The 57,671-nt window shown below is 48.0% G+C and carries 46 protein-coding genes; 23 read left to right on the top strand and 23 right to left on the bottom strand.

Going from position 1 to position 57,671, the window contains the following annotated elements; translation table 11 throughout:
• The first annotated feature begins 48 nt into the window (after nucleotides 1-48).
• The 3 genes from P771_RS0113205 (at nucleotide 49) to P771_RS17645 (ending at nucleotide 2,924) form a co-directional block, all read left to right on the top strand.
• Nucleotides 49-408 carry an ArsR/SmtB family transcription factor gene (locus tag P771_RS0113205; RefSeq protein ID WP_244147332.1) on the top strand — a complete coding sequence of 120 codons (360 nt, stop codon included), beginning with the start codon at nucleotides 49-51 and terminating at the stop codon, nucleotides 406-408.
• Between the two features lie 80 nt (nucleotides 409-488).
• The gene (gene arsB / locus P771_RS0113195; protein ID WP_028575505.1) at nucleotides 489-1,682 is read left to right on the top strand and encodes an ACR3 family arsenite efflux transporter; all 1,194 of its coding nucleotides are present in this window, start codon (nucleotides 489-491) and stop codon (nucleotides 1,680-1,682) included.
• A gap of 87 nt (nucleotides 1,683-1,769) precedes the next feature.
• Entirely contained in the window at nucleotides 1,770-2,924 is a 1,155-nt protein-coding gene (locus tag P771_RS17645; RefSeq protein ID WP_051617339.1) for a glycoside hydrolase family 3 N-terminal domain-containing protein, read from the top strand.
• Nucleotides 2,925-2,980: 56 nt separating this feature from the next.
• On the opposite strand, the gene cfa is transcribed toward P771_RS17645, so the two are convergent.
• The 3 genes from cfa to mgtE form a co-directional block, all read right to left on the bottom strand.
• Nucleotides 2,981-4,102, bottom strand: coding sequence for a cyclopropane fatty acyl phospholipid synthase (gene cfa / locus P771_RS0113185; protein WP_035244622.1), 1,122 nt, complete (start codon nucleotides 4,100-4,102; stop codon nucleotides 2,981-2,983).
• Between the two features lie 128 nt (nucleotides 4,103-4,230).
• Nucleotides 4,231-5,433, bottom strand: a complete 1,203-nt coding sequence (locus tag P771_RS0113180; RefSeq protein WP_028575503.1) for a hypothetical protein — start codon at nucleotides 5,431-5,433, stop codon at nucleotides 4,231-4,233.
• A gap of 276 nt (nucleotides 5,434-5,709) precedes the next feature.
• A complete protein-coding gene (gene mgtE / locus P771_RS0113170; protein WP_028575502.1) occupies nucleotides 5,710-7,089 on the bottom strand; it encodes a magnesium transporter in 1,380 nt (459 codons plus the stop codon).
• 444 nt (nucleotides 7,090-7,533) lie between these two features.
• Between mgtE and nifU the strand changes: the two genes are divergently transcribed.
• From nifU to phoU, 7 genes are all read left to right on the top strand, one after another.
• Nucleotides 7,534-8,379 carry a Fe-S cluster assembly protein NifU gene (gene nifU / locus P771_RS0113165; RefSeq protein ID WP_028575501.1) on the top strand — a complete coding sequence of 282 codons (846 nt, stop codon included), beginning with the start codon at nucleotides 7,534-7,536 and terminating at the stop codon, nucleotides 8,377-8,379.
• On the top strand, nucleotides 8,376-9,560 hold the full coding sequence (nifS, locus tag P771_RS0113160; RefSeq protein WP_028575500.1) for a cysteine desulfurase NifS: 1,185 nt from the start codon (nucleotides 8,376-8,378) through the stop codon (nucleotides 9,558-9,560). Before nifU ends, nifS begins: the two co-directional genes overlap by 4 nt.
• A 19-nt stretch (nucleotides 9,561-9,579) precedes the next feature.
• Entirely contained in the window at nucleotides 9,580-10,503 is a 924-nt protein-coding gene (gene cysK, locus P771_RS0113155; RefSeq protein WP_028575499.1) for a cysteine synthase A, read from the top strand.
• 89 nt (nucleotides 10,504-10,592) lie between these two features.
• Nucleotides 10,593-11,513, top strand: a complete 921-nt coding sequence (gene epsC / locus P771_RS0113150; protein ID WP_028575498.1) for a serine O-acetyltransferase EpsC — start codon at nucleotides 10,593-10,595, stop codon at nucleotides 11,511-11,513.
• A gap of 169 nt (nucleotides 11,514-11,682) precedes the next feature.
• A complete protein-coding gene (locus tag P771_RS0113145; RefSeq protein ID WP_028575497.1) occupies nucleotides 11,683-12,372 on the top strand; it encodes a response regulator transcription factor in 690 nt (229 codons plus the stop codon).
• 203 nt (nucleotides 12,373-12,575) lie between these two features.
• Entirely contained in the window at nucleotides 12,576-14,351 is a 1,776-nt protein-coding gene (locus P771_RS0113130) for a sensor histidine kinase (protein ID WP_161635982.1), read from the top strand.
• 36 nt (nucleotides 14,352-14,387) lie between these two features.
• On the top strand, nucleotides 14,388-15,056 hold the full coding sequence (gene phoU, locus P771_RS0113125) for a phosphate signaling complex protein PhoU (RefSeq protein ID WP_028575495.1): 669 nt from the start codon (nucleotides 14,388-14,390) through the stop codon (nucleotides 15,054-15,056).
• A 171-nt stretch (nucleotides 15,057-15,227) separates the two neighbouring features.
• Here phoU and pstB read toward each other — a convergent pair whose 3' ends face one another.
• Nucleotides 15,228-15,998, bottom strand: coding sequence for a phosphate ABC transporter ATP-binding protein PstB (gene pstB / locus P771_RS0113115; RefSeq protein WP_279614518.1), 771 nt, complete (start codon nucleotides 15,996-15,998; stop codon nucleotides 15,228-15,230).
• A 538-nt stretch (nucleotides 15,999-16,536) separates the two neighbouring features.
• Here pstB and P771_RS0113110 point away from each other — a divergent pair.
• From P771_RS0113110 to P771_RS0113095, 4 genes are all read left to right on the top strand, one after another.
• Nucleotides 16,537-17,352 (top strand): PstS family phosphate ABC transporter substrate-binding protein, encoded by an 816-nt coding sequence (locus P771_RS0113110; protein ID WP_028575493.1) that lies wholly within the window; start codon nucleotides 16,537-16,539, stop codon nucleotides 17,350-17,352.
• Between the two features lie 111 nt (nucleotides 17,353-17,463).
• Nucleotides 17,464-18,357, top strand: coding sequence for a phosphate ABC transporter permease subunit PstC (gene pstC, locus P771_RS0113105; RefSeq protein ID WP_028575492.1), 894 nt, complete (start codon nucleotides 17,464-17,466; stop codon nucleotides 18,355-18,357).
• A gap of 147 nt (nucleotides 18,358-18,504) precedes the next feature.
• Nucleotides 18,505-19,329: a phosphate ABC transporter permease PstA gene (pstA, locus tag P771_RS0113100; protein WP_051617356.1), complete on the top strand. Its 825-nt coding sequence runs from the start codon at nucleotides 18,505-18,507 to the stop codon at nucleotides 19,327-19,329.
• A gap of 32 nt (nucleotides 19,330-19,361) precedes the next feature.
• The gene (locus P771_RS0113095; RefSeq protein WP_028575490.1) at nucleotides 19,362-19,802 is read left to right on the top strand and encodes an arsenate reductase ArsC; all 441 of its coding nucleotides are present in this window, start codon (nucleotides 19,362-19,364) and stop codon (nucleotides 19,800-19,802) included.
• Between the two features lie 132 nt (nucleotides 19,803-19,934).
• On the opposite strand, the gene P771_RS0113090 is transcribed toward P771_RS0113095, so the two are convergent.
• The 5 genes from P771_RS0113090 to P771_RS0113070 all read right to left on the bottom strand — a co-directional run bounded on the left by P771_RS0113090 (nucleotide 19,935) and on the right by P771_RS0113070 (nucleotide 23,840).
• Nucleotides 19,935-21,176, bottom strand: a complete 1,242-nt coding sequence (locus P771_RS0113090; RefSeq protein ID WP_028575489.1) for a DUF4857 domain-containing protein — start codon at nucleotides 21,174-21,176, stop codon at nucleotides 19,935-19,937.
• Entirely contained in the window at nucleotides 21,176-21,844 is a 669-nt protein-coding gene (locus P771_RS0113085) for a hypothetical protein (protein ID WP_028575488.1), read from the bottom strand. Before P771_RS0113085 ends, P771_RS0113090 begins: the two co-directional genes overlap by 1 nt.
• Nucleotide 21,845: 1 nt before the next feature.
• Nucleotides 21,846-22,724, bottom strand: a complete 879-nt coding sequence (locus P771_RS0113080) for an ABC transporter ATP-binding protein (RefSeq protein WP_035244619.1) — start codon at nucleotides 22,722-22,724, stop codon at nucleotides 21,846-21,848.
• Complete coding sequence (locus P771_RS0113075) at nucleotides 22,724-23,038, bottom strand: hypothetical protein (RefSeq protein WP_035244616.1); 315 nt, start codon at nucleotides 23,036-23,038, stop codon at nucleotides 22,724-22,726. The genes P771_RS0113080 and P771_RS0113075 overlap by 1 nt, the downstream gene beginning before the upstream one ends.
• A 73-nt stretch (nucleotides 23,039-23,111) precedes the next feature.
• Nucleotides 23,112-23,840 (bottom strand): DUF4198 domain-containing protein, encoded by a 729-nt coding sequence (locus P771_RS0113070; protein ID WP_028575485.1) that lies wholly within the window; start codon nucleotides 23,838-23,840, stop codon nucleotides 23,112-23,114.
• 441 nt (nucleotides 23,841-24,281) lie between these two features.
• Here P771_RS0113070 and cls point away from each other — a divergent pair, with 441 nt between their 5' ends.
• On the top strand, nucleotides 24,282-25,712 hold the full coding sequence (gene cls, locus P771_RS0113065) for a cardiolipin synthase (protein WP_028575484.1): 1,431 nt from the start codon (nucleotides 24,282-24,284) through the stop codon (nucleotides 25,710-25,712).
• Nucleotides 25,713-25,753: 41 nt separating this feature from the next.
• Complete coding sequence (locus tag P771_RS0113060; RefSeq protein ID WP_028575483.1) at nucleotides 25,754-26,470, top strand: HAD family hydrolase; 717 nt, start codon at nucleotides 25,754-25,756, stop codon at nucleotides 26,468-26,470.
• 10 nt (nucleotides 26,471-26,480) lie between these two features.
• On the opposite strand, the gene P771_RS17640 is transcribed toward P771_RS0113060, so the two are convergent.
• The 9 genes from P771_RS17640 to P771_RS18465 all read right to left on the bottom strand — a co-directional run bounded on the left by P771_RS17640 (nucleotide 26,481) and on the right by P771_RS18465 (nucleotide 43,722).
• Nucleotides 26,481-28,181: an ABC transporter permease subunit gene (locus tag P771_RS17640; RefSeq protein WP_084301920.1), complete on the bottom strand. Its 1,701-nt coding sequence runs from the start codon at nucleotides 28,179-28,181 to the stop codon at nucleotides 26,481-26,483.
• Complete coding sequence (locus P771_RS17635; RefSeq protein WP_035244614.1) at nucleotides 28,172-29,200, bottom strand: ABC transporter ATP-binding protein; 1,029 nt, start codon at nucleotides 29,198-29,200, stop codon at nucleotides 28,172-28,174. The genes P771_RS17640 and P771_RS17635 overlap by 10 nt, the downstream gene beginning before the upstream one ends.
• 104 nt (nucleotides 29,201-29,304) lie before the next feature.
• On the bottom strand, nucleotides 29,305-30,327 hold the full coding sequence (locus P771_RS0113045; protein ID WP_028575482.1) for an ABC transporter substrate-binding protein: 1,023 nt from the start codon (nucleotides 30,325-30,327) through the stop codon (nucleotides 29,305-29,307).
• A 656-nt stretch (nucleotides 30,328-30,983) separates the two neighbouring features.
• Nucleotides 30,984-31,439, bottom strand: coding sequence for a FlxA-like family protein (locus P771_RS0113030; RefSeq protein WP_028575481.1), 456 nt, complete (start codon nucleotides 31,437-31,439; stop codon nucleotides 30,984-30,986).
• A gap of 132 nt (nucleotides 31,440-31,571) precedes the next feature.
• Complete coding sequence (locus tag P771_RS0113025; RefSeq protein WP_028575480.1) at nucleotides 31,572-34,001, bottom strand: glycosyltransferase; 2,430 nt, start codon at nucleotides 33,999-34,001, stop codon at nucleotides 31,572-31,574.
• Nucleotides 34,002-34,190: 189 nt separating this feature from the next.
• Nucleotides 34,191-36,440: a GGDEF domain-containing protein gene (locus tag P771_RS0113015; protein WP_051617338.1), complete on the bottom strand. Its 2,250-nt coding sequence runs from the start codon at nucleotides 36,438-36,440 to the stop codon at nucleotides 34,191-34,193.
• A gap of 400 nt (nucleotides 36,441-36,840) precedes the next feature.
• On the bottom strand, nucleotides 36,841-37,224 hold the full coding sequence (locus P771_RS17630; protein WP_051617337.1) for a TraR/DksA family transcriptional regulator: 384 nt from the start codon (nucleotides 37,222-37,224) through the stop codon (nucleotides 36,841-36,843).
• A 224-nt stretch (nucleotides 37,225-37,448) separates the two neighbouring features.
• Nucleotides 37,449-39,479: a methyl-accepting chemotaxis protein gene (locus P771_RS0112995; protein WP_028575478.1), complete on the bottom strand. Its 2,031-nt coding sequence runs from the start codon at nucleotides 39,477-39,479 to the stop codon at nucleotides 37,449-37,451.
• 235 nt (nucleotides 39,480-39,714) lie between these two features.
• Nucleotides 39,715-43,722 carry a PAS domain S-box protein gene (locus P771_RS18465; RefSeq protein ID WP_161635981.1) on the bottom strand — a complete coding sequence of 1,336 codons (4,008 nt, stop codon included), beginning with the start codon at nucleotides 43,720-43,722 and terminating at the stop codon, nucleotides 39,715-39,717.
• Nucleotides 43,723-44,086: 364 nt separating this feature from the next.
• On the opposite strand from P771_RS18465, the gene phnD reads away from it, so the two are divergent.
• The 5 genes from phnD to P771_RS17620 all read left to right on the top strand — a co-directional run bounded on the left by phnD (nucleotide 44,087) and on the right by P771_RS17620 (nucleotide 49,447).
• On the top strand, nucleotides 44,087-45,085 hold the full coding sequence (gene phnD / locus P771_RS0112980) for a phosphate/phosphite/phosphonate ABC transporter substrate-binding protein (protein ID WP_028575477.1): 999 nt from the start codon (nucleotides 44,087-44,089) through the stop codon (nucleotides 45,083-45,085).
• Nucleotides 45,086-45,121: 36 nt separating this feature from the next.
• On the top strand, nucleotides 45,122-45,931 hold the full coding sequence (phnC, locus tag P771_RS0112975) for a phosphonate ABC transporter ATP-binding protein (RefSeq protein WP_028575476.1): 810 nt from the start codon (nucleotides 45,122-45,124) through the stop codon (nucleotides 45,929-45,931).
• The gene (gene phnE / locus P771_RS0112970; RefSeq protein ID WP_028575475.1) at nucleotides 45,928-46,707 is read left to right on the top strand and encodes a phosphonate ABC transporter, permease protein PhnE; all 780 of its coding nucleotides are present in this window, start codon (nucleotides 45,928-45,930) and stop codon (nucleotides 46,705-46,707) included. Before phnC ends, phnE (P771_RS0112970) begins: the two co-directional genes overlap by 4 nt.
• Nucleotides 46,704-47,501 carry a phosphonate ABC transporter, permease protein PhnE gene (phnE, locus tag P771_RS0112965; RefSeq protein WP_028575474.1) on the top strand — a complete coding sequence of 266 codons (798 nt, stop codon included), beginning with the start codon at nucleotides 46,704-46,706 and terminating at the stop codon, nucleotides 47,499-47,501. Before phnE (P771_RS0112970) ends, phnE (P771_RS0112965) begins: the two co-directional genes overlap by 4 nt.
• 122 nt (nucleotides 47,502-47,623) lie before the next feature.
• Entirely contained in the window at nucleotides 47,624-49,447 is a 1,824-nt protein-coding gene (locus tag P771_RS17620; RefSeq protein WP_035244610.1) for a bifunctional lysophospholipid acyltransferase family protein/GNAT family N-acetyltransferase, read from the top strand.
• Between the two features lie 7 nt (nucleotides 49,448-49,454).
• On the opposite strand, the gene P771_RS0112955 is transcribed toward P771_RS17620, so the two are convergent.
• The 5 genes from P771_RS0112955 to P771_RS0112930 all read right to left on the bottom strand — a co-directional run bounded on the left by P771_RS0112955 (nucleotide 49,455) and on the right by P771_RS0112930 (nucleotide 56,007).
• The gene (locus tag P771_RS0112955; RefSeq protein WP_028575473.1) at nucleotides 49,455-50,540 is read right to left on the bottom strand and encodes an HprK-related kinase B; all 1,086 of its coding nucleotides are present in this window, start codon (nucleotides 50,538-50,540) and stop codon (nucleotides 49,455-49,457) included.
• A gap of 239 nt (nucleotides 50,541-50,779) precedes the next feature.
• A complete protein-coding gene (locus tag P771_RS0112950) occupies nucleotides 50,780-51,973 on the bottom strand; it encodes a PhoH family protein (protein WP_028575472.1) in 1,194 nt (397 codons plus the stop codon).
• A 321-nt stretch (nucleotides 51,974-52,294) separates the two neighbouring features.
• Nucleotides 52,295-53,203, bottom strand: coding sequence for an acetamidase/formamidase family protein (locus P771_RS0112945; protein WP_028575471.1), 909 nt, complete (start codon nucleotides 53,201-53,203; stop codon nucleotides 52,295-52,297).
• A gap of 40 nt (nucleotides 53,204-53,243) precedes the next feature.
• Nucleotides 53,244-54,638 carry a CDP-archaeol synthase gene (locus P771_RS0112940; RefSeq protein WP_035244608.1) on the bottom strand — a complete coding sequence of 465 codons (1,395 nt, stop codon included), beginning with the start codon at nucleotides 54,636-54,638 and terminating at the stop codon, nucleotides 53,244-53,246.
• A gap of 148 nt (nucleotides 54,639-54,786) precedes the next feature.
• On the bottom strand, nucleotides 54,787-56,007 hold the full coding sequence (locus P771_RS0112930) for an LL-diaminopimelate aminotransferase (protein WP_028575469.1): 1,221 nt from the start codon (nucleotides 56,005-56,007) through the stop codon (nucleotides 54,787-54,789).
• Between the two features lie 179 nt (nucleotides 56,008-56,186).
• Between P771_RS0112930 and P771_RS0112925 the strand changes: the two genes are divergently transcribed.
• Nucleotides 56,187-57,113 carry a DMT family transporter gene (locus tag P771_RS0112925; protein ID WP_028575468.1) on the top strand — a complete coding sequence of 309 codons (927 nt, stop codon included), beginning with the start codon at nucleotides 56,187-56,189 and terminating at the stop codon, nucleotides 57,111-57,113.
• A 123-nt stretch (nucleotides 57,114-57,236) separates the two neighbouring features.
• A partial coding sequence (locus P771_RS0112920; RefSeq protein ID WP_028575467.1) for an RNA-guided endonuclease InsQ/TnpB family protein occupies nucleotides 57,237-57,671 on the top strand: 435 nt, incomplete at its 3' end.

Raw genomic sequence — 57,671 nt, 5'->3', positions numbered from 1 at the left:
ATAAATTACTTATTTAGCTAATTGTGCAAATATAAAATTATGATCAGGATGCTTCAACAAACCAAGGCTCTGGCCGACGGCAACCGGCTGCGAATAATTGCAGCCCTGTCAAGATTCCCTGAGCTGTGTGTCTGCCAGATAACTGAGCTTCTGGGCCTGGCCATGGCCACGGTATCCCGGCATATGGGGGTCCTGCAGAATGCAGGGCTGGTGGAGAGCAGGAAAGACGGACGCTGGGTATACTACAGCCTGGCCAGTGATTTTCCGGTGAAACTCAAGTTGTGGATTGAAGCTGATCTCATGCCCAGTCCAGAGATTGAAGCAGATAGAGTCCGGCTGGATGAGATCACTGCCATTCAGGTGGAGGAGCTGTGCAGGAAAAAAGCTGGTCCCTGTGACCAGGAGTAAAAAGTTTAATTTGAAAACTGTTTCCGGATGCTGGAAATACTGGTTTCCGGATGAAAACCAGTTCAAGGTGGTCAAAAAATATGGATAAGCACAAGTCTGATAGAATCAGCCAAAAAATGTCATTGCTGGACCGGTATTTAACGGTCTGGATATTCGCAGCCATGGTCCTGGGAGTTCTCATCGGATTTTTTTTCAAGGGGCCGGTGGAGAGCTTTAATGAAGTATTAACTGTGGGCGAGCACACCAATCTGCTTATAGCCTTTGGTCTGATTCTGATGATGTATCCGCCTCTGGCCAAGGTCAAATACGAACTTATGCCCAGGGTTTTCTCAGATTTTAAGATCCTGGGTCTTTCTTTGGTCCAGAACTGGATCATAGGACCCATCCTCATGTTTACCCTGGCTGTGGGCTTTTTTGGATTTGTGGCTCCGGCCCTGTTTGGCCCTGATGAACGCTGGGGATACTATATGGTTGGGCTCATTCTGGTGGGAATTGCCAGATGCATTGCCATGGTCCTGGTCTGGAATACTCTGGCTAAAGGTAACAGTGAATACGCAGCCGGGTTGGTGGCTCTGAACAGTGTGTTTCAGATTGTGACTTTTGGGTTTTATGCCTGGGTGTTCATCACTGTCCTGCCGCCCTTTTTTGGATTGGAAGGTATTGTTGTGGACGTGACCATCGGTGAGATCTTCGCCAGCGTCATGATCTATCTGGGCATTCCGTTCGGGGCCGGGATCCTGAGCCGGGTGATCCTGCTGCCCATTAAGGGGCATCAGTGGTATGACAGTGTATTCATCCCTAAGATATCCCCTATTACCCTGATTGCTCTACTTTTCACCATTGTGGTCATGTTCAGCATGCAGGGTGAGCAGATTATTTACCGGCCCCTGGATGTTATCTGGATCGCTGTGCCCTTGACCTGTTACTTTGTGTTCATGTTTTTGATAAGCTTTTTCATGGCCTCCAAGCTGGGCGCTGATTACAGCCGCAGCGCCACTCTGGCCTTTACTGCTTCGGGCAATAACTTTGAGCTGGCTATTGCCGTGGCCATTGCGGTCTTCGGCATTGCTTCGCCCATTGCCTTTGCTACGGTGGTGGGACCTTTGGTGGAGGTTCCGGTACTCATCGGTCTGGTCCATGTCAGCCTGTATTTCTTAAGAAAGGTGTTTGGGAACGTGGTCCGGGATGATGGCCTGGAAACTGAAACTTTCGGGGGTGCAGGCCGGGCCTGCCAGGCCGGACAACGGGTTTCAGAAACAATGACCAGAAAATAGCCGTCAAGAACTGTACCCTGGTACAGCTTTTGACAGGGAGTATCACAACTTCCACTTTGATACAGGTATAGTTCGGTCAGATTCAAGATGAACAGGTTAAAATACTTCAGACTGGGGCTTATGGCCATAACTATAGTTATGGCCATGATTCTGCCTGGGGAGGCGGGGGCGAAAACCCTTGAGCAAAAGGTCGGTCAAATGATCATGGTCGGGATTACTGGCTTTAAAGTGGCTGATGATAATCCGGTTGTCAGGGACATTGTCGACTATGGCATCGGCGGCGTGGTGTTACTTGAAGATGAAGCATGGCCAAAAGAGACAGAAAACAGCTCTGATTCGTCGGCCTGGTTGAGAGAAATGACTGCAAGCTTGAGAAACCTGCCTGGTGGAGACAGGCTGCTTATAGCGGTCAGCCACGAGGGTGGAGAGTTTACTACCCTCAAGGAAGGGCTTGGTTTTAACAGGTCATTAGCTCAAGGTTATCTTGGTGAAAATGACAATATCAGCCTGACCATGAAAAGCGCCCTTGATTCTGCACAGTACATATCAGATCTGGGTTTTAATCTGAATCTGGCTCCACTGGTAAACCTGGGTCCAGCCCAGTCAAAGAATGAACTGCACTTCCAGGACAGGTTTTTTTCCCAGGATCCAGATGTTGTTCTTAACCATGCCTGGGAAGTGATCAATGCCTATCGAGTTTTCAGGGTGCTCACAGCAGTAAAGTATTTCCCTGGCATCCCGGAAGAACTTCACGGTTCCTATAAAGGTTTTCCTGATATCTCCAAGTCCTGGGATGACAGGGAACTCTCTGTATTTCAAGAGCTTATTCAGGACCCTGGATGTGACCTGGTCATGATTGGGCATTATTACAACACTCACCTTGATCCTGAATGGCCAGCCAGTTTGTCGGAAAGGACAATCAACGGGGTGCTGCGTCAAAAGCTCGGTTTTGACAAAGTGGTAATATCTGATGATATGCTGAGTGAGGCCATGCAGGACAATTATTCACTGGACAAGATCCTGGAAAGAGCTGTTCTGGCAGGTGTGGATATGATAATGTTTGGCAACAGCTTGGTCCATGAGCCGGATATTGCAAAAAGAAGTATTCAAACAATAGTGAATCTGGTTGACCAAGGCAGAATAAGTAAGAGCAGGATTGATGAGTCTTATGAGAGAATAGCTGAACTCAAGTCCAGGCTAAGGCCCCCGGTTGAAAGTGATTGCTCATTTTGTTTGGAGTAGCTGCCGACTTTTGTTTGAGGACTTTTTCTTAGTTTTCACTGCCGGATGAAGACATCTTAAAATCTGCATTCTGGCTGTTTTCTTCCAGGATGATCGTGGGTCATGACTAGTTGCCAGACCTGGATATCCCTTGCCCTGAAGGCTCCTGCGCAAGAAAGCAGGTAGTACTCCCACATTCTTTTGAATCGCTTATCGTACTTTGGATTATTCTTGCTCAAGTCGGGCCATGTCTGCTGGAAGTTGTTGTTCCAGGCCATGAGGGTCTTGTCGTAATTCGGACCCAGATTGTGAACATCTTCAATTATGAACAGTCCTTCTATGGATTTGGATATCTGCATTATTGAAGGCAACATGCCGTTGGGAAAAATATACTTGGTGATCCAAGGATCACAGCTTCGTTTGGATCTGTTGGCTCCTATGGTATGAAGAAGGAATATTCCTTCTTTTTTCAGGCAGTCATGGACAACCTTCATAAAAGTCCGGTAATTCTTGTGACCTACATGCTCAAACATGCCAACGGAAACAATCTTTTCATACTGGCCTGTTATGAAACGATAGTCCTGATCTTTGAACTTTACGGGCAGCTCTTTGCAGAATTTTCGGGCATGGTTCAGTTGGCGACTGGAGATATTGACTCCTGTTCCCTGGCAGGCATGACGTTCAGTTATGTGCTTGAGAAGTCCCCCCCAGCCGCAGCCTATGTCCAGCAAATGGTCTTTTTGCTGGAGGTTGAGCTTGCTGGAGATTAACTGAAGTTTATTATGCTGGGCTTCGTTCAGGTCTTGCGTGTCTTGAAAAAAAGCACAACTGTATTGAAGATAGGGGTCCAGAAAGGAAAAAAACAGGTCGTTTCCCAAGTCATAGTGTTTCTCAGCTATGATCCTGCTGCGCATAATTGTTTGCAGGTTGAATAGCATGCCTGGCAGAAGCTTGAGCAGATATCTGAGCCTTTTTGGAGTATTGTGGTGCAAACCTGCCTGCAGCAACTTGAAAAACATAACATCCAGTCTTTTACAATCCCACCAACCGTCCATGTAAGATTTTCCCAGTCCAAGGTTTCTTTGGTTGTAGACACGTTTGTACCAGCGTTCATCATGAACCTGGATATCCCAGGGATTGGGGCCGTTGACTAGGACGCCTGCGTTTCCAAGCAGCGTTTTTACAGTCTTTGCTGCCATGATTTTGCTCCTTGATACAGCTAGTAGAGTCTCTTGAAGATGGGCTGCTTTATTTACCTAGCTAGTTTTATTAACAGGAAATGGGTCATTCAGGGGAACGACTCCTGACTCATCCCAGGCAGAATGGCTTAACGGAAACTGAAGGTTCCCAGAGGTCCGTTGTCTACGGTGCTGTTGAACAGGGTGTGTTTCAGGGCAGAAATCTCTTCAGGAAGGTAGCGTCCATACATTTTAATGGGCAGCTCAGGAATGAATACAGTGGGTGATGAGGCAAGGGTGAGCAGGTATTCAATGAGATAGCCGGCATTTTGCCCCAGCGGGCCGCTGTACGCCTGCCTGTGACGCATCCTTAGAATCCTCAGTTCATGGATGGAGCGGCCAAACTCAGCCTCCATCAGCTCTTCAGGAGTTGTCAGAATAAGTTCCACCTGAACAGTTGATTCGCCTTGATCAATATATTCCAGAGCCTGCCTGCGGACCTTGTCCGGGTCTAGTCCGCGCATTCGGGTAAAGTTCCAGTCTGCAGCTTCGAGACGGGCTTTCAGGTCTTTTGGTTCTGGCAGGTCTATGTTCATCAGGAGGTTGACAGCGTTATATTCTCCTTCATGTCTTTCAATCTCTACAACCTGAATTCCCTGTTCAGAGTCCAACAATTCAGGAATCCTCTCGATGGTTTCCTGTCCCGCAACCATCTTGAATCCGACTATGTCATTAACAATCATGGCCTGGGGATCAATTCTGACCATTTTATCTCTGAATCTTCGGGCAATGTTTTCCTCGGCAGCCACGAAATCTTCCTGCATTGCTTCTGGAGAGCTGATCAGTCCACTAAGGGGAACCCCTGCATCCATTGCCCTTTGTCCAGCCAGTCGGGTGGCTTCGGCCTGAATTTCTTTAAACAGGGCATCCACCAGCCTGAAGGACACTTTTTCCGCAACTCTGGACAGTCTCTTGATTCTTGCTATGGCCACCAGGCGGGAGTCCCTGTCCAGGATGATCCGGGCATTAACAGGCAGGTATGGAAAGTAGTACTTGGGGTTTTCCTGAAAATTTTTGGCCAGCTCATCTGTGCGTGGCGTCCTGACCGGAAGGTGGGAAATGATTTGTTCCCTTAGGGCAGATTTCTGTTGCACCTGCATAGTGCTGAAGGGTCCGCTGAATACCCGGCCCAGAAAAGAGAAGATGTGTTCTGCGGCAAGGGTTGAAATGGCACTCTCATAGACGAATATCTTGGTTATCCGTTCTCCGTCCCGGGGATGAAAGTCATCGTTCATCCAGCTAAGGGTCAGGTCAAAGAGTTCCTGTCGATGGGCCATTACAGTCAGATACATGCTGTTTCCTTGTGATATTGGGATTCTTTTTCATGAGTATTTCCAACCTAAGGTTATGACGGTTTATTTTCAAGGATTAATTTTTTCTCTTGGAAAAACAAAGGCTGCATGGGGGATAAAGAAGCATTTAAACCCCATGCAGCCTTTGTTGAGGGCTGACTAAGTATCCTCGGCTGTACGTTGAGATGCCTTGATCCAGTCAGAGCAGATGATTCCTCACTTTGTTGGAGCCTTCACAGTCCATTGGAAAGTTCGGACCATGAATCTGGCAGATGATTAAGCAGCTCCGGTCGCCGCGATAATATCTCTCAGATACCAGGTGGCAATGCTGAAGTAAATGAGCACGCCACCGATGTCTGCAATGGAGGTAATAAGCGGGGCACTGGCTGTGGCTGGATCCATCTTGAACCTGGTCAGCAAAAAGGGCAGGCTCATGCCCACCAGGCTGCCGAATAAAACTGTCAGGACCATGGTCATGGCCACTACAACAGCTACTTCAGGTCCTGCCCTGAAGATGCCGATGAGTGATACGGCTAATCCCATGGCCAGACCGATTCCAATGGCCACGGATACTTCTTTGCTCAACAGCCGGAACCAGTCCTTGAGCTTGACGTCGCCAATGGCCAGTGCTCTGACCATGAGGGTGGCAGACTGGGATCCAGCATTACCCCCGCTGTCTATGAGCAGGGGCAGGAAAAAGACCAGAGCCACTACAGCCTCAATGGTGTCCTCAAAGTGGGCTATGCCAGCTCCGGAGAAGATGTTCATGAATACCAGAACCAGCAGCCAGGGCAGCCGCTTCTGGATCATGGTCATAAAGCCTGCGTCTTTGAGGCTGACATTGAGATCAGGCAGCTTGTGGGTCATACCCCCGAAACGGTGAAAGTCCTCAGTGGCTTCATCGTCAATGACATCATGAATGTCGTCATATGTCACAATGCCCACCAGGGCCTCATTGCCATTAGTCACAGGAATGGCCAGCAGATCATACTTCTTGATCTTTCTGGCCACCTCTTCTTGATCTTCCTGAACTGTAACTTTGACCGGATCTGGGTGCATCAGCTCTTCAACTTTGACCTCAGGCCTGGCCAGGATGAGTTCACGCAGGGAAACCGTTCCCAGGAGCCTTCGGTGCTGGTCAATTACGTAGGCGTAATAGATTGTTTCCTTGTCAGGAGCCTCCACTCGGAGCTTGTCAATGGCTTCGCCTGCTGTGATATCTTTGGGCAGAGCCGCATATTCTGAGGTCATCAAGGCTCCTGCGGTTCCTTCCTTATATGATTCCAGCTTGACAATATCCTGGCGTTCAGCCCTGGCCAGCAACTGCAAAAGCCTTTGTTTGCGCTCGTCCGGGATGTTGCGGATCATGTCCACCCGGTCGTCGGAGCGCATCTCATTGATGATTTTGCTTAAGACGTCATCAGATAGTTTAAGCAGGATGTTTGTCTGATAGCCAGGATTGACTTCGGCCAGCAGTCTGGACGAGTACTCAGGACCTAGCCTGGACATGACCTCGATTACCTGGTTGATTGGGGCTAATTCAAGGGAATGGGCTAGATCAACCGGATGGATGGAATTGCAGAATTCCAGGAGCAGCTCATCCTGGCCATTTTCAAGGTATTTCCTAATGGTGGAATAGATGTAGGGCTTTTTCATTGTTCTCCTCCGTAAATGAGCCGCCGGGTGGTGAAATGGCGGAGGAGGAGAATCTGCGGATCAGAAGGTGTTATCCGAAGGGCAGGTGTCCTGATCGCCTCTTCACGACAAGGCGGTGCTTGGCTTTATTCAGCCGGTTTGGTTGAATGGCGCTAAGTAAGCGCCAACTACTGCCTTCTTCCATTTTCTGTTTTACTCCATGTTAAGGGTTGTTGAAAAAAAATGAACAGCGGAATAATTAATTGCAGTTGTATGAAACTGTCAAGGATTAAATTGATACCAAGAGTTTTGTTTTGCAACCAATGGAAAAAATCTCAAATTTTTATTGACCAGCATTTTGGAATAAAGCTAAATTTCTTAGTATTAGACAAAATAGGAAGGACGAATTGAGCAGGGGTAAACCCAATGTTACAACCAATAGTCTGATTTTTAAAGGAGGGTCATATGTGGGAATATACCGACAAGGTCAAGGAGCATTTCATCAATCCCAGAAATGCAGGCTCCATTGATGATGCCGATGCCGTGGGCGAGGTAGGCTCCCTGGCCTGCGGAGATGCCCTGAAACTGTTCATTAAACTGGATGATTCCGGCCGGATCAAGGATGCCAGGTTCAAGACCTTTGGCTGTGCAAGCGCCATAGCTTCCAGTTCTGTACTGACTGAAATGCTCAAGGGCAAAACCGTTGAAGAGGCCTCAAAAATAACCAACCGAGATATTGCCAGGGAGCTGGGAGGTCTGCCCAAGGAGAAGATGCACTGTTCAGTCATGGGCCAGCAGGCCCTGGAGGCGGCTTTGAGAAATCTCCAAGGCCTGCCTCCAGTTGTTCAGGACCTGGAAGGTGAAGTGGTCTGCGAATGTTTTGGAGTGACTGAAGAGCAGATCCGAAAGGCTATCCTGGAAAACAGGCTGGACAGCGCTGATGATGTGACCCATTTTACCAAGGCCGGAGGGGGCTGCACTGATTGCCTGCCTGAAATAGAAAGGATTCTGGACGAGCTTAAAGGTCAAAAGCCTGTTCCGGAAAAACCGTCTGCACTAAAGAAACCCCTGACCAACCTGCAGAGAATGCAGCTGGTCACTAAAGTCATTGACGAAGAAATCAGGCCCAGCCTGAAAAAGGATGGAGGAGACATAGACCTGATTGATATCGACAAGACCAAAGTGCTGGTGGCCCTCAGGGGGGCTTGTTCCGGGTGTCCTTCCAGTCAGGTTACTCTCAAGGATTTTGTGGAGAAGAAGCTTAAGGACCGGGTGGATGAAGGGATCTCGGTGGAGGAGGTGGACTCATGAAGACAATCTATCTGGACAATAATGCCACCACCAGAACTGCTCCGGAAGTGATCCAGGAGATGCAGCCTTTTTTCGGCGAATATTACGGAAACCCCTCCAGCATGCACAGTTTCGGAGGATATGTTCAGCAGAAAATAGCCCTGGCCAGAGAAAGGGTTGGAGCAGGGCTGGGGTGTCTGCCTGAAGAAGTAGTCTTTACTTCCGGGGGAACAGAAGCCGACAACGCTGCCATTTTTTCTGCAGTCCAGGCTCAGCCGGATAAAAAGCACCTTGTCACCACCAGGGTGGAACACCCGGCTGTGCTTAGTACTATGAAGTACCTGGAAGGTAAGGGATATCGGATCACTTACCTGGGAGTGGATCAGGAAGGCAGACTGGACATGGATGAATATATTGACAGCCTGCAACCGGAAACGGCCCTGGTTTCAGTAATGTATGCCAACAATGAGACAGGAGTAATTTTCCCCGTCCCGGAAATGGCAGCCGCTGCCAGGGACAGGGGAATTCTGTTTCACACCGATGCTGTCCAGGCCATGGGCAAGATATCCATGTCTCTTAATGATTTGCCTGTTGACTACCTTGTTCTGTCGGGTCACAAGATCCATGGTCCTAAAGGAGTGGGGGCCCTGTATGTCCGGAAAAAGTCCCCGTTCAGACCATATATCATGGGCGGTCATCAGGAAAGGGGACGCAGAGCCGGGACTGAAAACACCACCGGCATCATCGGCCTGGGTAAGGCCATGGAACTGGCCATGACCCATTTGGAGTCAGGGAACAAAAAGATGGCCGATTTAAGGGACAGGCTGGAGCAGGAACTGCTCAAATCGGTTCCAAGGTCAAGGGTCAATGGTGAAAACGTCAACCGCCTGCCCAACACCCTGAATATCTCCTTTAGTTATGTTGAAGGGGAAGCCATCCTGCTCCTGCTGGATCAGGATGGAATTTGCGCCAGTTCAGGTTCGGCCTGTACATCAGGGAGCCTGGAGCCGTCCCATGTTCTCAGGGCCATGGGAGTGCCCTTCACCCATGTTCATGGTTCCATCAGGTTCAGTTTAAGCAGGTATACAACCGACCAGGAAATCGACCTGGTCCTGGACAGACTGCCCAGGATAATTCAGAGACTTAGAGATATGTCTCCATTTTCAGCCGGTAATGAGCCAGTTCTTCCAAACAAGAAATGAGCAAGTCAGGGGAGTGATGATGAAGATTTACAAAAATATGTGTGAACTGGTGGGTCGGACTCCGCTGGTATATCTGAACAGGGTGTCCAATGGATGCCGGGCTGGAGTGGCAGTCAAGCTGGAGGCCTTTAACCCGTGTTTTTCAGTCAAGGACCGCATCGGACTAAATATGATTGTGGCTGCTGAAAAAGAAGGATTGTTGAAACCGGACAGCGTGATCATCGAAGCTACCAGCGGCAATACAGGAATAGCCCTGGCCTTTGTCTGTGCGGTCCGGGGGTACGATCTTATTTTGACTATGCCGGAAAGCATGAGCAGGGAAAGAAGAGATCTGCTCAAAGGGTTCGGGGCCAGGCTGGTTCTGACTCCTGCGGCTGAAGGGATGAAAGGAGCGGTGGACAGGGCCAGGGAGATTCTGGCTGATACCCTCAATGGGTTCATGCCGGCACAGTTTGACAATCCGGCCAATCCTGAGGTTCATTACAATACCACCGGTCCAGAAATCTGGGAAGACACCGATGGCCGGGTGGATATTTTTGTCGCCGGGGTTGGCACTGGAGGGACAGTTACCGGAGCCGGCACTTTTCTGAAGGAGAAAAAATCATGGTTAAAGGTAGTGGCAGTGGAACCGGCAAGCTCTGCGGTCCTGTCCGGAGGAAGCCCTGGTCCTCACTCAATCCAGGGGATCGGGGCCGGATTCATTCCGGGAATCCTCAATACGGATATTCTTGATGAAGTCATTCAGGTGACCAATGAACAGGCCATGACCATGGCCAAAAGGCTTATTCAGGAAGAGGGGATCCTGTGCGGTATTTCTTCCGGGGCCATTGTTCATGGTGCTCTGGAACTGGCCAGGAAAAAAGAGAACCAGGGTAAGCTCGTCACATGTATTGTCTGTGATACAGGAGAAAGGTATTTGAGTACTGAACTTTTCAAAGGCTGATCCAGGCGGTTTTTTCTGTTGTAAAGTCTCAACCCCCAGAAGAATGGTGAAGCATGCCTGACAAATTTTTAGATTCGAGAAAAAAGAATATGGTCCAGGAGAGCAAAAGACAGCAAATCATGGATCAGGTTATCAGTGAACTTGGTAATCCTGACTCTTACCGAGAGGTTTATTACAGTCCAGAACATGGCCAGCCCATGCCGTCAATCCAGGCCCTGTCCGAGATCATGGATGTCCTCAAGTCGGTTTTGTTTCCAGGATATTTTGGCAATTCTGAAATATCTCCGGCAGCCATGCCCTATTATCTTGGTTCGGGGATTGACCGGGTCTACAAGATGCTGGGTGACCAGATCCGGCGGGGCTACTGTTTTTTGTGTCATCTGAACGGTCAGGACTCATGTGAAGACTGTGATGATATGGCCATGAACCTGGCTGGCGAATTTATTTCTGTTCTGCCCAGGATCAGGTCTTTTCTGGCCAGGGACGTGAAGGCGGCCTATGAAGGGGATCCGGCAGCTAAAAGTCTGGGGGAAATCATTTTCTGCTATCCCAGCATCCTGGCCCTGATTCATTACCGGGTTGCCCATGAGCTTTATCACTTGGGAGTAGACCTCATACCCAGGATTATTTCAGAGATGGCCCATTCCAAAACAGGTATTGATATTCATCCGGGAGCGGAAATCGGGTCAGACTTCTTCATAGATCATGGGACAGGTACGGTTATCGGGGAGACCTGCATCATCGGTAATAATGTCAGGTTGTATCAGGGAGTGACCCTGGGGGCTAAGAGTTTTCCCAAGGACGAGTCCGGCAGGCTGGTCAAGGGAATGCCCAGGCATCCGATTGTGGAAGACAAAGTGATTATCTATTCTGGAGCCACTATACTGGGCCGGGTGACCATTGGTCAGGGGTCGGTGATCGGCGGGAATGTCTGGCTGACCCAAAGTGTTCCCGCCGGAACCATGCTTGTCCAGGAGCTGACAAGAACTGACTCCGGAAGATCCGGTTAGACTTATGGGCTCTGGCGGACCCAGCTAGTTTGGGAATAGTTTACTGCTGTAACAATAATTTTAAGGCGATGTGACCGGATCGTAACATGTTCAGTGTACCAAGATAGGGTATTCATATTTTGTAACATTATTCAAAAAACCGGGTTGCAAAGCCTTCAGGGGCGGTTGGATGAAGAAAAGTAAAGTGCTGGTAATTGAAGATGAAGAGGATATCCAGAATCTGCTGCTTATGAATCTGGAATCAGCCGGATACAGGGTCCTGGTTACGGATAACGGCTATGACGGCCTGCGCATTGCCCAGGAGGAAATGCCGGAGGTTATTTTGCTGGATCTGATGCTTCCGCACATGGACGGACTGGAGGTCTGCCGGAGATTGAAAAGCAGTGCCAAGCTGAAGCACATCAAAGTGATCATGGTGACGGCCAAAGGAGAGGAAGTCGACAGGATCGTCGGCTTTGAACTGGGTGCTGACGACTATGTGGTCAAGCCTTTCAGTGTCAGGGAGCTTATGCTGAGGATCAAGGCCATCATCAGACGGGAGGGTGATGGTGAAGCAAACACCAAACAGATCTGGAAGCATGAAGGTCTGGAATTTGATTTTGCTGCCATGCAGTTCAGGCTTGACGGGAAAAACATCAATCTTACAGCAACTGAACTCAAGCTTCTGGCTGAATTCATTCAGAACCAGGGCAAGGTTCTGTCCAGGGAATATCTTTTGAATCATGTCTGGGGATATGAGTTTGACGGCTATGCCAGGACTGTTGATACCCACATCAGAAGACTTCGGGTCAAACTGGGCAGATATGCCGATATAATTGTCACTTCCAGAGGCCTGGGGTATAAATTCAATCCTGATTAATTGGGTTCAGCATGACAGGCTGAGGTGGGTACTCTTGACCACAGCCAAGGTGGACTCCAGCTGCCGGCAGCCAGGTAGCTGAAAAAGAGTTCCATATTCCTTGGAGCATATGCCCAAAAGCTTCGGCTGTATGGAAGCGCGTTTTTCTGGGGCCGGGCAAGCTGGGGTTTTTCATCAGGCTGTTATCCAGGTTGTTTATGAAAATGAAAAATAGATATTCCCTGAAAATTAAACTCATCATCTCTTTTTGGGTTGTACTGGTCATAGCCCTGGCCATTCCGTCCTATTACTTCATGAACACAGTGGAGGAGGAGGTCAAAAAGGAGACAATCAAAAGCGTTTCAGACAGGATGTCCATACTTGTGTGGTCGTTGTCCAACAATGAATCTGAGAATCTGTCCCTGCTGGATGAAGTCATCAAGGAAATCGGTGAAACCGGCCAGGACAGGATCAGCATCATTAATCTGGAAGGTGTAGTTCTGGCTGATTCAATGGTCCCCTTTGACCAGGTCGGCCGGATAGAGAGCCACAGGGCAAGAGAAGAATTTGTCAACGCCCTGAGTCATGGGGATGGATACAGTGTCAGGCACAGCTCCACTGTGGATCGGCATCTTATTTACTATGCCCGGAAAGTTGATCTGGAACCGGTGGGTGAAGTGGTGCTGCGAATGGCCACCCCATATGCTACCATGGATTCCTTTTTTGAGCGGGTCAGCACCGGACTATGGCAGATGGTTCTGTTGTCCCTTGTTTTCAGCGGGCTGCTTGTTTTTCTGCTGGTCAGAAAGCTTACGACCAAGTTTCAGCCTATGATCAGCCTGGCCCAGGCCATTGGCAGGGGGGATTATCAGAAAAGGATAACCAGCTCTCCGGGTCGGGAGTTTGATCCTTTGGTGGAGGCCATCAATGAAATGGCCAGAAGTATTGAAAGTAATATCGAAGTGGTTTCCCTCCAGAAAATGGAATTGCAGACCATTCTGAACGGCCTGAATGATTCCCTGGCCGCCCTGGACAATACAGGACGGATCATGAGCTTTAACCAGGCCTTCAAAGATACTTTCAGCCACTACAATCATTACTTCGGCAAGCGGCCCATTGAGATGTTTCATAACAGTCAGCTGCAGGAGTGCTGCAACCAGGTCTTAAGCAGCCATGAAGTCAGGACCCAGAGCCTGGAAATAGAGTTCAAGGGCAGACACTATGACGTGAATATAGTTTCACCCGAAGATCGCAAAATGATTGGGGCTATCCTGGTTTTTCACGATATAACCAATATCAAGCGACTGGAAAACATTCGCAAGGACTTTGTTGCCAATGCCTCCCATGAACTGCGTACTCCTCTGACCTCCATTAAGGGTTATACCGAGACCTTGCTGGAGAACAGAGATATCCTGGAGAAAAAGGGAAACGAGTTTTTGGGGGTGATTATCAAGAACACCAACAACATGATCAGGCTCCTGGATGATATCCTGCAGCTTTCCAAGATTGAATCCGAACCGGAAAAGATCGTGGTTAAAAGTATTGCCATCAAGCCGGTGGTGGAAAAGTCGTGGACCAACTGCAGGCATTACATCCAGGACAAAAGTGTCAGTTTTATAACTGATCTGGATGATGAATGCGCCAGAGTAATGGGAGAGCCGGAATACCTGGGGCATGTTTTTCAGAACCTTATTGAAAACAGCATAAAGTTTGTACCTGATGACGGACAGATAAGGGTTGTCTGCAGGACCAGCAAAGATAAAGTTCACATTGGTGTCATGGATAATGGCCCAGGCATACCAAGAGATGAGCAGCAGAGGGTGTTTGAAAGGTTCTACCGGGTCAAAAAATTCAAGGGTAAAGTTAAAGGAACCGGTCTTGGTCTGGCCATCTGCAGGAATATCATCCGGAACATGGGTGGAGAAATCTGGGTTGAAAGCCCTGTTTCCGGAAGAAAAGACGGCTGTGTCATTTGGTTCTCTCTTCCAAAAGCAATATAAGCCAGAACAACATTATTAATTAATCAGGAGTATACCATGTCTCACTTAATACAGGAATTGGACAGGCTGAACATGAAGGTCATGCAGATGGTGGTTCAGACCGAGCAGGCCCTGAGCAAGACGGTCAATGCCTTCTCCAGGATGAACGCTGACCTGGCTCAGGAAGTGGTGGACAATGACAAGAAGATCAACGAACTTGAGGTCCAGGTCTATGACCTGTGCATGAGGCTCCTGGCTTTGGAGCAGCCTGTGGCCAGGGATCTGCGCTTCATCCTGGGCTGCATGCGCATGAGCGTGGATTTGGAAAGGATTGGGGACGAGTCGGCCAATATTGCCGATGCAACAATTTTCCTGAGCCTTAATCCACCCATGGAGTTCTACGACAAGATTCTGCTCATGGGCCAGAAAAGCTATGACATGCTTCAGGAGGCCATTATAGCCTTTTCCTCTCCGGATGTGGACAAGGCAGTGGATGTCTGCAGGATGGATTTTGAGGTGGATGAGCTCAACTCAGCTGTTCTTAAGGACATCATCAAACATATGTCCGAGCAGAGTCAGACCATTGAGCCCTGCGTCCAGAGTATCAATGTGGCCCGCAGGTTTGAGCGGATTGCGGATATGGCCACCAATATCGCTGAGACTACCATGTTCATTGTCAAAGGGACCAGCCTCAAGCATACCTGTCAGTTTGACGACCGGGTCTAGAGAGCATGTTTTTCCAGGGACATTAGTCTCTGAAGCACGTATCTTTGGTTTTTTCCAGTTCCATCTGCATGAAATCAGGCAATAACCATCCAAAAGAACACAAAAAAGGGATTCCGGTTTAACCGGAATCCCTTTTTTGATTTTCTTAATGTCCAGTGCTTGTCCCCTGGATCAACCATATCTTCCAGTAATGTAATCCTCAGTGCTTTTCTGTTCCGGATTGGTGAACAGAGTAATGGTATCCCTGAATTCAATGAGTTCGCCAAGGTACATGTAGGCGGTGTAATCCGAAACCCTGGCTGCCTGTTGCATGTTGTGGGTAACAATGATTATGGTGTATTTGTCTTTGAGCTTGTGAATCAGCTCTTCGATTTTGGCCGTGGAAATAGGATCAAGGGCTGAGCAGGGTTCATCCAGAAGAATGACCTCAGGCTCAATAGCAATGGCCCTGGCAATGACCAGCCTCTGCTGCTGTCCGCCGGACAGGCCAAGAGCGCTTTTGTCCAGCCGATCCTTGACCTCGTCCCACAAAGCTGCCCCTCTGAGAGATTTTTCCACAACTTCAGTCAGAGTTTTCTTGTTTCTGACTCCCTGCAGTCTCAGGCCATAGGCGATGTTTTCAAATATGGACTTGGGAAATGGGTTCGGTTTTTGAAAGACCATCCCAATCCTTCTGCGCAGTTCAGCCACATCAACAGATGATTCGTATATGTCCTTCCCATACATGAGAATTTTTCCATCCACCCGGCAGATATCAATGAGATCGTTGAGCCGGTTGAAACATCTAAGCAAGGTCGACTTGCCGCAGCCACTGGGCCCGATAAAGGCTGTGACTCTTTTGGTGGGAATTTTCAAGTTGATAGCTTTTAGAGCCTTTTCCTGACCATAAAAAAGATCAAGGTTCTCAACCTCCAGACAGATCTCTTCCTTGTCCAGATCCATTTTCTGGAACTGCTTGTCGCTATCATGAAAGAGCATGCCGGCTGGGGCTGATGGCGGTCCTGAAGCTGTTGCAAACATTATCCACTCCAAAAATTGTTATTGGTTAGCCAGTTGGCCCAGAGGGTCATACTGGTAGTTCAGAACAATTTGATTACAAACATAATGTTACAGATAGATGACGATGAAATGTCTTTTCAGAGAAGATGGTTCCAGGGTTGTGTGATATGTGAAGGATATGATTTTTGACACAAACATTCGAATTAAATGGATCTTACTTCGGGTTCATCACTTTGCCAGTTTAGGTCAGGATCAATGAAGATACAAAATGTAACAAACTGGGAAAACAAAATGGCCAGTGCAGGTCAATTCTCTTGCTTTTCCATTCTATCTATATGTAATTATTCGAAATATACATTTGAAGCCTTTGTAACTGTTTTATAACAGTGGAGACATATATCTGTCGCAATTTATGGATAAAAAAGCACCTATGCAAATTCATGAGAACAAAACCTTAATGGAGATCAAAACGGAGGATTTTATGAAAAGAGGACTGATTCTGGTTATTTTTTTGCTTGGTGTATGTCTGAGTGCGGTTCCGGCCCTGGCCAAGCAGCTGAGTATTAATGGTTCCACTACAGTGCTGCCCATTGCTCAGGAAGTGGCTGAAGCCTATATGAAGGACAATCCAGGCATCAATATTTCCATTGCCGGGACCGGGTCTGGAAACGGAATCAAGGCTGTCATTGACGGCATGACTGATATCGGCATGTCTTCCCGCTGGATCAGGGACAATGAAGTGAAAAACGCTTTTGACAACGGTATCTATGTTGTCCCCTTTGCCATTGCCTTGGACGCCATTATTCCAGTGGTTCATCCCAATAATCCGGTTGGCGAACTCACTGGTGAGCAGCTCAGAGGAATCTACAACGGCAGTATCACCAACTGGAGCCAGGTCGGCGGGCAGGACAGGCCTATTGTTTCCATTTCCAGGGATTCTTCCTCTGGTACTTACGGTGTCTGGGTTGACGTTGTCCTGAAGGGTGACAGAGTAAGCCCCAGGACCCAGCTTCTGCCTTCCAATGGAGCCATAGTCCAGGCAGTAACCGGAAACCAGAACGCCATCGGATATGTGGGAATCGGATACCTCACTGACAATTTGAAGCCCATAACCCTTGATGGGGTTGCTCCCACTTATGAAAATGCCGCTTCAGGTGCTTTCCCGGTATCCAGGACCCTTTGGCTGTTCACCGACAACTGGCCTCAGGGTGAAACTCTCAAATTCATGAACTACATGCTGCATCCTGAGAAGGGACAGCCCCTGGTCAAAAAGGCAGGCTACGTACCTTTGTACTAGATTCCAGCATTTTGCTTCATCTGAGCGGGGTCTTTTGGGGACCCCGCTTTTCCTCTTTATGCAGAAAAAACTGAATTCAAAACTCAAACAGTTGTTATCCAGTGGTGAAGTATGGGATTAAATAGTCGAGCTCGAGAGTATCTTATTCACATTTTCTTTTTGCTGATCGGAGCAAGCGGAATCATAGTTCTGGCTTTGATTCTGCTTTTTTTGATTATGGAAGGGCTGCCGATTTTCAACGTGGTTTCGGTCAAGGATTTTATATTTGGCAGTGACTGGTATCCAACCTATTTTCCGCCTGACTACGGAATATTTCCTCTGATAATCGGCTCGCTCAGTGTTGTAGCCCTTTCCTCACTTATTGCCATACCCCTTGGGATTGGCAGTGCTTTTTACCTTGCTGAAATAGCTCATCCCAAGGTCAGGGGTGTGATTAAGCCCATTGTTGAGCTTATTGAGGGTCTGCCAACAGTTGTCATAGGTTTTTTTGGAATGGTTGTTGTTGCTCCCTTTCTTCAGCAGCATTTTAATATCGCAACCGGGCTTAATGTGCTCAATGCTTCGGTCATGCTGGCCTTTATGGCCGTGCCGACCATTACCAGTATATCAGAAGACGCTATTTACAGTGTACCAAGGCACATGAAAGAAGGGTCCATGGCTCTGGGCGCAACCCATTGGGAAACCATTTACCGGGTGATCTTTCCAGCATCCATGACCGGCATTTCTACAGCGGTTATCCTGGGTATTGCCAGGGCCATTGGCGAAACCATGGTGGTTTTGATGGTGGCAGGGGGGGCAGCCATGATCCCGGAATCAATATTTGATCCAGTGCGGCCCATGCCGGCCAACATTGCCGCAGAAATGGGCAATGCTCCGTTCAGGAGCGATCACTACCATGCCCTGTTTGCCATTGGTCTTGTGCTTTTTGTGTTCACCTTCATGTTTAATCTGCTGGCCGGCTACCTGGCCCAGAAGCACAAGCAGGTGGGCGCAGCAAGCCTGTAGGGATGGTTTTGGACTCAATTCCAGGAGAACGGTCCATTCCAGAAATAATATTTGATTTGTCCAGAACAACAAGAAGAACAAACGACAACAAAAGAGGAAGTTGTGTTGGGAAAAGATAGGCTCAATGGAAAAAGAAAGCGCAGTCAGATGGTGGCCTTTTCGATTTTCAGGCTGGCTGTGTATATAAATGTTGGAGCCCTGGGTGTTTTTCTGCTGTTTATAGTGGTAAACGGGATAGGGGCAGTCAACTGGTCGTTTCTGACTGAGATGCCCAGGGATTCAATGACTGCAGGGGGCATACTGCCCTGCATAATAGGTACGGTTTATTTAAGCTTGGGAGCCATACTGGTGGCTTTTCCCATTGGGGTAGGCACGGCCATATATCTTAATGAGTATGCTACCCAGGGACGCTGGACCAGGATTATCCGGATGGGGATCATCAATCTGGCCGGGGTTCCTTCAGTGGTCTACGGTCTTTTCGGACTGGCATTCTTTGTTATCTGGCTGAAGATGGGGGTCAGCCTGCTGGCCGGCTCACTGACCCTGGCCGCCTTTATTCTGCCGCTCATTATTGGTTCGGCAGAAGAGGCCCTGCGGGCCATTCCCCAGACATACAGGGAAGCTTCTCTGGCCCTGGGGGGGACCAAATGGCAGACAATTTACAAGGTTGTACTGCCTGCGGCCCTTCCCAGCATGCTTACCGGGCTGATCCTTGGCATGAGCAGGGCTGCAGGGGAAACCGCTCCCATCATGTTTACTGCAGCAGTTTTTTCCACAGCCAAGCTGCCAACATCCATCTTTGATGAAGTCATGGCCATGCCTTACCATATCTATGTCCTGGCTACGGCTGGTACGAATATCGCACAGACCAGGCCTCTTCAGTACGGAACAGCCCTAGTGCTTATGATGCTGGTCCTTGGGCTTAACCTGGTGGCCATCATTATTCGTAATAAGCTCCAGAAAAAACTTTAGTAAGTCATCAGTTGAAGACAAAAGGATGCATCATGACTAAACAGAAGGTACTTTTTCTATGCACCGGCAACTCAGCCCGCAGCCAGATGGCCGAGGCAATTCTCAAAAAATATGCCTGCGACAGGTTTGAAGCTCACAGCGCCGGTCTTGATCCCAAGGGAATCCATCCCTTAACCAGAATAGTTCTGGAAGAAGCCGGGATCAGCCTTGAAGATCATCGTTCCAAAAGTGTCAGCGAATACCTGGCCCAGGTCAACATCAGCCACTTTATAACAGTTTGCTCACATGCAGAGCAGAACTGTCCCAGGGCTTTTTTGATGAGCGCCAACAAGCACCTGTTCTGGGACTTTGAAGACCCGGCCGCTGGTGAAGGAAGCGATGAGGAAAGATTGGCTAAATTCAGGGAAGTCCGGGACAGGATCGATGAAAAAATCCGGGAATGGCTTAAGAAGCAAGGCTGTCCTGTGCACTGATAGTTTAAGACAATCTGGAGCTCATTAAGAATGCCGGTCCTCTTCAGGGGGCCGGCATTCTTTGTGGCCATGGAACCGTTATTTGGCTTCTAATCAATGTCCCACTCTGCTTAAGGAGCTGTTTTAAAATAATCAGGACTCGCTTCTCATAAAGCAGACGGCCAGCAGGCCATAGAACCCACTTAGGAATACCACGATGAGATCAATTTTGCTGACTGCTACTTTGCGGCATTTTCTGCTAAAGATTATGAAAATGGCCATGGCAGCAAACACACCAGCCAAAGACCATGGCCCTCCGGCTTCAAGGCCAGGTTTTGCCTGGCTCTGATGATCACTGGTCAGGGTTATCTGATAAGGCAGGAAAAAATCACGGACCCTGTCAGCAAGCCCAACTTCTCCAGCAGTCCGTTCAAGAAAAAAATCATGAACAGCTCGGTACTCACTGTCCATGGCCAGGCCATATATTCCTTTGTTGCTGCTGATGATGGCCGTCCGGTAGAGTGGGTTGATCAGGAGCTTGAAGTCCATTCTTGGGGGTTCAAAGTGGTTAACGGGAATCTGGATCAGACGGTAATCGTCATAGGAAATCAGAAAGATTTCACCTTGGGTGGTGAACACAATCCCATAAAATTCCATCCGCCTGTTTTCAGAAATGATCATATCAAGGATATCCAGTCCTGGGTCTATGCCTGTCTTGACTACGACCGGCTGGTTCATGGCCCGCTTGACATGAAAAACTTGCCCTGAATCATCCCGGATAAAGTATCCTTCATCAAAAGGCTTGAGATTGGTGGGATTGCCACTGATGACTGTAGCGGGATATACAAACCTTTTTTCCTCGAGGACATGAGTGAAAACCTCAGAGAGTTCCCGATCAATCCTGTTGTAATCAGCATTTTTGAACTCCATGCCATTATGAGTAATCCTGAAGACGTCTTCAGGAAAAGGTATCATTGGAACAGCGGGATCGTTATTAAAAAGCGGAAAAAGATCAATCTGCTGACGATTGATTCTGATCTGGCGGGACCTAATCTCAACAGCCTGTCTTCCTGCCCTGATCTCTTCAAGATCAAAGCTTTGGCCATCAATGACCAAAGGCAGCATGCCATGTATTTCCAGATTTCTATGATATAGAAAAGGAAGGAGGGCTTCAAACTCCTGACGGTCATAAAGTACGCCGTCCTCATCAGTGTATATGAACCGATGACCACCCAAAGATTTCTGATAAACGAACTTTTTGAGTACTGGACTGAAAAAAAGCAGAGGTTCTTCGGCTTTTCTGTCCACTACTTTGTCAAAGGCTGCAGGTAAAATATAACTCATAGCCATAACGGCCAGGATAAGTAAGGACAAACGGGAAATTTTGCCAGTCATCAGGTCCCCCTTTGCTGGAATCTCTGGCCTGATTCAAAAACACTTAAAAGAAACAGGGGCAAGAGCCATATAAGGTATGGCATGGCCGGAGATAGCCAGCCATAACCGATTCCCATGTACAGAACAGATATAATCACACTGAACACTGCTGCCAGAAATGTCTTTCTGATTTTAAAAGGCTCCAGGAGAACAGCGGTAATTCCCAGATATCCCAGAATTCCAGCCAGAATCCACGGTCCCATAGTCGTAAAGACGGTCAATGAAACTTCACAAGGAAACCAGGTCCGCATGGTGAAATAGATGAGCAACGTTGATACGCCCGCCACAATCAAGAAAAAAAAGAGGCCAGCAGCAACGCTTAACAACATCAGTAAATCACGATGCAGGGGCAAATGCAGGGATATGCGCATTCTGCGCCGGCTGATTTCTGGTACAAGCTGGGCTGCGGCCAGGACCAGTCCTGTTACCAGGGGAAAAAACATGATATCCTTGAAAAAAATATTGTGCAGGTGAATAGCCTCATACCAGATCATTTCAGGGTGCTCAGACTGGATCAACCCCCGGATATCGAAATAGATTTTCAGGCAGACGCCAATGTTAAGCACCAGAACTCCGGTAAAAAAATATTTCAATTTAAGCCATTCCTTGAGCAGGATTGATGAAATCATGTCAGTACTTCCCCATCAGTCCGATGAACCCGTCTTCCAGGGTCATGTCAGCTCTATACAGTTCCCTGACCTTCACCCCTTGCCTGGACAGATGCTCAGTGACAGTATCCTGGTTGCGGAATGAATAAACAGTAAACCGGTCCCCTCTTCGCTCAACTCCCTTGATGACTTCATCTTCATGAGGGGCTGTACTTGAATTCGAATGAAAGACGTATTTTTTAAAGGAAGTGAGAAATTCCTTAAGCCCAGCCCTGGTTATCCTGCCCTGGTCCAGAAAAAAAATGGTGTCCACCAGCTGTTCAAGATCCTGAACAATATGACTGGTCACGAATATGGTCTTGCCCTCTAGGGCCGCAAAATCGTGAAGCACGTCAAGAAAGAGCCTTCTGTATCCGGCATCAAGGCCCATGGAGTAGTCGTCAAGAATCAACAGGTCCGGATTTTGGGCCATGATTACTCCAAGCACCACCTGAGAGCGTTGGCCGCAGGACATATTGCCAACTTTGTGCTTTTGGGAAAGTCCCATTTTTTTGATCAGAGAATAAAAGATGTCAGGATTCCAGTCAGGGTAAAACCCTCGGAAGAATTTTTCAGTCTGAGCGATGGTCATGAACTCGTATGCTTGATGCCCTTCATGAAGAAGGCCGATACGCTTGCGTACATCTGGCGACAAGCTGTGAGAGTTTTCCCCCAGGACCAGACATCTGCCTGCACTGGGCTTTAAAAACCCCATAAGGATATTGACCAGGGTTGTTTTGCCCTGGCCGTTTTTTCCGAGCAGCCCACATATGGACCCTTGAGGTACTGAAAAGGTTAGATCCCTGTATACTGTCTTGCAGTTGTATTGGTGGCTGAGATTATGAACCTCAATTGCGTTCATTATTGAGCGATCCTGTTTCCAGGGACTCTAAGCCTGTGTTCTGGTCCTGCATCGAAAAGTACGACAAATTCATCCCTTGGCTTGGTAAACGTGAACTCAGAGTTGTCATTCATCAGGCCTCTTTGCAATACTCTTCCGTCCCTGGCCTTGATCTGCATCATCACCCCGGCGGCCGAAGAACCATCTGAAAAACCTCCCTGGCAGGTGATAGTGTTGTCCCCATTGTCAAAGCAGGAGACCAGAGGCTTGTGGGCCTGAACAGCTGGCACAGCAAATATGAGGCAACCAGCAAGAACAAATGCACTTAATTTCATTTTATCCTCCAAGAAAATGTTTAATTCAGAAAAAATTTTGTTTTATGGATGGGATATCCTGCCTCAAGGTGATCTACATTGCTCCAATAAACAATGTAGAGCGGAACCTGACCTCGGTAATGGCAAAACCAGTCCCAGCTATTTCCCTGGCTGGGACCCGGTGGTCTGTCTCAAGAACATATTTGCGGGAAGGATCAATGGTAAAAGTCACCTTGCCGCCTTTTGGCACATCATATTCGGCGATCTCATCATAAAGGATTGAATCGTTCTCCAGGGACTGGAAGACCTCTATTGCACCTCCTGAGACAGGGCTGCCTTTAAAAAGTACCTGTACAGTCAATTCTTTATGGCCGTTGGCAAGCTCATTGACCTTGACCGTAATAATTTCCAGAGGAATTCCTACAGGATCATGAACTAGGGAGCCGGCTTCTCCGACCCAGGTCATGCTTTTTCCGAAATCCCTTATTTCGGACAGCCTGTAGCGGTTGGGGCTGCGCTCCAGCACAAAAAAATGTTGCCCTGGACTGTTCAGGCTGACTTCATTATCATAATGGTAGGGATTTTCAAAAAGAACGATCTCCTGCATTTCCTCCCCCGGCTTAAGTACCACCAGACTTAGACTGGTCTTGTCTCTTTCTTCAAGAGGATAGTCGGGGTGGGCATAATAAGCACTTACGGTAAACTCTTGTCCCGGCTCAACTTTGAAAGGTACTTCAGTCCATATGCAGTGAGCTAGGGACGATGAAAGCGAGATAAATATCATGCCTAGCATTGCCCCCAATACAGTGATAAATTTTTTCATCAACAACTCCTTCTGATTATTAATCGACCGTAATTGCTTTCGGGAATCATTTCTTTCTAGCGGCAAATCCGAATCCATACCAACACGATAGGAATTATAAACATATTCAAGCTTGCAGTCAATGATTTTGATATAAATTATCAAGGTCAAAGGGCGAACCTGGATGGACCTAGGCCATTCCATCATCAATCCATAAGTCATGATTATCAGGTTGAACCAGGCATTTTGCTATGATCTCATCCTAAGTGAAATTATTTCTATATTTCAACCACATGTTACCTAGTGGCATGGTTCAGGTGACAGAATTTGGCAAAGGGTGAAAATCTCCTTGTTTCCAGCCTTGAAACCAATTAGTTCATCAAGTGCCAAGGATATTCTCAAGAATAAATAATCACCTTAATAATTCCAGAGGCAAATGCTCCAAATCAGCTCGGAGAAACAATGATTTTCGATTCAATGTTCTGGATAGTGGGCGGATGGATAATCCGGATATGCATGATCCCTGTCATAGGCATGCGCAAGGATGACCCCACCACCTGTCTGGCCTGGGTGGCAGTAATTTTTCTTTCCCCCTGGCTGGGGCTTGTCCTTTATCTGCTGGTTGGTGAACATGGGTTGAGCAGGCCCAGGGTTTTTCGAAGGCTCAAAGAGCACCGCAATTTTCATCTGGTCAATTCCGAATATCTTGAGTGTCCCAGTTATCAGGGATGTCAGGTCAACCGTGACTACCAGGTCCTGGTTAGCTTGGCTGAGGCCCACGGGGGACTGCCTCTTCTAGGCAGCAACAAAGTCGGCCTTATTGCAGATACCGATGATTTTATATCCTCGCTGATGACAGATATCAAAGAGGCCAGGAACCATGTCCACCTTTTGTTTTATATCTTTAGAAATGACGACACAGGAAGGCAGGTTGCCGGAGCACTGGTTGAGGCTGCCCAAAAAGGGGTTCAATGCAGGGTTCTTGCTGATGCCGTAGGGTCGCGGGGCATGTTTTCAGAGCTGGGCAGCTGGATGAGCCGAAAAGGAGTTGAGGTATATCCTGCTCTTCCTGCCAACCCTTTAAGGCTCAGGCTTTCTCGCCTGGACATCAGGAATCACCGGAAACTGGCTGTGATCGATGGTCAAATCGGTTATACTGGCTCCCAGAACATTGTAGAATCAGAATTCGGGCATAAAAAGGCAGGGCAGTGGCATGATGTAATGGTCAGGATCAAAGGGCCCACAGTCAGGCAACTTCAGACCGTATTTGTGGAGGACTGGTACTACGAGACTGATGAAGTTCTTGATTTTCCAGATCTTTATCCGAATGCCCGCAAAGAGGGCAAGGCAACCATCCAGGTCGTTCCCACCGGACCAGACCAGCCGACTGAAGGCTTTCAGGACATCCTCATCCAGTCCATTCAGTCGGCCCGGCGAAAAATATCAATAACCTCACCCTATTTCATTCCCAATGAAGGTTTGATTACCGCCCTCAGGCTGGCCACCGCCCGGGGGGTGGATGTTGATATAATTGTCCCGGACCGCAGTGACCATCTCCTTGTGGACCAGGCTACTGCCTACTATTGCGGAGTGGCCCTGAAAAACGGATGCAATGTTTACCTGTTCAACCAGGGTATGCTCCATACAAAAATCATGACAGTTGACGATGATATGGCCATAGTGGGTTCGGCCAATTTTGACATCCGTTCATTTTACCTGAACATGGAACTGGTCCTTATCCTGTTTGAACCTGAATTCATTTACAACCTGAGCATGCTCCAGAACTGTTACAAGGGCCATTCCTCCCTGGTCAGGGCCGATGCATGGTTTAAGAGACCTCTGCCTAAAAGGGTGACCGAAGGTGTGGTCAAGATTTTCAGCCCGTTGCTCTGATCAAGGATATCCTGGAGGATTTACCTTGCAAACTGATAATTATGAGTAAGCAGAATCTTTCATCCATCAAAGGGGTGCTGTTCGACAAGGACGGCACCTTGTTCGACTTTACCAGGACATGGCTCCCGGTAGTCAGAGATGCCGCTGACTTTGCCGCAGGAGGAAACAAGGATCTGGCCCAGGTATTGCTTTCTGCAGGGGGGCTGGACCTGAACGAAAATCGTTTTCTTCCTGATTCGCTTATCGCAGCCGGATATTCTCTGGAACTGGCCGAGTTCTGGAGAGATCTCGGCGCGATCAGACCCACCAAGGTTCTGCACCAGTATCTTGATGATGCTTTTAATCGGCTGGGCCTGGCTAATGCAGCTCCGGTAACTGATCTGAAAACCTTTTTTGGTTTTTTGAAGGACAGAGGTTTGCTGCTTGGCATTGCCACCAATGACAGCGAAGCAGGGGCCATGGCCACGGTCAATGAATTCGGTCTGTCGGATCTGGTAAGTTTTGTGGCTGGATACGACAGCGGATTCGGCCCCAAGCCCGGGCCTGGCATGGCTCAAGGGTTCTGCAGGGTCACTGGCCTGCAGCCCCGGGCCGTGGCTGTGGTTGGCGACAGTGACCACGATATGGTAATGGCCAGGCTGGCTGGGGCAGGCATCCGCATTGGAGTGCTGACCGGGGCCGGGACCAGGGAATCACTGGGAAACAGCGCTGACCTGGTGCTTGAGGATATCACCTGTCTGAAGGATCTTTTGATTTAGGGGATTCTGGTCAGCGGATCAGGGAGATATGCCGGTAACCGTTCAGATTAAGAATTATTCTGGCCACAAGCAAGGAAGCCACAACCACCCCCATGATGCAGACTGAAAAGGCCGCAGCCTGGTTCACGGCTCCCCTGTCTTCTAGGAGCAGTACCGATACTGCAGCCACTTGAGAGGATGGGGTGATGAGGAAAATCACTGCGCTTAAGGTGACCATGCTGCGCATGAAAAAGAATACAGCAACTCCGACCAGGGTGGGCCACATTATGGGCAGGGTGATTTTGCGTATGGTCCGGATAAAAGTCCCGCCCAGGGTGGCCGAGGCTTCATCATAGGTGCTGCTGATCTGTTTCATACTGGTGGAAGCAATGAGGAAACCCTGGGCGTGATAATAGTAGACGTTACAGATGGCGATAAGCAGCAAAGACCCGTAAATGGCGTGCACCGGGTTGGAAGGATTATTGAAAGCCAGGATATATCCGAGCCCCAGGACCATTCCCGGAACAGCTGCCGGTACGATGCACAGAAAATACAGGGGCGAATCCAGAAAGGTTTTAAATCTTTCAGTGACATAGGCTCCAAGACCTGCAGCCACCACCCCGATCCCAGCAGCCATGAGTCCCACATAAATACTGTTCCACAGAGGCTGAATTCCGTTCTGGACGTCAAAGGCGTAGTGCCTGAGGGAGAAGTCCATGCGGTAAGGCCAGAGATGGGTAAAACTGGCGAAAATTACTATTCCTACCACAGCCAGGATGCACAGGCAGATTAACCCAGAGTAAAAGGTGAAAACAGTATCTCTGAGTTTATGGGGCAGGATCACCATGGGCTTGGCATGATCTGACAGCTGGTGCTGGTTGTTTTTGTAGAAAAACTTTTCAACGGCCACCGCCAGGGCGACCGGAACCAGCAGGACCATGCCGATGACCGTTCCCAGTTCAAAGTTTGCCTGTCCAATGACCTGATTATAGACCTCGGTTGCCAGGACATTATAGTCTCCGCCTATGACCATGGGATTTCCAAAATCAGTTATGACCAGGGTGAAAACCACAAAGGTGGAGGCCATCAGGGCAAACCTTGCTGAAGGCAGGGTTACGGTCATGAAGGTCCTCCAGGGACCGGCTCCAAGGATGCGCGATGATTCGTAAAGGCGGTTGTCAGCCATGGCCAGGGACGCGGAAAAAATAAGGAAAGCATACGGAAAAACATAGAGCACACTGGAAATAACTATCCCCCAGTATCCATAAATTGAAAATTCAGTGCCCAAGGTCCGGTTGATGAGACCGTTTCTGCCCAGCAGCAGAAGAAGCCCCTGAGCCTGAACCAGGGACGGAGCAAACAGGGGAATCAGGGCAATGAGCCTGAACAGGTTTTTTATCGGGACATTGGTCCGCTGGATGGCAAAAGCGAAGATGAATGCCAGGATAACGGTCAACCCGGTGGTGACCAGGGTTACTTCAAAACTGTTGTAGACCAGTCCAAGAAATCTTTGATTGCCCAGAACGGAAAAATAATTGCTCAGACCGATTCCATCTGGAGTCTGGAAGCTTCTTCCCAGGATGTGGATCAGGGGGTAGAGGACAAAGACTATCAGAGGCAGAGCCACCATGCAGGCCACAATGATTTTTAGAAGAGCTTCCCTATCCATGGGCAAGGCCCGCTGGATAAATCCGCCCGCATATCTGGCCTTCTGAGCAAGGCTTATGCCCATTCCAAAACTCGGACTGTTTGGGGATCAATGACCAGGGTTCTTTCTTCTCCTATCTGGAGATCCTGCCCGAACCCCTGAATTTCACTTGTGATTGTAACTGGTTGGTGACCGTTGTTGCTCAGGCTGATTCTTACCCTGGTCAGATTTCCAAGTCTTGAAATCCCCTGGACAGTCCCACTAAGTCTTTTCTCCGTTCCGGGATGATCAGTCAGGCCTATGTTTTCAGGCCTGATTCCCAGGACTTTGGCCTTAGTTCCCTTAGGTCCGCCATTGGAGGAGAACCGGATGCCCATGTCCGCAGGAACAATGTTCATCCGGCCAATGAACTGGGCCACAAATGGGTTTTCAGGCTGGCTGTAGATATCCATGGGCGCTCCGGTCTGCATGACTTTTCCGTCCTTCATGACCATGATCCGGTCAGCCAGAGTCAGAGCCTCCTCCTGATCATGGGTGACCATGATGGTTGTGATATTGAGACGCTGCTGCAGGGTTTTGATTTCTTCCCGCAATTCCTCCCGTACCTTGGCGTCCAGGGCTGATAGAGGCTCATCCAGAAGCAGGACAGATGGCCTGGGAGCCAGAGCCCTGGCCAGAGCCACCCGCTGCTGCTGGCCTCCTGACAGTTGATGGGGATATTTATGGGCCTGATCCTCAAGATGAACAAGGCTGAGCATATTATCAACCCGCAGAGCAATGTCAGATTTTGGCCATCTTCGACATTCCAGGCCATAGGCGACATTTGCAGCAATGGTCAGGTTGGGGAAAAGTGAATAGGACTGGAAGACCATTCCAAAATTTCGGCTGCGGGCCGGGACAGTGGACATATTCTGCCCGTCTACAAGGATTGATCCTGAGTCTGGCAGTTCAAGGCCGGATATGACCCGGAGCAGGGTGGTTTTGCCGCACCCTGAAGGCCCAAGAAAGCAGACCAGACTGCCGTTTTCAATGGTCATCGATACATTGTCCAGGGCTTTTATCGTGCCAAAGGACTTGTTGATATTGCGGATTTCCAGGGTCATGCGTTTATTATTATTTGATAGGTGCGTTTATTTTAGAGCATTTTCCGCTGGACTGATTCCGGCGGAAAATGCTGGTGATGGTATTTTAATCAATTGCCTGCAGGTTAGCGTTCCAACTTTGTCTGCCATTCACCCAGGATCCGGTCCCTGTTGGCGGCAGACCAGGGAAAATCCATGTCCACCATAACTGATCCGATATCTTTGGGAAGTCCAGCCTGAATAAAGCTCTGGGGCATGGTCCCGCCTTCAACAGTTACTATTTCCTTCCATTTGTAGTATTCATTGACTGCATTCTCGGACAGGGTCCAGTCGATGAAGCGTTTGGCAGCTTCCTTGTTTCGGGAAGTCTTCATCAGACCGGTGGCTTCAAGTTCGTTGCCTGCGCCTTCGGAAGGAATAATCATGGTGATGGGAAATCCTTCATCAATATTTTTAATGGCCCGCAGGGCAAAAGAAGCTCCAACAGCGAATTCGCCAGCACTGGCAACATTGCATGGTCTTGAACCGCTCTTGATGTACTGGGCGATATTGCGATCAAGATTTTCCAGGTATTCCCAGCCTTTTTCCTCCCCTTTCATCTGCAGGATGGAGGCAATCATAAGATAGCCGGTTCCTGAACTGGCCGGATTGGGCATGACCACCTCACCTTGGAATTCAGGCTTCAGAAGATCAGCCCAGGAAGTGGGCATGGGCAGATTTTTGCGTTTGAGAATTTCGTTGTTGACGCAAAAAGCAGCCATATAGCCGGTCTTGGCAAACCATTTGTTGCCGGGATCACGGAACCTGGAGGGAACCTTTTCAATGCCTTTGGCCTGATAAGGTTCAAGCATATTCATGATCCTGGGATCAACCATGTTGGTCACTGCCCAGCCCCAGATGACATCGTGTCTGGGATTGGAGCTTTCAGCAAGCATGCGGGCATGCAGGTCACCTGTGGACAGCCGGAGCAGGTTAACCCTGATGTCCGGGTTGTCTTTGTTAAAGGCAGCCAGAAAAGCAGCTGCCTCATCTTCCTCATAGGAAGTGTAGACTGTAATTTCACTGGCCAGGGCTTGAGACAGAACCAGGCCTGAAGGTCCAGCCAGCATGAAACTCAGAACCAGAAGAAAGGAAGTGATTTTTTTCATTTTCTTAAACTCCGAATTAATGGTTGTTTGACACAATAAATGCTGAATCTGCCGTGCTTTCAGTAAATTCTCGATACTAGATAGTTCAGGTATGGAGATGCATCTGCGCAACCCTGTTACTGCTGGGTGATAATTCTGTTACAGGGGTAGCCCTGGCAGTCTGCACTTGATCCGTTGATCAGGTTTTAGTGAGCTGATTGTGGATAGCAGGTCTTGATCTGGCTTGTACTCTGGTCAAGCCTGGGGAAAGAGGGTGGACAGGAGACCTTTTCTGAGACATCCAGCTGTCTGCTGCAAGGACCTTTCAGCCAGAAAAAAGTTTTTCTGGCAGGCGGAGGGTTCAGAAGTACAGGAGGTATGGTCTGACTAGGATATTGACGGGTACGTGGACCCTTCTGCAGGGGGGATAATGCAGAGTTCTGGCTTAAAGGCAGTCAGGAACGCTTTTGATCAGGCCATCTTCAGAGAGAACACTGACCAGCCATGTTTTTTCAGTAATTGCAATATGCCGATCCCAGCTTAAAAATTATCCGGCTTTTCTTTAGTCTTGGCTGACCGGCTGGAATGACAGACACAGGATCTGGTCATTGTTTAGCAGTGCAGGTCAGGTAAAATCACGTTCATGGCTGCTTGAGTCTTTGCAAACCGTGGAAAGCCTATTTCTTGTTTTCCGAACTTGCGGCCTGGGCCACAAGTTCGGCAATCTGGGCCACTATCTGGGCAATCTCAGCCTGAACCGCATTGATCATGCTGCCTTTTGTTTCTTCGGGTGTTGTGGTGCAGGAAGCAATCTGGGCCAGTTTATTCTGCAGTTCTTCCAGCCTGGCCTTCAGGGCCTCGATATCCCCGCCAGCCGGATGGTCCACTTTCCCCCTGGTCTTGTCCATATAATCGCGGAAAGCATCCACAGCCTTGCTTTGGTCACTGTGATCATGGTTTTCATGATCTGCTTTTGAAGCAGCATAAGCGCTTTGAGCTGCTGATGATATGCAGACCTGGTCTGATCCCGATGTAAACTTAAAACTCCCTGGCTGCTCCGGTCTGGCTGTTCCGGAAAAATTTTGAAAGATTTCTCTGGCTTCGAGCAGGCTTTCATAGCTGTTGATTTGCATGGACCCCTCCCTGGGAAATTATTACCGGATACCTTTCCCTAGCAAGAATCGTGCAATGTCAGGGAGTTGGGAAGAGATGGTGTTCTGTGGCTTAGTGGTCCATTCAATGTGCCGGCCTTGATGGAGCCTGGCTCAGGCACTCTGACCATACATCTTCCATGCCTGGTCAAAGGCTTTTTCAAAGGATCTCCCCTCCATGTAGAGCCTTGCTTCCTGGCCCATGGTGCGCAGCCTTTCAGGGTTGGAGACAAGTCCAAAGATGGACTCTTTCAGGGCCTGAATATCATTAGCCGGGATTATGAGTCCGGTTTTCTGATGGATGATATTTTCCATGGGACCGCCCTGATTGACCACTATGGCCGGAATACCTGAAGCTTGAGCCTCAAGTACCACATTCCCGAAGGTGTCAGTGGTGCTTGGGAAGACGAAAAGGTCTGAGGATGCAAACGCCTGGGTCAGGGACTCACCTTTTAGATAGCCGGTAAAGGTGACAGGGAGCCCTTTCAGATTTTGTTCCATTTCCAGGCGGTATGGACCATCTCCCACAATCACCAGGTGGACATTGGTGGTCTGGCTGCACAGATCCTTGAAGGCATGTTCAAGGATGTGCATATTTTTTTCCTTGGAAACCCGGCCGACATAAAGCAACTTGACCCTTCCATTGATTTGATAGTTTTTTTCAAAGAAACCGTTTCGCTTGGCTGGATTGAATCTTTCAGTGTCCACTCCTCTGGGGTAGACCTTGATTTTTTCAGTTCGGACACCCTTATGCTTGAGCTCATCAGCAGTGCTTTGGGACGGGGCAAAAACAGTATCAAGCTGATTGTAATACCAGATCATGTATTTCCACATTATGGATTCCAGAGCGTGGTCATTGGTCAGGTAACCTGTGTATTGAGGCAGGGAGGTATGGTAGGTTCCTGATATGGGAATCTGGAGAAGCCTGGACACTGCCAGGGCGGTCATGCCTATGGGACCGGGGGTGGCGGTATGGATATGGGTTATCCTCTCTTCAAAGCAGTACTCCACCATCTCCAGCAAAGGAGGGTAGAACAGTTTGAGTTCAGGGTATTCCGGCAGTTCAAAAACGCCTATGGGCTTAAAATTCTTGACGCTCTGATCCTTGGATGGCCTGATATCTCCTGGATGGCAGGTCAGGATGGTCAGAGCCCTGTCCAGCTTGGCAGCCGTGCTTACCTGCTGCTGCAGGGTCAAGGCCACGCCGTTGACCTCATAAAAGGTATCTGTGAAATGGGCGACCTTCATCTCCTGATCCGGCAGATTCAGGCCTTTGCGTTCTGCGAACCTGAGGATGAATTCTCTGCTCATTTTCCGGTCCTGATTGAACATGGAGTAGGAAAAGAAGTACGGGGAGAGCATGGTGTAAAGACTTCCTGCAGAACCAAGGGTCTGAAAAACCCCCATGAATCCGGATGAGGCAGCCTGACTGAGAAGCTGTTCAGCCCAATGAGCCAAGACCTTGTTGGAGGCCTGGTTGGCGAATCTGAACCATTTTGCGCCCATATGCTCATACGGGTTGATGGAAGCATTGACCATTGTTTTAATTTCCGGATCGGTCCTGATCAGCTTCTGGGTTTCAGCACTGAGAAGCTGGTGCAGTTTTCCACTGGCACTTTGAGAACTCATTTTTCTTTGACTGATGAATCTGTAAATAGAATTCAAGATGCTTTTGGGGGGGACCTGACCCGGATGCAGGGCTTTGTCCATGAACTGCAGAAAGCTGTCCCGCCAGACATGTTTTTCCAGGTTGAATCTTTTCTTGCAGAATTGATAACCTATGGAATAAAGATTATGGGCCATGGTCTTAGGGGTGGAGGCCAGACCTTTGGCTTGTGCGTCCTTGTTCTCAATTTTTTTCAGAAAATCAACAAGATCACATGCTCCAGGGACTTCAGTAAACATCCGGCCGATATTAAGTGAGCTGTGATCGTCTGATCCGCCAATGGTTCCTTTTTCCCAGGGTCTTTCACTCCGGGCTTTGTATCCGTACTTGTCTTCCAGGTATTCAAAATCCCTGGGACAGAGTTGGTCAAGCATGAACCTAAGGGCATTGTTTAGACTTTCCTCCCTGGCTCCATTATACTCAAAGATCTTGAACAGAAGCAGCAGTTGTTCAAAATGTTCAAAGCTGAGCTTGCCGTTAACCGGGAAAAGGGGATGGGCAGCAGCGTGGATTATCTGTTGATGGTTGAGATAGTCCACAAGTTCAAAAATATTCTGTCGGACCATTTGGATGTCCTGATGCTGCTGTTCAGTAATATTATAGGCCAGTACATGGACCTTGCATCTGTCTTCAGGAAAGTAAGTGGTGATCTCCTGGCTGATGAAGGTGTCCTCAAGGTGGGCCAGTTCAAGGCATCCGGAGATGCAATTGTGGTCGGTGATTGTAACCAGGCACATCCCCTTGTCTTTGAGTCTTTTGTAGATAAATAAAGGTTCAGTATAACTTTCTGAGCAGCCCATTTTTTGGAGAATCCATTGGGATGGCTTCCGGGAATACTTGGAGTGGACATGCATGTCCGCTCTGGTAGCTTTGATCACGACTCACCTCCTGGTCTTGAATCTGGACAGTTTGGGCATTACCTCAGGTCCGGGGCTGACCGGGGCAGGGCCGGATTGATCATAATGATCAGCCAGGATATTTACAGGGCTTTTGTTAAGAAAAGATGCCGTCCAGGTTAATATCCCGGGGCATTTTAAAAGAGAAGGGGTCAAAATAAAGCAAAGGGATTAGGTATGAGATGAGTTCTGGTCTGGATTTCGGCGGTTTCTGACAAAAGCATTGCCAGGCATGGATTTTGCCAATTTTTTTGTGCCGGCTGCCAGCTTGCTTATCTGGTTAAGGGTCATGTTTTCAAAACAGTCGACAATGGCCAGTGAAATTGAAAACATCGGGAATTTTTTTTCTTCGCCATCCCGGTTTCTGGCCTTGATAAAGCCTCTTTTCTGATCCTCTTCAGAGTAAAAGTTTTTGCAGAGTCTGACAAAGCACCTGACGATACCTTTGCATATCCGGTCGGCTTTTTCGCTGCCAGTGATTATGATGAAGTCATCACCTCCCACATGGCCGATGAAGTCGTCCTCCATTCCATGACGTTTTACCGACCAGGACAGGATCTTGGCCATGAACTGGATGATCTGATCCCCCTGCTTGAATCCATAAACGTCGTTGTATGCTTTGAAGTTGTCCAGATCAGCATAGATTATGCTTATTTTACGACCATTTTTGTGGATACGTGTTTCAATTTCGTTTTCAATGTATGCATTGCCCGGAAGTCCGGTCAGCGGGTTTACTCCCTTGGCGATCTCCACCTGAATCTTGGTCAGGGTATCCAGCATCCTTTGAACGGAAACCGTTCCAATATAGCCATTCTTATCAGTTACTATGACATGGTCGAAATATTTGTACTTGTTTCTTTTGACCGCCTTGTTGGCCACATCCTCCACCAGGTCGTCGGCATCAACTATGAGCGGATTGGAATCCATAAGATGGGTCACATTTCTGCTGTAGAAAAGGGCTACTCCATAAAAATAGCTCAGCTGCTGATCAAGGTGGTGACTCATGATCAAGCCCACCGGAGTCTGGCCATCGCAGACAACAATGGCTGAAATGGGGTCGTCTTCTTCAAAATACTTTTTAATGTCGCTGATTTTGACCTCTTTACTGACCATAAGGGTTTTTTCGGTGAGTTCCTGGATCTTCATTCGACCGAAATACTTTGTGCTTGGTAGTTCTTTGGGCAGATAGGATCTGAAATTAAATGCAGGCTCAGGTTTTGGAAAGCCCGGTCTTGACAGGTAATAACCCTGGCCAAAGTGTGCTCCCATGGAGATCAATGCCTCCAGCTGGGACTTTGTTTCAATGCCTTCAGCAATAACCTTGGAATCCATCTTATCGGCAAAGGTAATGATGGCCTCAACCAGAGCCCGCTTGGCCGGATTGGACTCAACACCCCGGGTCAGGCTCATGTCAATTTTGATGAAATCCGGCTTTATTTCAGCTATGGAGAACAGGCCATTGTAGCCAGCTCCCAGATCGTCCACCGCCACCAGGTAGCCCTGATTCCTGTAGTGGTTTAACGACTCATAAAATAGAGTGAAGTTTCTGGTGCTGTGCCTTTCGGTGATTTCAAAGACAACATTTTCCGGAGATAAGCCGAACTTTTTCAACAGGCGAAGGGTTTCTCCGGTCTTGAACTTGGGATCGACCAAGGTTTTGGGATGGATGTTGAGGAAAAGTTTCTGGGTCTTATCAAAATCACCCAGATGTTTAATTGCCTGTTCTCGGCAGGTTCTTTCCAGAGGGAAGAGCAGGCCGGTTTCCTCTGCAAAGTCGAACAGGGCCAGGGGAGTGAAAAACTGGGAATCCTTGGGCCCTCTGGCCAGAGATTCCCATCCAAGGATCCGGTTTGTTTTAAAATCCAGAATGGGCTGGTAAAGGATATTTATTTCTGGCTTATCAATTATGGATTTGAGTTCTTCAAGCAGGGGCAGCTCATTGAAGTCAATTTTGCACAGTGAAGCCTGCCTGGCATCCATTGTGGCCTTGTAGATGGCGTCTTCGAACCCGTTGCCGTTACTGGAGGTCAAAAAAGAATATCCCACAGCCAGGTCTGCCTTTTGACCTGTCAGGGGAAAGACAGTGCTGTTTATTTCCTCCCTCAGGACAGGCTTGAATTTGACCAGCAGGTTCAGGACATCCTGAGTGCCCATTTTTTTTGAATCAAAGATTACGATGTAGCTGCCCATGTCAAGCTGCTTGATACTTCTGTAGCCGGGAAGGTATTCCTTGCTCAGGCTGTTCAGGGCCTTGGCAGCTCTTTCCATGGCCTGGAATACCACACTTGGCCCATAAAAATTTTCAAACAGGTGCAGATCAATGAGTTGAAAGTATAACAGAGCCATCTGTCTGGTGGAAAAGATATTTCTGGCCACATTGGTCCTGTGGGTCAGGGTTATCTGATCGTTCATTCCTGGCATGAGATATTTTCCTTAAAATATTTAAGAGTATTATGATGCAGTGCTGATGGGTCCAGGGAACAGGGATCTGCTCTGTTTAAGCAATTGAAAAGTATGTCCGGCATCCATCTTCATGGGCGTAATTCTGTTTGCTGCCATGTTCTTTGAATTAAGGCGGCCTGAACAGCTGTTCACGCACGTCTGAAGATGGATGCCGGACATGTCTCAGGAGGCGCAACTTGCTCATGTTCAGGAGGTCAAGCAAGTATTGACGCTTGGCAGGGGGGCAAAACCCGGCCATAGATAAGATTATGCCATGGTTATGTGAAGCAATGGTTACGGCTAAATCTCTTTCAGGTAACAGCTAACAATACTCCCAATCTATTGGGCTGGCCAGGTCAAAAGACCTGGGGTTATCAGTTCAGGTATGGTCGGAGACCGGGACCTGTCCGTGGTTTAGAACACCTCTTTCCATCAGTTCCTGGCACTGGGTGCAATACCTTGCAGTAGGGTAAACCTTTAAACGCCTTGGATCAATGTCATCTGCGCATGACTCACAAATTCCGTACTCTCCGCTGTCAATGAGATCCAGAGCATGCTTGATTTCACTGATCAGACGTACTCCCCGGTCTGCCTGGGCAATCAATAGTCTTCGATCTGACTCTACAGACCCTCTTTCGACTTCATCAGGGCAGGCATATTGGGTTGTGCTCATATTAAAGCCGATATCTTCCAGGTTGGCTCTGGTCTCTTGAAGAAGATTTTCAAGGACCAGCCGAAAGGTAAGCATCTGGTTCCAGGTCATTTTTCCCTCCTTGCGGGATGGTGGTGTTCAATTAGTCCGGTTGCATAAAAATAATGGTTCCAGCCAGCTTGTACTGGTATGCCAGCAAGAGGTTACCGGTTCATGACCTTTGTCTTGCGCAGAGGTTTCATTGAACAAAATATGACCTGGTTGATTATGATCAGAGAGCAGATAATCAGGATTCAGCCAGAGTGCTGGCAAGTTGCCGGTATTGCTGGAAGGCTTCAACTCTGTTTAAGTTTTTCAATCAGATTTTGCAGTTCTTCAGCCTGTTGAGCCTGGTTTCTGATGGCGGTTGCTGCCTGGTTCATAATGGTGGCGGTTTCATCGGCAATGCAGCGTATCCCGTCGGTGCTCCGGGTGACTTGCTGACTGGTGACTGACTGGTCCTGAGTTGCGGCGGCAATGGATCTGATCTGACCAGCTGCTGTCCCGGCCAAGCTGACGATGTTTTGCAGGGCCTGACCAGACATGTCTGCGTGGCTGGTGGCATTGTTTGCCGCTGAAACCGCTTTTTCCATTTCCAGGATATTGTCCCTGGTAACCTGCTGAATTGATCTGATGGTATTATCGACTTCCTTGGTCGCATTCATTGTTTTTTCAGCCAGCTTTCTTACTTCATCGGCAACCACGGCAAAACCTCGCCCGGCATTACCGGCTCTGGCCGCCTCAATGGCTGCATTCAGGGCCAAAAGGTTGGTCTGGTCTGCTATGTCTTCAATCATGGCCATAATGCTGCCGATCTGGGTCACCTGCCTGCCCAAGTCGTTCATGTTCTGTTGCGCTGATGTGGACATATCTCTGACCAGATTGATCGCTTTCATAGAATCAGACACTATCTCGGATCCTTTCAGGGCATCCTGGCTGGCTTTTTCAGCTCCTGTGGCAGCACTGGAAGCATTGCGGGCTACTTCGAGCATGGTTGCGTTCATTTGTTCCATGACTGCTGCAGTCTCCCTGATCCTGTTTTTTTGGTCTTCAGCTCCTGAATGGGAGCGTTGAACATGAGAAGACAGCTCTTCTGAACCTGAACGAAGTCGGTCCACAATATCTTCTAGATCAAGAGCAGCCTGGATGATCCCTTCCCGCCTGGCCTGCTCAGCTTTTTCCCCGGCCTGCTGGGCTTCGATTCGGGCCTGTTTTGCCTTTTCAGACTCTTTAACGGCCTGTTCTGATTTATTATGTGCCTCAGCAATTTTTTGTTTGAGATGTTTAAGCATGGTGTTAAGAGCCCTGGACAAGGCTCCAAGCTCGTCTCTGTTCTTTATTTCCAGATGCTGGTCCAGATTTCCTTCTGCCACCCCTGTAGCAAACCTGGTTGCCAGTGATATGGGTCTGCTGAAAAACTTGGCAAAGAGAATGCCAGCCAGGCTCATAATTGACCCGACCAGAACTGTCACAAACAATATAGAATGGAAAATGGAAGCCTGGATGCTTTCCAGGGCTTCCTTGGACTGTCCCAGAAAGAACATGCCTACGGTGTTTCCTTGAATGTCAGTCAGAGGCCAGTAGATGGCTTCGTATCTCTGACCGGAAAAAGTGTTCATCATCCGGTATGTTTCACCATGACCAAGTACTGCTTCGGTTATGTCTGGATTGTTCCATGATCTGTCTTTGGCTTGAGGACTCAGGTCCTCCAGGGTCGAGGAAACACTCATGTCTCCATCAAAAACGGCAATCTCCATGCCCAGCTTGTTTTTAAGCGATTGGACAAAGTCAGTTGAACTCAGGTCCATGCCCATGGTTACCACTCCAACTATCCGACCATGAAGTCTTACCGGATGGCTTGCCCGGAGTGAGAGTCCGGCAATGGAGCCCTTTTCAATTCCGGCAACAGAAGTTCCCAGCAAGGCCTGCTCAATATTGTGCTGACTTCGGACAGAATCCGAGGCCTGATTTGAGTGACCTCTGGCCACGACCCGCCCGTAGGCATCGCTTATGGTTACCAGGTCAACACTGGGGAGCTGGAGGATGAGTTCCTGTCCGTATCCTGCCAAATAATCAACATCAACGCTTTCAATGGCAAATGCCACATCAGGATTTATTGCACTTTTATAAGCAATGGCGGACAGGGATCTTTGAATTTCTTTCAGCTCAAGGTTGAAAGTCTGGTAATGGCTGTTCAGGCTTGCATCCAGGTCTTCATCCATACTGCGGCTTACAAGGTAGTTGGTGGCCATGAAAATAAAGCAGCTGACCAGAATGATGGGTATTATGACCATCCCCAGTACTTTCCAGAAAATAGATAATTTCATTTTACGCTCCAGCAGACTAGTTAGGATATTTCCAGCAGTCCGGCACACAAAAGGCCGGGCAGGGCTGGATAGGTGATTCGCTGCAAGGGAGCATCTGTAACTTTTAGATGTTACAAAGAGATGGCAGGAAGCTTACTGTTGGGTAATTGCTGGATTTTTTTGATACTTTCAAAAGATCCAGCTTGCCTGCTTGAGATGAGTCAAGAATATTTCAAGATGGCGATTTGGGTGGTAGTTAATGGTGAGTATCAGGGCCAAAAAGGCGGGCAGGAAGTCTGGAAATGAGAAGCTCGAGTTCCTTTAATGCATCCTGGTAGGCAAGATTGTCCAGATGCCTTCTAATCTTAAGGCCTTCTTGTTCAAAATTGCTGGCCACCAGGACCGGGCTGATCAGCTGGACTGTTTTTCTGGCTGCCAGGTTGTTGTCCAGGATTTCTCTTTTGAGCTTGAGCAGCTCTTGGGCAAGATCTTCATCTGATATTGAGCCGGGGTGAGGTGAGTTATGATCCTTTTCATTCTCTTTTTCCCAGGGCAGGTTGAAGGATGCCTGAACCGCAGCCTCCAGGTGTTCTTCAAGTTCATCTATCAGGGGTTCCAGGTCGTGGTCCTGGTTATCTTGGAGGGCGCTATCCAGCTTTTGGGCTGCTTTGGCCACATCACCGGCTTCCAGGGTCAAAGATGAACCTTTTAGGGTATGGGCCAGCAAAGCTGCTTCCTTGAACTGCCTTTTTCTGATCATGTTGCGCAGACGGACAGGGGCATCCTGGTAATCATTGGCAAAGACTCTGATCAGTTTGGTCAGGAGTTCAAAATTACCCAGGCATCTTTTCAGGGCTGTCTGAATATCAAATGGAAAAAGGGTATCAGAAGGCCCAGTCTTCAGATCATCAGATGGCCGGGCTTTAGTTTCAGCATTGTCCCCAATGGGTTCCAGGCACAAAATCCATTGCATCAACACTTCCATTAGCTTGGCCGGATCAACGGGTTTGGTCAGGTGGTCATCCATTCCAGCGGCCAGACTTTTTTCCCGGTCAGTTGCCATGGCGTGAGCAGTCATGGCTATGATAGGAATTCTTGATGCTTTATGGCCTGGTTTTTTTTGTGTCTGGTCCGGATCAAAATGAGCATGTTCTGTTGCATCAGTGGTTTTAGCTTCGATTTCCCTGATTTTGCGCGCAGCTTCCAGGCCGTCCATCTCAGGCATCTGAATATCCATCAGGATCAGGTCAAACTTTTGGGAAAAGGCCATTTCCACTGCCTGTGTCCCATTGACGGCTTCATGCACTTCAATTCCCAGCTCTTCTAATATCTCCCTGGACAATTCCCGGTTGATGGGGTTGTCTTCCACCAGCAGTATTCTGCTGCCAGCCAGTTTTTCCGGCCCCAGTTCTGAAAATGGCACAGCCCTGGACTGGGAGTCATCTGATGAGGCAACCTGCAGCTTGACTGTGAAAGTAAAACTGCTTCCTTTTGCCGGCAGGCTTTCCACATTAATTTTTCCACCCATTATTTCCACCAGCTGCCTGGATATGGACAGTCCAAGGCCTGTTCCACCGTATTTTCGAGTGGTGGATGAGTCTGCCTGGGTAAATGGAGAAAAAAGGCTGGCAATCTGCTCCGGGCTCATACCGATGCCAGTATCATCTACGGAAAAGGACAGGACCAGGTCATCGCCTGGTTTCAAAGGCTTTTCAAGGCGATGGTAAGGGGTTACCTGGACAGAAATTTTTCCCTGGTGGGTGAACTTGACAGCGTTGCCGGTCAGATTAAGCAGAACCTGCCCCAGACGCATTGCGTCTCCCTGATAGAAATCCGGCAAATCAGGGTCAATGGTTATGGACAGCTCAAGTCCTTTTTGATCAATCTCCACTGTCAAAATGTCCTGAAGATCACTTAGAAGCTGTTTGAGTCTAAAGGTGTTTTTTTCAAGCAGGATCTTTCCAGCCTCGATTTTGGAGAAATCCAGAATATCATTGATGATCCGTAAAAGAGACCGGGCAGATACGTTAATTTTATCAAGATAGTTTTTCTGCTTTGGGGTCAGACCGGTTTTTTTCATCAGATGGGTCATGCCGATGATGGCGTTCATGGGAGTCCGTATCTCATGGCTCATGTTGGCCAGAAAACGGCTTTTGGCCTTGCTGGCCTCCTCGGCCAGCTCTTTGGCCCTGGTCAGTTCCAGTTCAGCTTCTTTACGGTCAGTAATGTCATGAACAGTACCGGTATTGGATTTTTTTCCATTATAATAGGTCAGCCCGGCAGTCAGAAATATCCAGCGGGTCTCCCCCTGTTTAGTCTTTACTTTCAGCTCATACCTGGAGGGAACCGCCTCTCCTCTTAAACGGGCCGCAGCCCTGTCCAGGATCATTTCCTTGTAATCAGGATGAACAAAATCCAGAAAGTCATGTTCCAGAAGTTCTTTTTCCGAATACCCCAGGATATCGGTCAAGGCAGGATTGACCAGGACAAAATGGCGGCCTTCTAAAATGTATATTCCAGCTGTCGTGTTTTGAGCCAGGGTTCTGAAGCGATCCTGACTCTCCTTTAGCTCGGCATTGGCTTTTTCCAGATCCAGGCTGGCTTTTTGAAGTTTTTCTTCAGCCAGCTTGCGGTCGGTAATGTCCATGATTGCCCCGATGAGCCCGGTGATATCTCCGGAACAGTCAACAATGGTGGCTTTGTGAAAAATGACCTCTTTCTGTTCCCCTAAGGCATTTTGAATCTGCGATTCATATTGCTGGGGCTGGTTCGGGTTTTCATAAAGCTTGAGGTCCTGTTCTTGGTAGATCCTGGCCAGTTCCAAGGGGCTGGTTTCAAAATCGGTTTTGCCGATCATGGACTGGGCGGTGGTTCCGAAAAATTCCTCAAAAGCATGATTAAACCCAAGGTAGCGGCCCTGCCTGTCTTTGTAAAATATGGGCAGGGGAATAGAGTGCAAAAGTGAGTTAAGAAAGGCCTGACTGGATCTCAGCTCGTCCTGATTCTTTTTTTGGTCGGTAATGTCTGTAAAAATGGTGACCAGCTGTTTATCAGATATATTATAGGCAGAAATATAAAAGTGTTTGCCAAGATCTTTGCTGTAATAGGTCAGGGTTTTGGGCTGACTGGTCAGCATCACCTGCTCATAAGTTTTTACCAGGTCGGAATCCAGGAGTTCGGGAAAAATTTCTGAAACCCTTTGCCCGATGATTTTTTCGGGGCTGATGCCAGTGTGTCTTTCAAAGGCTGCATTGACCTCCACGTATATAAAATCAGTAATGTTTCCTGCCCCATCCAGCTCGATTTCATGGATGGCTACTCCTGATACAGCGTGGTTAAAAAGCTCCATGTATCTGCGTTCACTTTGCCGGGCTTTGGCCATGGTCTCCTGCAGTTCAGTATTTGACTTGACCAGGTCTTTCTGCAGTTTTTTCAAACGAAAGTTCCAGCCCAGGACTCCGAGAATCAAGATACCCAGCCCACCGGCAAATTTATAGATGATTCCCCGATCAAAAGGGGTTTCCACCAAAATGTGGACATGCTGATTGACGATTTTTTCCCGTTCAGAAGGTGTAATGCTCTGTACGCCCTTGTTCAGGATGTCCCTGAGCATGACCATGTCTTTTAAGACACCAATGCGCAGGTAGTTGGTATAATCAGGTATCTGGCCGGCAATCTTGAGATTGAAGAATCCTTGCTTTCTGATGGTGTAGGCTGCAATGGCCAGAGACCTCAGGGTCATGTCGGCCTTGCCTTGGGACACCATCTGGTAACACTCCATTTCAGTGTCCACGGTGATGATATGCAGATTGGGATAGTCCCGGCGGAGAAATTCTTCCATGGATGTCCCGTGAGGCAGGACAACGGTTTTATCGGTCAGTTCAGCGGGATCGGAGATAAAGGGATGTTCGTTTCTGGTGATGAAGACATTAGGGTTGGTAAAGATGGGATCAGTAAAGATGAGCCATTCCTCCCGTTCCGGAGTCTGATTGAGAAAGGGAATGATCATGCATTTCTGGCTCTGGGAATACTCAAGGGTTTCCTGCCAGTCTGCCGTTGGAACAAGGGTGAAAGGGACATCCAGGCGCTGAGATATGAGCTGAACAAGATCAGCAGCGATTCCAGTAAAGTTTCCCTGCTCATCAACCAGTTCGTAGGGCTCCCAGTCCGGATCAACGCACATGGTCACTGTTTCAAGATCTTTTAGATATGATCTTTCTTCAGCACTCAGGATTATAGTCTGGGCCGGGATTGTGCCAGGCAAAAGAACCAATGCCCAAAAGACAAAAGCAGACAAAAAAAAGGAGGCTGGCCGAGATGTAAAGAAAATTTGAGGAGCAGTCTCAGACATTCGAGATTGGGGTGCCCTCATGCAGGGCTCCAGGCAGGCTTGGCAAAATTAAGGAGCATGATTTTTCTGTTTATCTAACGTGATCTGCAAAAATACATCAAGGTAAGTTGACAGCTGTAAACTATAAATTGGCTCAAATTCCCGGCTGGGTCAATTAGAATATCGGTTCAACTCCTTCTTTGTCCTGTAACAAAAAAGCCATAGTCCTGAGCAGTGCCTGTAACTGGTCGTGTCTATTTTTGAGACATCTTTTAAACATATTGTGGAGGTATTAGCGATGGCAAGGAAGCTAGTTGTGGTTAAAATCAGCCTGATGTTGTTTTTCCTTATGTTTTCAGCAAACTCTTTAGTTTTTGGATGTGAGCACCGCGGAGCCCTTGATCCCATGTTCTGCGATGAGGATATGGATCTGGTGGCTGACTCGCCAGCTGATCCAGGTAAGTGGAAGGATCCCAGCACACTGATTTTTACCTATACTCCGGTAGAAGATCCTGCTGTTTACAGGGATCTGTTTACCGATTTTCTGGACTATCTGTCCAAGGCTACCGGGAAGAGGGTCACCTATTATACTGTTCATTCCAATGCCGCCCAGATCGAAGCCATGCGCTCAGGAAGGCTTCATGTGGGTGGATTTTCAACCGGACCTACCGGGTTTGCCGTCAACCTGGCCGGTGCAGTGCCTTTTGCAGTAAAGGGTTTTCCCGACGGGCTGCAGGGTTATAACCTTATTCTTGTAGTCAGAAGTGATAGCCCATATCAAAAACCTTCAGATCTCAAAGGAAAAAGAGTGGCCCATACTTCACCCTCATCCAATTCAGGCAACCTTGCTCCCAGAATTCTTCTCCCAGACCATGGTCTGGTACCTGAGCAGGACTATGAGGTGCTTTTTTCAGGCAAGCATGATCAGTCGGTCATGGGGGTGCTGAGCGGGGACTATGATGCTGCCCCAGTGGCCTCTGATGTCTTTGACCGGATGGTCCGGAGGGGAACTGTAAAGGAGGAAGACTTCAGGATTATTTACAGGAGCGCAGTCTTCCCCACATCTTCTTTTGCCTATGCTCATGATCTCAACCCGGATCTGGTCCGCAGGATCGTTGGAGCTTTTCATACTTACCGCTTTACTGATGAGATGAAAAAAGCCTTTGATGGAGCTGACAGGTTCTACCCCATCACCTATAAGGCCGACTGGGCCGTAGTTCGTCAAATTGCAGAGGGTACAGGAGTATCTTACAGCCGGACAGGTTTTGAGAAAGAGTTTTCTACCAAGCTGCAATAAAAGTCTACCCAACATCAAGCCCAAATTACTTTTATAATGAAAAAAAGCAGAGGGTCAGGGAATGGATCTGTAAAAGGCCGTTCCCTGACCATTACAAACCTGGTCAAGGCTTACAAGCCTGGAAAACCTGTTTTGAAGAATCTCAGCATGTTCATCAACGGCCAGGGCGTGACGGCCATAATCGGGCCTTCGGGAACAGGGAAAAGTACTCTCATCAGGTGCATCAACCGCTTGGTGGAGCCTACTTCTGGAGAGATCATTTTTATGGGTCAAGACATCACCCGGATGAACAGATCAAAGCTGCGCAGGATCAGACGCAGGATCGGCATGGTCTTTCAGGAATATAATCTGGTGGAGCGATTGACAGTCCTGGAGAATGTACTTTCCGGCAGGTTGGGCTACATTTCTGCTTGGCGGGCTTGGTTTAGAAAATTTCCAGAGCAGGATATTGATGCTGCATTTAAGCTTCTAAACCAGGTCGGTTTGCAGGAGTTTGCAATGCAAAGAGCCGACGCTCTGTCAGGAGGTCAGAGACAGAGGGTGGGTATTGCCAGAGCCCTGATGCAGGGTCCGGACATCCTTCTGGCAGATGAACCCACATCATCTCTGGATCCCAAGACCTCAGTGGAGATTATGGAACTGATGTCATCCATGGGCAAAGAACGGGACATACCCGTAGTGGTTAATATCCACAACGTCACCCTTGCATCCAGGTTCGCTCAAAGGATTATCGGTCTTTCCCGGGGGGAAGTCGTTTTTGACGGTTTACCAGAAGAAATAACCGATGACATACTCAAGGACATATATGGCGGTCAGGATTGGCTGACTCACGGTCAGAATCAATGATCAATTCAGTTCGGAAACCCTTCAGGCAAAGCTGGGCATCTAGGCTGGGCTGGATAACGCTTGTACTCTATACCATGTATGCCTTGTCTATACTGGAATTTGACTGGAACCGCTTTGTGTACGGTCTGGATAACGGCTTAAACTTTTTAAAAAGGATGTGGCCTCCTGATTTCAGCCGCTGGCAAATCCTGCTGGAGGATTTGGTTGAAAGTCTGCAGATTGCTGTTCTTGCCTCGGCCATAGGAATAGCTCTTTCTCTGCCCGTGGGTTTTCTGGCCGCAAGAAACCTCATGCCAGCCGTAATTACCTGGCCGGTCAGGGGGTTCATCGCAGTTTGCAGGTCGTTTCACCCGGTCATCATGGCTATCCTGTTTGTTAAAGCCATTGGCTTCGGGGCTGCAGCAGGAATTGCCTCTTTGGTGGTATTTTCAGTTGGCTTTATTGCCAAACTGTTTGCAGAAGCCATTGAGGAGATATCCCTGAAGCAGGTCGAAGCCATAAGATCAACCGGGGCATCCTTTCCAAACCTGATCATTTTCGGAGTCATGCCCCAGGTGTTCAGCCGGTTTCTAAATTTCAGCACCTACCAGACCGAGGTAAATCTCCGTAACTCCACTATGGTCGGAATTGTAGGGGCAGGAGGAATCGGTGGGACCCTTTTTGCTGCATTCCAGCGTTTTGACTATGATTTTGTAGCCGCCATTCTGTTGACAATAATTGCCCTGATCATGATCGGGGAAGCCCTTACCGACCAGATCAGGAAAGTCTTTCAATGAACACCTCAGGACCTCAGTGGCAGAGGTTTACACCAACAAAACGCTTCCTGCGCTTCAGCGTATACCTGCTGACAGTTGCCGCAGTAGTATTTTCCATCCGAACGATTGAAATCATCCCGGAATTCATACTGGATGCCCCGCACCAGATGGCAGACCTTCTGAACCGGATGTGGCCAATGGACACAGGACACTACTCCCAGGGAGTTCACCAGGCCCTTATGGAAACCATGCATGTAGCAACTCTGGGAACCATAGGCACGGTTTTTTTTGCGATTCCGGTGGCAATTCTGGCATCTGGAAGAGTTGTGCCTTGGCAGCCGGTCAACATGTCTGCCAGACTAATTCTGGTTTCTTCAAGATCGGTCAACACCCTGGTCTGGGCTTTACTTTTTGTGGCGGTTTTCGGCCCTGGTGCTGTTGCCGGCACTATGGCTATCGCATTCAGATCCATCGGCTTTGTGGGTAAACTTCTATCAGAGGCCCTGGATGAAACCGATCCAGGGCCGGTGGAAGCCCTCCGCTCGGTTGGAGCTCCCTGGTTCAGCGTCTTTATCAAAGGGTACTGGCCTCAGGTTCTGCCTTCCTTCTGGTCCATCATCCTTTTTCGATGGGATATAAACGTCAGGGAATCCGCTGTGCTTGGCCTGGTGGGAGCAGGGGGAATCGGAATGGCCTTGGACACCGCCCTGAACCTTTTCTACTGGGACAGGGTTTCATTGATCCTTTTTACGATTTTTGCCGTGGTCATTGCAATGGAAATACTGGTCACCTGGATCCGCAAGAGAATCATTTAGAATTTCAAGATGCTGCTGATTATATTCTTAATAGGGTTTAGAGATAGTCACAGCAATTTGATTAGGTTTGGTAAAGAATAACTAAAACTATAGACTGGTTGTTCCGTATGGAGACAAACAGGATGAACGCAGATTCACATGCTCCATTGATTGATTTGCCTCCCATTTTTCCAGGTACTGTTTCTGGAAAGATTATCTCCTTTTTCAGCCCGCTGATGAAAAAAATTCTTGCCCTGAGCTATCTGAATGAAAAGTATCAGGAGGCAAAGATTTGCTCTGCCAGGCTGGATTTCTGGGAAAAAGCCCTTCATGTCCTGGACATTAGTTATGACCTTGATGAGTACGAACTGGATAATATTCCAGTAGATAAGCCCGTAGTTGTTGTAGCCAATCACCCCTTCGGAGCCCTGGAAGGGCTGATCATGGCTTCTATTTTAAGAAAAAAACGCTCAGATGTAAGGATATTGGCTAATTATCTGCTTGAGCGGATACCGGACATGAAAGAGGTATTGATCGGGGTGGACCCTTTTGAGGCTTCTCTGGAAAGGATCAAGGCCAACGGGATTGCCCTCAGAAACCTCTATAAGTGGTTGCATCATGGAGGGCTGGTAGGGGTGTTTCCCTCAGGACAGGTGTCACATCTGAGACTGGTGAAAAGAGAGATCTCTGACCCTCCTTGGCAGGAGTCAGTGGCCAGGATTATTCGAAAGACCAAGGCAACTGTTGTACCCATGTTTTTCAAGGGCAGGAATGACTCCCTTTTTCAACTGGCAGGCCTTGTTCACCCCGTGCTGAGGACGGTACTTTTGCCCCATGCCCTGGCCGGCCATTCTGGAACAAGGGTGAAGGTCAGCATCGGGAGTCCGGTTTTTCCACATCAGCTGACTGCATATGGTTCAGACCAGGAGATTATCACCTACCTGCGACAGAGAACCTATCTTCTGGAAATGAGGAAGAAAACAGGCCACTTTCAGCAATACTCGAAACACAGGGCTAGTCTGAACCCAAAAGTACCTCATGTGTATCCTGGAACACTGATCAGTGAACAGCGGACTTTGAGTCCTGACCAGACTCTGTTTGAGAACGCGGAGTTCAGCGTACATGTTGCAAAGTCGGTTCAAATACCCAAGCTCCTTCATGAAATTGGATGGCTGAGAGAACATACTTTCAGGCTGGCCGGTGAAGGTACTGGCAGGGACATTGATCTGGACATTTTTGATACCCACTATCTGCATGTATTTCTTTGGGATAAAAAAAAGTCCAGGCTGGCCGGGGCATACAGGATGGGACAGGTTGATGAAATTATTAGAAATCTTGGCCCCAAGGGGATTTACAGCAACAGCCTGTTCAAGTTTAAGGCGGCTTTTTGGAAGAGCATTCAGCCATGCCTGGAACTGGGGCGTTCATTTGTCTGTCCAGAGTATCAAAAGAGCTATTCTTCCCTGCTTATGCTTTGGAAGGGAATTGGAAAGTTTGTGCTGAAAAACCCCCATTATAAGGTACTCTTCGGACCGGTGAGCATTGACAACGGCTACAATGATGCTTCGAGAAATCTTATGATCAGGTTCATGCAAAAAATGGATCTCATGCATGAGATGCAGCATCTGGTGACACCGAGAAGACCTTTAAAAACAGCTGGCAAGCATTACTTTGAAAAAATAGATATGGATCTGATGATCAAGAACATCGAAGATTTGTCCAAAATTATTTCTGAGATAGATACCCACAAAAAAGGTATCCCGGTGTTATTAAGGCAATACCTCAAGCTGGGAGGTAAAATGCTGGGCTTTAACCTTGATCCTGACTTCAGCAATGTTCTTGACGGTCTTGTCCTGGTTGACCTTAGAAAGACCGACCTTCAGCAGCTGGGCAGGTATATGGGAAAAGAAGGAGCATTGGACTATCTCACGTATCACCAGGTTACCTGCAGGGCAAAAGCTGTTTAGCAGATTATTATGCTGATATCAGCTTGTGACACTTTTCAGCAGCCTCTAAAAAGCCAATTCCTCCGGAAAGCTCGTAAACATCACAGCATTCAAATAAGTTCAAATAATCATGCTTGTTTTGGACCAGGCCGGGCTTGCCGGCACTGGGAAGATAAAAGAGGCCGGGAGATTTGATGACAGCATCAAGGAGGTCCAGTCTTTGGGTTAGATCAACTTTTCTTAATTCCGGGGTCTTGGGGATTCGATGCCAGTTAAGTATTACCAGGGCCTTTGCATATGAGGCTAGTTTAAATCTGGCTTGCCCGAAACATTCATCAATGCATACGTCATACTTATGCTCAACACTCCAAATTTTTTGAGCTCCAATTTTTCTGAATCTCTTTTCCTCTTCTTTATTAAGGATTTTCAGAAGACTTGGGTTGTTTAGAATCGTGCCTGGGTTAACTCTGGGCAACTTGGCCACCCCGTAAATTTTGAGGCCTGAAGGTTTATTTTCAATCATCAGCCGGTCATTGCTGATGAATGTGGTCCCTTTGTTCATGAGGTGCAAGGCCAGGGTGGATTTACCCATACCTGAGAAGCCGGCAATTATCAGGGCCTGGTTTTCACTAGTCACAGCAGCAGCATGGCAAAGCAGACACCCCTGATCAAGTTTCCACTGGATAAATCTGTTGTTGATAAAATTTATCACCTGATTTTCATTGGCTGTACATGGGCCAACAACCAGGTTTTCCTGGTTGTCAAAGTAAAAGCAGAGATTGGTTAGTTTTTTACGTATTATCCTGCCTGAGCCCAAATCTGCATATTGTTCCTTGATTTTCTTTTTGCCTTTTTCCGGCGCTTTGTCCTTAAGCTGAATTTTTATCCGGGGTGGCTGAGAATCCAGAGCCTTTACGGTAAAGTGACTGTCAGGGGTGTCTGGATCAATAATGAACTGATTGAAATACCTGAGCAGGTTATTTTTGAGCCGGGAAGAATTGGTTTGGACTTTTATTCTGCAGTCATCAAAGGATAGCATCAATTCCTGATCCATATCAGTATGTTTCTGAATGTTTTTCAGGCTCTGCCTGATCTGATCATCTATAATGCACATTATTCTATTCCTGTTAATTATGTTAGTTAGATCCTGTGTTGGTCTGGATTTTTTACCAGCGTACTGGAGAATATCATTGAGGCTTGACTTGCTCTGTTTTCGCCAATGCACAGAATATGAAAAAAACAGTTGCTGAAGGTTTACAGGAAAGGGACCTTGGGCCAGGAGGCCTGGCTTCAATTTGCTGTGCATGATCCTTCTCAGACGGTGAGTTGTCTGTTGGTTTAAGGTTTAGGCAATTATAGTCTGGATTTTATCACCATGTCAGTGATGGGACCCCTTGATTTTTCCCCCTTGAGCACCAGGTGGGCGTAGTTGTTGAACCCCTTCATTTTCTTTACAATCCAGTTCAAACCATTGTTGGACTCATTAAGGTGAGGATTGTCGATCTGTCTGGTGTCACCCAGACACACGCATTTAACGCCCTCACCCATCCTTGAGAGCAGAGATCTTATTTCATATCTGGAAAGATTCTGGGTTTCATCAATGATGACAAAAGAATTTTCAATGGTCATCCCCCTGACAAAACTGACCGGCATGACTTCAATTTTTTTAGGATTGAGTTTGAAGTTGCTTTCACTGGGATCGAGAAACACCTTGTTGGCTTTACGGATACTATGCAGTTTTTCCAGGAGGGCAAAAATATACTTTATATAGGGGGCAATTTTTTCTGAAACATCGCCGGGCAGGTATCCCAGTTTTGGACCTATCTCATGGGTCGGCTTTATTATATGAATTTTTGAGTAGGCCTTTCTGCCCAGGACCATTTCAAGGGCAGAACCAAGAGCAAGAAAAGTCTTGCCGAATCCTGCCTCGCTCTGGATAGTCACCAGGTCGATGTCTTGGTTTTGCATAAGCTCCAGGGCAAGGTTCTGGTATATTGACCTGGGAGTGATCTTCCAGATGTCCAGGGTATAGTTGATGATTTTGGAACCTTCAGGACCATTGAAGACAGGCTTTCCATTGTCCCAGGAGAATGAATTGGGTATGGGGACTCCATTTTCTTCAACAAAGCCTGTATACTGCTGGGATTCCGATTCAAAGGGCCTTGAGTCTCTGAACTCTTCGCAATGGATGCCAAGCATCTTTGCCTGCAGACGCAGTATCTTGTCGTTGGTGACCAGAGTTGGATCCGGGATATCTGAATTAGCCCTTATTTCAGACAGGATGTGGTTGTCAGCAATGTCTGTGTAGGAAGTGACAAGACCGTCTTTACTTATGATCCTGATACTGTCCATGTTATGAATGAGGGAGTCCACGATTTTGGTTATAATGTGGGACAGCCTGGGATCAGCCTTGAGCTTGTTGAGCTCCATGAGGACGTGGTAAGGGATGAAAACATTGTTTTCCGATCCGTTCCTGAGGATCTCAATGCTTTTGGGATTTTCGATGAGAACATTGGTATCCAGAACATAATTTTTAATCTGGTCCATACTACTCCTCGCTGAAATGACGGGTTAATTGATGCAGACTGTCCTTCCACGACCTGGTTGATGGGAAGTGCTTTAGAACCGTTCAGTTATAAACAGGTACAGATAATGACCGCTTATCAACTGCAACCTTAACAAAACAATGTGACGCCATTGTGTCGCATTGTTTTGTTAAGTACAGACAAGTGATGGTTTTGGTGAGAAAGGGGTTGGTCAGGAAGGCGTGGCAGCTGGAAAGTCTTTTAGGTGTCAGGTGACCGGGGCAGCTGGATTTTTCAGATGTGTACTCAAGGAAGCGCTTCAGCAGAATAATGAAGCGATACATCACTTGGCATGAAAACCAGACACTCCGGAAAGGATTTTTTTAGGAAACTCAAACCGAACGGTCTTCAAGGGGTCCACCATCTGACAGAAGCGCAGATCTCCGGCAATACTCATGAGCATGACTGCATGGTTTTTTTCCAGTCCGGCAAAACCGGTCAGAAACTCAACCATACTGTCCACAGCTCCCTTGGCTGCCTGATCTGCTGTTTCAGCCGAAAAAATAGTGGCCACTAAGTGGTCATTTTCAAGAAAAGGAGTGGGCAGGCCTTGGAGATCCGGAAATACCTCTGCCTTTAAAAGGACCTCACCGGATGTTTCTGCACCTGAAACTCCGATTTCTCCGTCTCCCTGAGCTGAATGCAGATCCCCGCATCCGAAAAGCGCTCCTTCCACCTCTGCCTTGAAATATATCCTTGATCCTGCGGTGATTATCCTGCAGTCCATGTTCCCGCCGTGTTTTTCAGGTGTGCCGTTGGGAATGTCTCTGTCTTTGGGGGCGACTCCCATGACCCCGATCATGGGCTTGATATTAATTCTGGCTATGTCTTTGAAGTTCAAGACGTTGTTTTCATGGGTGAGCAGAGCGGTTTCCATGGTGGTGATTTCTTTTCCAGGGACCCCTTCTCCAGGAGCAACCACAGCAATTGAATGGTCATTGATTTTGATGTCTAAGATGTCAAAACCAATAATTTCCCCTGGTCTGACCCCTTCGATATATACCGGGCCGGTTGCCGGATTGACATTTTCCCAGTCCAGACTTTCCAGTAGATCTCTTTCGGATTTGATCTGTCCGCCAAAACAGTCCAGGGTCTTGAGGAGAAATTCCTGACCCTGGGCCACGGACATGGCTGGTTCGAGCTTTGGGGAAAAGGCATGAAAAACGTTTTTACCGTCCAGAGTGGGGATCATTGGCTTCTCCTTTGTTAACTGTTTTGGTTTCGGTTTAACCCTACCTGATAAGGGTCAGACTCAATATTTCGCCTCTGGTCAAAAAGCGGACAGGAACACCGGACACTCCGGCTCCAGCACTTGTGTAGCCCTGCATGGAACCGTTGACCCAGAAGCCCTGGGCCATGGATCTGGGTGATCTGGAATGGGTGAAAACCGGGCCGATCCTTGGAAGCTGAACCTGGCCGGCATGGGTGTGACCACACAGATAAAGATCCATCCCCACTGAAGCAGCCTGTTTGTACATTTCTGGAGAATGGCATAAAAATATTTTAAAGGCTTCATCCGGGATATTTCTTGCAGCCATCTCAACGTTGGCGCAGTTGTAGTAGTGGGGGTCGTCCACCCCAGCTAAGTATATGCTTTGCCCGTTTTTATCAATCCTGGCCGAATCATTCAGGAGAACCCTGAATCCAAGATTCTCCATAACAGGAATCATTTCCAGGCAATCGTGATTTCCCAGGACTGCATAATTGCCATATCTGGATCTGATCCTGGCAGCTATTTCTGAAAATAATTCAAGACAGGTCTGATAGTTTCCATAAGTGGACATGCGCAGGTCTCCACCGAAAACGCAGATGTCCGGATCTTCCTGTTCCAGGAGTTGAGAGACCCTGGGGACCAACTCAGTCAAACCGTCAATGTGCAGGTCGGAAAAATAGACGATATTGAAATTGTCAAATTCCTCAGGAAGATTGGGCATGGTGACCACCTTTCTGACAACCTGAACGTCTAATGCATTTTTTATCCCTCGTTCGTAAAGGCCAGCAACCTTGAAAAAGCGCTTAATGAGCCAGTGATAGTAAATTGCTTCTTCAAAATGAAAAACAGGTTGAATATGCTTAAAGCCGGAAGAGCATGAACTTATCTCCTTTAACCTGGTCCTGGCCTTAAGCTTTCGGGGATACCACGGAAAGGGCTCCTTTAGCAGGATACTTTTGTAAAATACCGAACCAATATATGCGCCCAGACAGAACAGGATTATGAGGATGAAAGACCTGATATAGCCGATGCCAAGATACGGAGATATTACCAGAAAGGGCAATGCCCCTTCAAAAAACTGATCCAGGACCGGGAAGTTCCTTCCACTTGGCTTGTTCAAGCGTCTTTTGATGAAGCTTGAGACCATATCCCCGGTCATGCTTAATATAGCAGTTGCAAGTCCCAGCCAGAAGGGCAGACCTAAAAGCATTGCCAGAAATGACCCGCATAATAGAGCCCCAGCCAGCCCTCTCCAGGTCTTGTGGGGGCCAAGGAGGGGTTTTTTGTCCTTGAATGTCCTTCCCAGGTCAATGGGTTTATTCAGGCTGTCTTCTAAGAAAAAGGCCAGTAGGGGTGGGGTGAAGTTGATCAGCCAGAGAAGCAGAAGGAGTTTAATGTCAAGAAGAATCGACATGGGCATGGCCTGATCAGCAAATGAGGTTCAAAGGTGAACCAGTGGCTGGTGGAAGAATGTATTTTTGGGGAGGCATCAGGACAGGCTCTTCAACCTGGTCATTGTCCACCCTGCCGGATCCTGTCCTGATGCAAGTGAGTTCATGAGATTAAAGGGCCTTTTCAATCCTGGCCATGGCCTTTTCAACATTCTCCAGGCTGTTGAAGGCACTTATCCGGATGAAGCCTTGACCGCAAAGGCCAAAACCATCTCCAGGAGTACAAACAATCCCGGCTTTGTTCAAAAGGTCGTCAAAAAAGCTCCAGGAATCCTTTCCACCGTCGATCCAGATGTACGGGGAGTTAACTCCGCCATAACATTCAAATCCAAGACTCTGCATTTTATCCCTGATGATTGAGGCATTGGCGAGGTAGTAATCAATATTGGCCTGGACCTGCTTTTGGCCTTCAGGGCTGTAAACAGCCAGGGCAGCTTTCTGAACAGGGTAGGATACACCGTTGAACTTGGTGGAATGTCTTCTGTTCCAGAGTCCGTGAATTGAGACTTCCTTGCCCTGACCATCATAGGCCCTGCAGTTCTTGGGGACAACAGTGAAAGCGCATCTGGTTCCGGTGAATCCAGCTGTCTTGGAAAAGCTTCGAAATTCGATGGCCACCTCCCGGGCTCCATCTATTTCGTAGATGGACCTGGGAAGGTCCGGATCTTTAATAAAGGCTTCATAGGCAGCATCAAAAAGGATCAAAGCCTTGTTGGTTCTGGCGTAATCCACCCACCTGGAAAGTTCATCTTTGGTAATTGTGGCTCCTGTCGGGTTGTTGGGGTAGCAAAGATAAATCAGATCCACAGGCCTGTCCGGAAGGGCAGGGATAAAGTTGTTGTCCTTGGTGGACTCAAGGTATACCAGCCCCTGATAACGCCCCTCCTGGAACATTCCTGTCCGCCCGGCCATAACATTGGTATCAACATAAACCGGGTAAACAGGATCAGGAACCGCCACCTGGATACCGGTATCAAATATTTCCTGGATATTTCCGGTGTCACACTTGGCTCCGTCACTGATAAATATTTCATCGGGCTCGATCAAAGCCCCTCTGGATTGAAAGTCATCTCTGGCAATGGCTTGACGTAGAAAAGAGTAGCCCTGTTCAGGGCCATATCCCCTGAAACTGTCTCCAATGGCCATTTCATCCACTGCTTCATGCATGGCCTTGATGCATGCTGTGGGCAGGGGCAGGGTGACATCTCCTATGCCTAGCTTGATGATTTCCTGCTTCGGGTTGTCCTTCTGGAATTTTTCCACTCTTTTGGCGATATCTGCAAAAAGATATGAAGACTTGAGCTTGAGATAGTGTTCATTGATGTTGATCATGGTTTCTCCTGAAGTTTAAGATTCATATATTTTTTAAAATATTCAACTTCCGGTGTCAAACTTGGCAGATATCGACCTGCTCTAACTTTGACTTCATCCGGTCTTAGGCATAAGAGCTTTTTTTCATTTTTGCCTTATTCCTGCATAAAACAGTTAAACTAAAACAATATGGGAATGGAATGAAAACCTTGCTTCCTGGGACTCTCAAGGCAGACGCCCTGCTTCTGCTGACAGCCCTTATCTGGGGTGTGGCTTTTGTGGCTCAAAGGGCTGGCATGGATCATATGGGTCCTTTTATATACAATGCGGTTCGGTTCGGGCTGGGAGCAGCCAGTCTCTTGCCGGTTATCTGGTACAGACAGAAAAAAGGTCTGGTGGACCACGCCTTTCAAAAGCATACGGACAAATCAGCTCTTTTGAAGGCCGGGATTATCTCCGGACTTTTGCTTTTTTTGGGAAGCAGCCTGCAGCAGGTAGGGATAGTATACACTACAGCAGGAAAGGCTGGTTTTATCACTGGACTCTACGTGGTCATTGTCCCGGTATTAGGGTTGATCTGGAAAATACGTCCCGGGCCAGGGGTCTGGCTTGGAGCCCTGCTGGCGGCTTCTGGCTTGTATTTTTTGACCATCACCGATGGGTTGAGAATTGAGTTCGGTGATTTTCTGGTTCTCTTGTGCGCTGTTGCTTTTGCCCTGCATGTTCTGGCCATTGGATGGCTGGTGACAAAAGTAGATTGCGTGAAGCTGGCTGCTGCTCAATTTCTGGTTACATCAGTGCTAAGCTTTATTGTGGCTCTGGTTTTTGAAGAAATTCTTCTAAGTTCTTTGCGTGACGGCCTGATTCCGATTCTGTACGGCGGGATCATGTCTGCCGGGGTTGCCTATACCCTGCAGATCGTGGCTCAAAGGGAGGCTTTGCCTGGGCATGCCGCCATAATTTTAAGCTTGGAATCTGTTTTTGCAGTTATTGCAGGGTGGATGATACTTAGTGAATACTTGGGAATCAGGGAGATATCAGGTTGCATTCTGATGTTTTCCGGCATGCTGGCCGCTCAGATTTATCATCTACGCCGTAAGCCCCCTTCTTTCAGGTGGGGGATATAAGGCGTAGTTCTTAAGAATTTTGAAAGAATCGCAAGGAATTTTTTTCCGGGTTCAGGCTTTGCCAATACAGCAATTAGCCTTAATGTATTGACTTTTAAGTAAAAATTAGCTATAGTTTAGTTCATGCTGATACGTAGGGGATATAGATTCAGGCTTAAACTTCGAGATGGTGATGAGCAGAAGTTCGTCCAGTTTGCCGGGTGTTGCCGTTTTGTATGGAATAAGGCTCTTACGTATCAGGATGGACTCTTTAAGGCTGAAGGTGAAAAGATTCTATCCAAAACCAAACTCCTGAACCTGTTGCCTGAGTGGAAGAATGAGCATCCCTTTCTAAGGGAAGCTCATTCCCAAATTCTGCAGCAAAGCCTGATTGACCTGGACCGGGCTTACCAGAACTTTTTCAGAAGATTGAAACAGGGCGAAGATCCCGGCTATCCCAGGTACAAGAAAAAGTTTGTGCATGATAGTTTCAGATTTCCCCAGGGATTTAAAGTCGAAGGCAGACATATATATCTGCCTAAGCTCGGTTGGTTCAGGTTCTACAAGAGTCAAGACATT

The organism is Desulfonatronovibrio hydrogenovorans DSM 9292, from assembly GCF_000686525.1.
Taxonomy (GTDB): Bacteria; Desulfobacterota; Desulfovibrionia; order Desulfovibrionales; family Desulfonatronovibrionaceae; genus Desulfonatronovibrio; species Desulfonatronovibrio hydrogenovorans.
The sequence above is the reverse complement of the archived record's forward strand: the minus strand, read 5'-3'. Positions and strand labels throughout refer to the sequence as shown.

Excerpts from the sequence above, each read along its gene's own strand:
- P771_RS0113205 (WP_244147332.1), top strand. The coding sequence starts at position 49 with ATGCTTCAACAAACCAAGGCTCTGGCCGACGGCAACCGGCTGCGAATA.
- arsB (WP_028575505.1), top strand. The coding sequence starts at position 489 with ATGGATAAGCACAAGTCTGATAGAATCAGCCAAAAAATGTCATTGCTG.
- P771_RS17645 (WP_051617339.1), top strand. The coding sequence starts at position 1,770 with ATGAACAGGTTAAAATACTTCAGACTGGGGCTTATGGCCATAACTATA.
- cfa (WP_035244622.1), bottom strand. The coding sequence starts at position 4,102 with ATGGCAGCAAAGACTGTAAAAACGCTGCTTGGAAACGCAGGCGTCCTA.
- P771_RS0113180 (WP_028575503.1), bottom strand. The coding sequence starts at position 5,433 with ATGTATCTGACTGTAATGGCCCATCGACAGGAACTCTTTGACCTGACC.
- mgtE (WP_028575502.1), bottom strand. The coding sequence starts at position 7,089 with ATGAAAAAGCCCTACATCTATTCCACCATTAGGAAATACCTTGAAAAT.
- nifU (WP_028575501.1), top strand. The coding sequence starts at position 7,534 with ATGTGGGAATATACCGACAAGGTCAAGGAGCATTTCATCAATCCCAGA.
- nifS (WP_028575500.1), top strand. The coding sequence starts at position 8,376 with ATGAAGACAATCTATCTGGACAATAATGCCACCACCAGAACTGCTCCG.
- cysK (WP_028575499.1), top strand. The coding sequence starts at position 9,580 with ATGAAGATTTACAAAAATATGTGTGAACTGGTGGGTCGGACTCCGCTG.
- epsC (WP_028575498.1), top strand. The coding sequence starts at position 10,593 with ATGGTCCAGGAGAGCAAAAGACAGCAAATCATGGATCAGGTTATCAGT.
- P771_RS0113145 (WP_028575497.1), top strand. The coding sequence starts at position 11,683 with ATGAAGAAAAGTAAAGTGCTGGTAATTGAAGATGAAGAGGATATCCAG.
- P771_RS0113130 (WP_161635982.1), top strand. The coding sequence starts at position 12,576 with ATGAAAAATAGATATTCCCTGAAAATTAAACTCATCATCTCTTTTTGG.
- phoU (WP_028575495.1), top strand. The coding sequence starts at position 14,388 with ATGTCTCACTTAATACAGGAATTGGACAGGCTGAACATGAAGGTCATG.
- pstB (WP_279614518.1), bottom strand. The coding sequence starts at position 15,998 with ATGGATCTGGACAAGGAAGAGATCTGTCTGGAGGTTGAGAACCTTGAT.
- P771_RS0113110 (WP_028575493.1), top strand. The coding sequence starts at position 16,537 with ATGAAAAGAGGACTGATTCTGGTTATTTTTTTGCTTGGTGTATGTCTG.
- pstC (WP_028575492.1), top strand. The coding sequence starts at position 17,464 with ATGGGATTAAATAGTCGAGCTCGAGAGTATCTTATTCACATTTTCTTT.
- pstA (WP_051617356.1), top strand. The coding sequence starts at position 18,505 with ATGGTGGCCTTTTCGATTTTCAGGCTGGCTGTGTATATAAATGTTGGA.
- P771_RS0113095 (WP_028575490.1), top strand. The coding sequence starts at position 19,362 with ATGACTAAACAGAAGGTACTTTTTCTATGCACCGGCAACTCAGCCCGC.
- P771_RS0113090 (WP_028575489.1), bottom strand. The coding sequence starts at position 21,176 with ATGACTGGCAAAATTTCCCGTTTGTCCTTACTTATCCTGGCCGTTATG.
- P771_RS0113085 (WP_028575488.1), bottom strand. The coding sequence starts at position 21,844 with ATGATTTCATCAATCCTGCTCAAGGAATGGCTTAAATTGAAATATTTT.
- P771_RS0113080 (WP_035244619.1), bottom strand. The coding sequence starts at position 22,724 with ATGAACGCAATTGAGGTTCATAATCTCAGCCACCAATACAACTGCAAG.
- P771_RS0113075 (WP_035244616.1), bottom strand. The coding sequence starts at position 23,038 with ATGAAATTAAGTGCATTTGTTCTTGCTGGTTGCCTCATATTTGCTGTG.
- P771_RS0113070 (WP_028575485.1), bottom strand. The coding sequence starts at position 23,840 with ATGAAAAAATTTATCACTGTATTGGGGGCAATGCTAGGCATGATATTT.
- cls (WP_028575484.1), top strand. The coding sequence starts at position 24,282 with ATGATTTTCGATTCAATGTTCTGGATAGTGGGCGGATGGATAATCCGG.
- P771_RS0113060 (WP_028575483.1), top strand. The coding sequence starts at position 25,754 with ATGAGTAAGCAGAATCTTTCATCCATCAAAGGGGTGCTGTTCGACAAG.
- P771_RS17640 (WP_084301920.1), bottom strand. The coding sequence starts at position 28,181 with ATGGGCATAAGCCTTGCTCAGAAGGCCAGATATGCGGGCGGATTTATC.
- P771_RS17635 (WP_035244614.1), bottom strand. The coding sequence starts at position 29,200 with ATGACCCTGGAAATCCGCAATATCAACAAGTCCTTTGGCACGATAAAA.
- P771_RS0113045 (WP_028575482.1), bottom strand. The coding sequence starts at position 30,327 with ATGAAAAAAATCACTTCCTTTCTTCTGGTTCTGAGTTTCATGCTGGCT.
- P771_RS0113030 (WP_028575481.1), bottom strand. The coding sequence starts at position 31,439 with ATGCAAATCAACAGCTATGAAAGCCTGCTCGAAGCCAGAGAAATCTTT.
- P771_RS0113015 (WP_051617338.1), bottom strand. The coding sequence starts at position 36,440 with ATGCCAGGAATGAACGATCAGATAACCCTGACCCACAGGACCAATGTG.
- P771_RS17630 (WP_051617337.1), bottom strand. The coding sequence starts at position 37,224 with ATGACCTGGAACCAGATGCTTACCTTTCGGCTGGTCCTTGAAAATCTT.
- P771_RS0112995 (WP_028575478.1), bottom strand. The coding sequence starts at position 39,479 with ATGAAATTATCTATTTTCTGGAAAGTACTGGGGATGGTCATAATACCC.
- phnD (WP_028575477.1), top strand. The coding sequence starts at position 44,087 with ATGGCAAGGAAGCTAGTTGTGGTTAAAATCAGCCTGATGTTGTTTTTC.
- phnC (WP_028575476.1), top strand. The coding sequence starts at position 45,122 with ATGAAAAAAAGCAGAGGGTCAGGGAATGGATCTGTAAAAGGCCGTTCC.
- phnE (WP_028575475.1), top strand. The coding sequence starts at position 45,928 with ATGATCAATTCAGTTCGGAAACCCTTCAGGCAAAGCTGGGCATCTAGG.
- phnE (WP_028575474.1), top strand. The coding sequence starts at position 46,704 with ATGAACACCTCAGGACCTCAGTGGCAGAGGTTTACACCAACAAAACGC.
- P771_RS17620 (WP_035244610.1), top strand. The coding sequence starts at position 47,624 with ATGAACGCAGATTCACATGCTCCATTGATTGATTTGCCTCCCATTTTT.
- P771_RS0112955 (WP_028575473.1), bottom strand. The coding sequence starts at position 50,540 with ATGTGCATTATAGATGATCAGATCAGGCAGAGCCTGAAAAACATTCAG.
- P771_RS0112950 (WP_028575472.1), bottom strand. The coding sequence starts at position 51,973 with ATGGACCAGATTAAAAATTATGTTCTGGATACCAATGTTCTCATCGAA.
- P771_RS0112945 (WP_028575471.1), bottom strand. The coding sequence starts at position 53,203 with ATGATCCCCACTCTGGACGGTAAAAACGTTTTTCATGCCTTTTCCCCA.
- P771_RS0112940 (WP_035244608.1), bottom strand. The coding sequence starts at position 54,638 with ATGTCGATTCTTCTTGACATTAAACTCCTTCTGCTTCTCTGGCTGATC.
- P771_RS0112930 (WP_028575469.1), bottom strand. The coding sequence starts at position 56,007 with ATGATCAACATCAATGAACACTATCTCAAGCTCAAGTCTTCATATCTT.
- P771_RS0112925 (WP_028575468.1), top strand. The coding sequence starts at position 56,187 with ATGAAAACCTTGCTTCCTGGGACTCTCAAGGCAGACGCCCTGCTTCTG.